The sequence below is a fragment of the Stenotrophomonas sp. YJH_SMC_4 genome, assembly GCF_059371575.1.
In genome coordinates this window covers 1-55422 of the sequence record NZ_JCAFUR010000016.1, presented here as the reverse complement: position 1 = coordinate 55422, position 55422 = coordinate 1, and the positions used below count along the sequence as shown (strand labels likewise).

Annotated in this window: 53 protein-coding genes and 4 tRNA genes (1 of these 57 only partly in view); 29 read left to right on the top strand and 28 right to left on the bottom strand. The window is 67.3% G+C overall.

All coding sequences use genetic code 11. From position 1 onward, the window contains the following. Window positions 1–693, top strand: the 3' portion of a protein-coding gene (locus AC5P9F_RS17155) for a UbiH/UbiF family hydroxylase (RefSeq protein ID WP_005412304.1). The gene continues 489 nt to the left of window position 1, outside the view; 693 of the gene's 1182 nt are visible here — the last part of the coding sequence; its start codon lies off the left edge, out of view; the stop codon is at window positions 691–693. 143 nt (window positions 694–836) lie between these two features. Here AC5P9F_RS17155 and AC5P9F_RS17150 read toward each other — a convergent pair whose 3' ends face one another. The 6 genes from AC5P9F_RS17150 to AC5P9F_RS17125 all read right to left on the bottom strand — a co-directional run bounded on the left by AC5P9F_RS17150 (window position 837) and on the right by AC5P9F_RS17125 (window position 6212). Next, a complete protein-coding gene (locus AC5P9F_RS17150) occupies window positions 837–1232 on the bottom strand; it encodes an EF-hand domain-containing protein (protein WP_495232003.1) in 396 nt (131 codons plus the stop codon). A 51-nt stretch (window positions 1233–1283) separates the two neighbouring features. After that, the gene (gene rlmM / locus AC5P9F_RS17145) at window positions 1284–2351 is read right to left on the bottom strand and encodes a 23S rRNA (cytidine(2498)-2'-O)-methyltransferase RlmM (RefSeq protein ID WP_005408149.1); all 1068 of its coding nucleotides are present in this window, start codon (window positions 2349–2351) and stop codon (window positions 1284–1286) included. Next, window positions 2335–2895 carry a nucleoside deaminase gene (locus AC5P9F_RS17140; protein ID WP_004154307.1) on the bottom strand — a complete coding sequence of 187 codons (561 nt, stop codon included), beginning with the start codon at window positions 2893–2895 and terminating at the stop codon, window positions 2335–2337. Before AC5P9F_RS17140 ends, rlmM begins: the two co-directional genes overlap by 17 nt. 97 nt (window positions 2896–2992) lie before the next feature. Then, a complete protein-coding gene (locus AC5P9F_RS17135) occupies window positions 2993–3715 on the bottom strand; it encodes a DUF6348 family protein (protein WP_043035678.1) in 723 nt (240 codons plus the stop codon). Between the two features lie 51 nt (window positions 3716–3766). Further along, window positions 3767–4420 (bottom strand): membrane protein, encoded by a 654-nt coding sequence (locus tag AC5P9F_RS17130; RefSeq protein WP_012479203.1) that lies wholly within the window; start codon window positions 4418–4420, stop codon window positions 3767–3769. Between the two features lie 43 nt (window positions 4421–4463). Further along, window positions 4464–6212, bottom strand: a complete 1749-nt coding sequence (locus tag AC5P9F_RS17125) for a glutamine--tRNA ligase/YqeY domain fusion protein (RefSeq protein ID WP_171969062.1) — start codon at window positions 6210–6212, stop codon at window positions 4464–4466. A 259-nt stretch (window positions 6213–6471) separates the two neighbouring features. Here AC5P9F_RS17125 and AC5P9F_RS17120 point away from each other — a divergent pair, with 259 nt between their 5' ends. Next, window positions 6472–6735 (top strand): putative signal transducing protein, encoded by a 264-nt coding sequence (locus tag AC5P9F_RS17120; RefSeq protein ID WP_005408153.1) that lies wholly within the window; start codon window positions 6472–6474, stop codon window positions 6733–6735. Window positions 6736–6765: 30 nt separating this feature from the next. Then, entirely contained in the window at window positions 6766–7431 is a 666-nt protein-coding gene (msrA, locus tag AC5P9F_RS17115) for a peptide-methionine (S)-S-oxide reductase MsrA (protein WP_049418682.1), read from the top strand. Window positions 7432–8108: 677 nt separating this feature from the next. Here msrA and AC5P9F_RS17110 read toward each other — a convergent pair. From AC5P9F_RS17110 to ahpC, 5 genes are all read right to left on the bottom strand, one after another. After that, window positions 8109–9065: a transaldolase gene (locus AC5P9F_RS17110; RefSeq protein ID WP_100438891.1), complete on the bottom strand. Its 957-nt coding sequence runs from the start codon at window positions 9063–9065 to the stop codon at window positions 8109–8111. Window positions 9066–9115: 50 nt separating this feature from the next. Beyond that, window positions 9116–9520: a nucleoside diphosphate kinase regulator gene (rnk, locus tag AC5P9F_RS17105; RefSeq protein ID WP_005408156.1), complete on the bottom strand. Its 405-nt coding sequence runs from the start codon at window positions 9518–9520 to the stop codon at window positions 9116–9118. Window positions 9521–9643: 123 nt separating this feature from the next. Then, window positions 9644–10606 carry a LysR substrate-binding domain-containing protein gene (locus AC5P9F_RS17100; protein WP_005412310.1) on the bottom strand — a complete coding sequence of 321 codons (963 nt, stop codon included), beginning with the start codon at window positions 10604–10606 and terminating at the stop codon, window positions 9644–9646. An 85-nt stretch (window positions 10607–10691) separates the two neighbouring features. Next, the gene (ahpF, locus tag AC5P9F_RS17095; RefSeq protein ID WP_005412311.1) at window positions 10692–12284 is read right to left on the bottom strand and encodes an alkyl hydroperoxide reductase subunit F; all 1593 of its coding nucleotides are present in this window, start codon (window positions 12282–12284) and stop codon (window positions 10692–10694) included. 223 nt (window positions 12285–12507) lie between these two features. Further along, window positions 12508–13071 (bottom strand): alkyl hydroperoxide reductase subunit C, encoded by a 564-nt coding sequence (gene ahpC / locus AC5P9F_RS17090; protein ID WP_005408159.1) that lies wholly within the window; start codon window positions 13069–13071, stop codon window positions 12508–12510. 354 nt (window positions 13072–13425) lie between these two features. On the opposite strand from ahpC, the gene prmC reads away from it, so the two are divergent. Next, window positions 13426–14283, top strand: coding sequence for a peptide chain release factor N(5)-glutamine methyltransferase (gene prmC / locus AC5P9F_RS17085; RefSeq protein ID WP_062607745.1), 858 nt, complete (start codon window positions 13426–13428; stop codon window positions 14281–14283). A gap of 48 nt (window positions 14284–14331) precedes the next feature. Next, a complete protein-coding gene (gene pip / locus AC5P9F_RS17080; RefSeq protein WP_005408161.1) occupies window positions 14332–15273 on the top strand; it encodes a prolyl aminopeptidase in 942 nt (313 codons plus the stop codon). A gap of 173 nt (window positions 15274–15446) precedes the next feature. Here pip and AC5P9F_RS17075 read toward each other — a convergent pair whose 3' ends face one another. After that, entirely contained in the window at window positions 15447–16346 is a 900-nt protein-coding gene (locus AC5P9F_RS17075; RefSeq protein ID WP_231347532.1) for a LysR family transcriptional regulator, read from the bottom strand. A gap of 90 nt (window positions 16347–16436) precedes the next feature. On the opposite strand from AC5P9F_RS17075, the gene AC5P9F_RS17070 reads away from it, so the two are divergent. After that, complete coding sequence (locus AC5P9F_RS17070) at window positions 16437–17855, top strand: MFS transporter (protein ID WP_005408163.1); 1419 nt, start codon at window positions 16437–16439, stop codon at window positions 17853–17855. A gap of 136 nt (window positions 17856–17991) precedes the next feature. Here the strand turns inward: AC5P9F_RS17070 and AC5P9F_RS17065 are convergent, their stop codons facing one another. From AC5P9F_RS17065 to AC5P9F_RS17050, 4 genes are read right to left on the bottom strand one after another with little or no spacing between them, the layout of a single operon-like run. Continuing rightward, window positions 17992–18789, bottom strand: a complete 798-nt coding sequence (locus tag AC5P9F_RS17065; protein ID WP_062607744.1) for an N-formylglutamate amidohydrolase — start codon at window positions 18787–18789, stop codon at window positions 17992–17994. Beyond that, window positions 18782–19336: an NUDIX hydrolase gene (locus tag AC5P9F_RS17060; protein ID WP_062607743.1), complete on the bottom strand. Its 555-nt coding sequence runs from the start codon at window positions 19334–19336 to the stop codon at window positions 18782–18784. Before AC5P9F_RS17060 ends, AC5P9F_RS17065 begins: the two co-directional genes overlap by 8 nt. Beyond that, window positions 19333–20268, bottom strand: coding sequence for a 5'-3' exonuclease (locus AC5P9F_RS17055; protein WP_005408166.1), 936 nt, complete (start codon window positions 20266–20268; stop codon window positions 19333–19335). Before AC5P9F_RS17055 ends, AC5P9F_RS17060 begins: the two co-directional genes overlap by 4 nt. After that, window positions 20265–20846, bottom strand: coding sequence for a nitroreductase family protein (locus tag AC5P9F_RS17050; RefSeq protein WP_043033804.1), 582 nt, complete (start codon window positions 20844–20846; stop codon window positions 20265–20267). Before AC5P9F_RS17050 ends, AC5P9F_RS17055 begins: the two co-directional genes overlap by 4 nt. Before the next feature lie 331 nt (window positions 20847–21177). Between AC5P9F_RS17050 and pacR the strand changes: the two genes are divergently transcribed. Together pacR and AC5P9F_RS17040 are read left to right on the top strand one after the other, a co-directional pair. Continuing rightward, on the top strand, window positions 21178–23499 hold the full coding sequence (gene pacR / locus AC5P9F_RS17045; RefSeq protein WP_164225638.1) for a PacR family protein: 2322 nt from the start codon (window positions 21178–21180) through the stop codon (window positions 23497–23499). A 51-nt stretch (window positions 23500–23550) separates the two neighbouring features. Next, window positions 23551–24630, top strand: coding sequence for an NAD(P) transhydrogenase subunit alpha (locus AC5P9F_RS17040; RefSeq protein WP_043033778.1), 1080 nt, complete (start codon window positions 23551–23553; stop codon window positions 24628–24630). Window positions 24631–24751: 121 nt separating this feature from the next. Here the strand turns inward: AC5P9F_RS17040 and AC5P9F_RS17035 are convergent, their stop codons facing one another. From AC5P9F_RS17035 to AC5P9F_RS17025, 3 genes are read right to left on the bottom strand one after another with little or no spacing between them, the layout of a single operon-like run. Further along, window positions 24752–25213: a DUF3106 domain-containing protein gene (locus AC5P9F_RS17035; RefSeq protein WP_012479217.1), complete on the bottom strand. Its 462-nt coding sequence runs from the start codon at window positions 25211–25213 to the stop codon at window positions 24752–24754. Window positions 25214–25216: 3 nt separating this feature from the next. Further along, window positions 25217–25543, bottom strand: a complete 327-nt coding sequence (locus AC5P9F_RS17030) for a hypothetical protein (RefSeq protein ID WP_012479218.1) — start codon at window positions 25541–25543, stop codon at window positions 25217–25219. Continuing rightward, entirely contained in the window at window positions 25540–26124 is a 585-nt protein-coding gene (locus AC5P9F_RS17025) for an RNA polymerase sigma factor (protein ID WP_099498133.1), read from the bottom strand. Before AC5P9F_RS17025 ends, AC5P9F_RS17030 begins: the two co-directional genes overlap by 4 nt. 98 nt (window positions 26125–26222) lie before the next feature. On the opposite strand from AC5P9F_RS17025, the gene AC5P9F_RS17020 reads away from it, so the two are divergent. Both AC5P9F_RS17020 and AC5P9F_RS17015 read left to right on the top strand, forming a co-directional pair. Then, entirely contained in the window at window positions 26223–26543 is a 321-nt protein-coding gene (locus AC5P9F_RS17020) for an NAD(P) transhydrogenase subunit alpha part 2 (protein WP_060380535.1), read from the top strand. Then, a complete protein-coding gene (locus AC5P9F_RS17015) occupies window positions 26540–28000 on the top strand; it encodes an NAD(P)(+) transhydrogenase (Re/Si-specific) subunit beta (protein WP_005412324.1) in 1461 nt (486 codons plus the stop codon). Before AC5P9F_RS17020 ends, AC5P9F_RS17015 begins: the two co-directional genes overlap by 4 nt. Window positions 28001–28132: 132 nt before the next feature. On the opposite strand, the gene AC5P9F_RS17010 is transcribed toward AC5P9F_RS17015, so the two are convergent. Beyond that, entirely contained in the window at window positions 28133–28552 is a 420-nt protein-coding gene (locus AC5P9F_RS17010; protein WP_024957742.1) for a hypothetical protein, read from the bottom strand. 122 nt (window positions 28553–28674) lie between these two features. On the opposite strand from AC5P9F_RS17010, the gene sufT reads away from it, so the two are divergent. The 3 genes from sufT (at window position 28675) to AC5P9F_RS16995 (ending at window position 32575) form a co-directional block, all read left to right on the top strand. Next, window positions 28675–29226: a putative Fe-S cluster assembly protein SufT gene (sufT, locus tag AC5P9F_RS17005; RefSeq protein ID WP_012479222.1), complete on the top strand. Its 552-nt coding sequence runs from the start codon at window positions 28675–28677 to the stop codon at window positions 29224–29226. A gap of 59 nt (window positions 29227–29285) precedes the next feature. After that, window positions 29286–30380, top strand: a complete 1095-nt coding sequence (locus tag AC5P9F_RS17000; protein WP_049431421.1) for a branched-chain amino acid aminotransferase — start codon at window positions 29286–29288, stop codon at window positions 30378–30380. Window positions 30381–30832: 452 nt separating this feature from the next. Then, window positions 30833–32575 carry a S8 family peptidase gene (locus AC5P9F_RS16995; protein WP_005408178.1) on the top strand — a complete coding sequence of 581 codons (1743 nt, stop codon included), beginning with the start codon at window positions 30833–30835 and terminating at the stop codon, window positions 32573–32575. Window positions 32576–32695: 120 nt separating this feature from the next. Here the strand turns inward: AC5P9F_RS16995 and AC5P9F_RS16990 are convergent, their stop codons facing one another. The 3 genes from AC5P9F_RS16990 to wrbA form a co-directional block, all read right to left on the bottom strand. After that, entirely contained in the window at window positions 32696–33181 is a 486-nt protein-coding gene (locus AC5P9F_RS16990) for an asparaginase domain-containing protein (protein WP_010481766.1), read from the bottom strand. Between the two features lie 79 nt (window positions 33182–33260). Then, window positions 33261–33596, bottom strand: coding sequence for a DUF2069 domain-containing protein (locus AC5P9F_RS16985; RefSeq protein ID WP_005408180.1), 336 nt, complete (start codon window positions 33594–33596; stop codon window positions 33261–33263). Next, window positions 33593–34186 (bottom strand): NAD(P)H:quinone oxidoreductase, encoded by a 594-nt coding sequence (wrbA, locus tag AC5P9F_RS16980; protein ID WP_005408181.1) that lies wholly within the window; start codon window positions 34184–34186, stop codon window positions 33593–33595. Before wrbA ends, AC5P9F_RS16985 begins: the two co-directional genes overlap by 4 nt. A gap of 77 nt (window positions 34187–34263) precedes the next feature. Between wrbA and AC5P9F_RS16975 the strand changes: the two genes are divergently transcribed. Both AC5P9F_RS16975 and AC5P9F_RS16970 read left to right on the top strand, forming a co-directional pair. Further along, complete coding sequence (locus AC5P9F_RS16975; protein WP_005408182.1) at window positions 34264–35538, top strand: YihY family inner membrane protein; 1275 nt, start codon at window positions 34264–34266, stop codon at window positions 35536–35538. Continuing rightward, the gene (locus AC5P9F_RS16970) at window positions 35535–36104 is read left to right on the top strand and encodes a TlpA family protein disulfide reductase (protein WP_133050788.1); all 570 of its coding nucleotides are present in this window, start codon (window positions 35535–35537) and stop codon (window positions 36102–36104) included. Before AC5P9F_RS16975 ends, AC5P9F_RS16970 begins: the two co-directional genes overlap by 4 nt. Window positions 36105–36651: 547 nt before the next feature. Here the strand turns inward: AC5P9F_RS16970 and ppk2 are convergent. The 4 genes from ppk2 to hemA form a co-directional block, all read right to left on the bottom strand. Then, complete coding sequence (gene ppk2, locus AC5P9F_RS16965; protein ID WP_005408184.1) at window positions 36652–37434, bottom strand: polyphosphate kinase 2; 783 nt, start codon at window positions 37432–37434, stop codon at window positions 36652–36654. Window positions 37435–37639: 205 nt separating this feature from the next. Beyond that, on the bottom strand, window positions 37640–39352 hold the full coding sequence (locus AC5P9F_RS16960; protein ID WP_088431884.1) for an O-linked N-acetylglucosamine transferase, SPINDLY family protein: 1713 nt from the start codon (window positions 39350–39352) through the stop codon (window positions 37640–37642). Between the two features lie 5 nt (window positions 39353–39357). Further along, entirely contained in the window at window positions 39358–40440 is a 1083-nt protein-coding gene (gene prfA / locus AC5P9F_RS16955) for a peptide chain release factor 1 (protein WP_005412330.1), read from the bottom strand. Next, window positions 40418–41701 carry a glutamyl-tRNA reductase gene (gene hemA / locus AC5P9F_RS16950; protein ID WP_005408187.1) on the bottom strand — a complete coding sequence of 428 codons (1284 nt, stop codon included), beginning with the start codon at window positions 41699–41701 and terminating at the stop codon, window positions 40418–40420. The genes prfA and hemA overlap by 23 nt, the downstream gene beginning before the upstream one ends. A 63-nt stretch (window positions 41702–41764) precedes the next feature. Here hemA and AC5P9F_RS16945 point away from each other — a divergent pair, with 63 nt between their 5' ends. From AC5P9F_RS16945 to ychF, 8 genes are all read left to right on the top strand, one after another. Then, window positions 41765–43450, top strand: a complete 1686-nt coding sequence (locus AC5P9F_RS16945) for a tetratricopeptide repeat protein (RefSeq protein WP_172961843.1) — start codon at window positions 41765–41767, stop codon at window positions 43448–43450. Beyond that, the gene (gene lolB / locus AC5P9F_RS16940; protein ID WP_005412332.1) at window positions 43447–44106 is read left to right on the top strand and encodes a lipoprotein insertase outer membrane protein LolB; all 660 of its coding nucleotides are present in this window, start codon (window positions 43447–43449) and stop codon (window positions 44104–44106) included. Before AC5P9F_RS16945 ends, lolB begins: the two co-directional genes overlap by 4 nt. Next, the gene (gene ispE, locus AC5P9F_RS16935) at window positions 44103–44972 is read left to right on the top strand and encodes a 4-(cytidine 5'-diphospho)-2-C-methyl-D-erythritol kinase (RefSeq protein ID WP_005408190.1); all 870 of its coding nucleotides are present in this window, start codon (window positions 44103–44105) and stop codon (window positions 44970–44972) included. The genes lolB and ispE overlap by 4 nt, the downstream gene beginning before the upstream one ends. A gap of 11 nt (window positions 44973–44983) precedes the next feature. Next, window positions 44984–45060, top strand: a tRNA-Gln gene (locus AC5P9F_RS16930). 140 nt (window positions 45061–45200) lie between these two features. Continuing rightward, complete coding sequence (locus tag AC5P9F_RS16925; RefSeq protein ID WP_005415400.1) at window positions 45201–46160, top strand: ribose-phosphate diphosphokinase; 960 nt, start codon at window positions 45201–45203, stop codon at window positions 46158–46160. A gap of 109 nt (window positions 46161–46269) precedes the next feature. Next, on the top strand, window positions 46270–46887 hold the full coding sequence (locus AC5P9F_RS16920; protein WP_005408191.1) for a 50S ribosomal protein L25/general stress protein Ctc: 618 nt from the start codon (window positions 46270–46272) through the stop codon (window positions 46885–46887). Window positions 46888–46935: 48 nt separating this feature from the next. Beyond that, window positions 46936–47514 carry an aminoacyl-tRNA hydrolase gene (gene pth, locus AC5P9F_RS16915; RefSeq protein ID WP_005408192.1) on the top strand — a complete coding sequence of 193 codons (579 nt, stop codon included), beginning with the start codon at window positions 46936–46938 and terminating at the stop codon, window positions 47512–47514. A 223-nt stretch (window positions 47515–47737) separates the two neighbouring features. Beyond that, window positions 47738–48829, top strand: coding sequence for a redox-regulated ATPase YchF (gene ychF / locus AC5P9F_RS16910; RefSeq protein WP_005408193.1), 1092 nt, complete (start codon window positions 47738–47740; stop codon window positions 48827–48829). 604 nt (window positions 48830–49433) lie between these two features. On the opposite strand, the gene AC5P9F_RS16905 is transcribed toward ychF, so the two are convergent. Beyond that, the gene (locus AC5P9F_RS16905) at window positions 49434–52172 is read right to left on the bottom strand and encodes a TonB-dependent receptor plug domain-containing protein (RefSeq protein ID WP_164225691.1); all 2739 of its coding nucleotides are present in this window, start codon (window positions 52170–52172) and stop codon (window positions 49434–49436) included. Window positions 52173–52342: 170 nt separating this feature from the next. Here AC5P9F_RS16905 and AC5P9F_RS16900 point away from each other — a divergent pair, with 170 nt between their 5' ends. The 6 genes from AC5P9F_RS16900 to AC5P9F_RS16875 form a co-directional block, all read left to right on the top strand. After that, the gene (locus tag AC5P9F_RS16900) at window positions 52343–53362 is read left to right on the top strand and encodes a cyanophycinase (protein ID WP_164225692.1); all 1020 of its coding nucleotides are present in this window, start codon (window positions 52343–52345) and stop codon (window positions 53360–53362) included. 105 nt (window positions 53363–53467) lie between these two features. After that, window positions 53468–54484, top strand: a complete 1017-nt coding sequence (locus tag AC5P9F_RS16895) for an isoaspartyl peptidase/L-asparaginase family protein (RefSeq protein WP_024957319.1) — start codon at window positions 53468–53470, stop codon at window positions 54482–54484. 137 nt (window positions 54485–54621) lie between these two features. Then, window positions 54622–54707: transfer RNA gene (locus tag AC5P9F_RS16890), tRNA-Tyr, on the top strand. A gap of 24 nt (window positions 54708–54731) precedes the next feature. Next, window positions 54732–54805, top strand: a tRNA-Gly gene (locus AC5P9F_RS16885). Between the two features lie 49 nt (window positions 54806–54854). After that, window positions 54855–54930, top strand: a tRNA-Thr gene (locus tag AC5P9F_RS16880). A gap of 41 nt (window positions 54931–54971) precedes the next feature. Further along, window positions 54972–55422: GTP-binding protein (locus tag AC5P9F_RS16875; RefSeq protein ID WP_143578653.1), on the top strand; the 451-nt coding region annotated here is incomplete at its 3' end.

Here is a 55422-nt window from a genome sequence, read left to right as displayed (position 1 = left end):
GCCGACGGCGCCGAATCGACCCTGCGCCAACTGGCCGGGATCGAGGTTGAAAAGCATGACTACCACCAGCGTGGCGTGGTGGCCTACGTGGACAGCGATCTTCCCAACCAGGCCACCGCCTGGCAGCGTTTCCTGCCGAGCGGGCCGCTGGCGCTGCTGCCGGTGGCCGAGCGCCGCAGCTCGATCGTCTGGACCCTGCCCGAGGACGAGGCGGCGCGCGTGCTGGCGCTGGACGAAGACAGCTTCAACCGCGAACTGACCCGCGCCTTCGCGGCGCGGTTGGGTGAGCTGCGGCTGGCATCACCGCGCGCAGCCTTCCCGCTGCGCCGCCAGCTGGCCCGTCACTACGTGGCCGGCCGCGTGCTGGCATTGGGTGATGCCGCGCACGTGGTGCATCCGCTGGCCGGGCAGGGCGTGAACCTGGGCCTGCGCGATGTGGCCGCCCTGCAGCAGTGGCTGGCGCCGTCGGCCGAGCGCCGTGGCCAGCCGCGGCTGTCGCCGCAGCGCCTGCAGCGCTGGGCACGCGAACGGCGCAGCGACAACCACATCGCCGCCTACAGCTTCGATGCGATCAACCGCCTGTTCTCCAACGACGAAATGCACCTGACCCTGGCCCGCGGCCGGGCGCTGGGCTGCGTCGGCAAATGGCCACCGCTGGTGCAGGCATTCTGGAAGCGCGCCGCCGGGGTGTAGCAGAATGCAAACCGCTCTGGTGGGTGCCCGACGTCAGTAGATCCACGCCATGCGTGGATGAAGATCGCGCTGGATCAAAAAAGGGGACGGAGGGGATTAAGTCGTTTGTGGCACAAACGACTTAATCCCCTCCGTCCCCTTTTTCAGTCGACCAGCCAGCCGGCCAGGTCGGCACGATCCAGCTTGCCGCGACGCTTCACGTCCAACGCATTGAACTCATCGGCCAGCGCCGGATTCGCCTGCGCTTCCTCGCGGCTGATGAAACCATCGCCGTTCACATCCAGCGCAGCGAAGTGGATGCGGTACTGGCCAACCACGCTGCTCGGTTCCAGCGAACGCACGGTCACCTGCGCCTCGCCGGCCGGTTGCGGAATCTCGACGCTGCCGCTGACCCGGTCCGCATCCAGCGGTTGCTGGCGGATCGCGCCGCCGGTGGGGCCCAGCGGCTGGCTTTGTGCCGGGGTGTGCGGCAATTGCTGGGCCACCGCTGGTGCGGCGGCCAGCAGGGTGATCAGCAGCGGAATCGTTCGATGTCGCATGGATGCTCCTTCCTCTGCAGCGCCGGGGTATGCCCGGCGGACGTGATGGCGTCAGCGCAGTGGCGACGCCAGTACGGTGATCTCCTCACGGTCGTGATAGAGCTGCTTGGCACGCACCACCAGCGGCTTGCCGGCCTGGTCCTGGAACAGGTCCAGGCACAGGCGGGTTTCGTCCCAGCGCTTCTTCATCGGCAGCTTCAGGTTGAAGATCGCGTGCCGGCACCAGCCTTCGCGGAACCAGGTGGCCATGCGTTCGGCCACGCGGCGCGGCTGCTCGACCATGTCACAGACCATCCAGTCCAGCGGCTGTTCCGGATGCCAGTGGAAGCCATCGGCGCGCAGGTGCTCGACCAGGCCGGTGTCCAGCACGTGCTGGCGCAGCGGGCCGTTGTCGATGCTCAACACGTGCATGTGCTGGCGGGTCAGCACCCAGGTCCAGCCGCCGGGGGCGGCGCCCAGGTCGGCCGCACGCATGCCGGGCTTGGCCAGTGCTTCGCGTTCTTCCGGCGTCAGCAGGGTCAGCAGTGCTTCGTCCAGCTTCAGCGCCGAACGCGAGGGTGCTTCGGGCAGCAGCTTCAGGCGCGGGATGCCCAGTGCCCACGGCGCGCTGTCGGCCGGGTCGGCCACGCAGACGAAGGCGTGGGTGCCGTCGACGAACACCACGTGCAGGCGCGGCAGGCGGTTGTTCGGCTTGTCAGTCAGCTTGCCGGCCTTGCGCAGCGCCGGGCGCAGTGCGTTGCCGAAGGCGCGGGCCAACCCGGACAGCGGCTTGCCGGCGTCCGAGTCCGGGTGTTCCACCCACAGGTCGCCGAAGCGCGGCGCATCGGCCAGCACGTCGAGCATCGGGGTAATACGGTCGGCCGGGTCCAGCTGCGGCAGCTCGGCCAGCACCACCAGCTTCTGCCGCGCGAAAATCAGCTCGCGCCAGCGCAGGCGCGGAGCCAGTGCCGCAGCTTCGTCGCACATGAAAAGCACATAGCCGTCATTGCGCTGGGTACGCGCATAACCGGCGAAACCGGCTTCGCCGGCACGGAACTGCAGCTCGCCGGCCAACTCGGGCTCGAAGCCCTGCCGGCACAGGCACAGCAGGCCGATGCCGGTCTCAGTAACGGGCGCCATCGCTTTCCCCATAGGCACGCAGCACGCTGCGCGCGGCGTCGCGGTTCAGGCCCTGCACCACTTCGATGCCGCGCTTGTTGAGTTCACCCACCCAGTCGGCCGGCAGCGGGCCTTCATCGAACGGGGTCAGCTCTTCGACGTCGGCCGAGTTGGCACCGATCAGCAGGCGGTCGATGCCGGCCCACACGGTAGCGCCATAGCACTGGCAGCACGGCTGCGAACTGGTGGCCAGGGTGACCGGCGACAGCACCGCGTTCAGGCGCGGGGTCTGCAGGCGCTGCTGGGCCAGCATGTAGGCCATGTTCTCGGCGTGCGCCAGCGAGGTCGCATGCGGCATCACCCGGTTCACGCCGGCGGCAATGACCTTGTCATCCGGGCCGAACACCACCGCGCCGAATGGGCCGCCACTGGCGTGCTCGACGTTCAGCCGCGACAGCTCGATCGCCAGCGCGACCTTGGCCTCATCGCCCGGATATCGACGATCCAGGTCGATCTGGTCGTGGATCCAGGCGGGAAGGGTCAGGTGGACTTGCGCGTACAGCATCGCGGGGGTGCCTCGTGTGGGATGGGAAAAAGTGCGGTTGCTTGGGGAACCGGCGCGCAGTGTAGCCGCACGGGCCTGTATCGGGTGTGGGCGTGGGTCAGCCTGGCGAGCCGGTGCGGATCACCACGTACTGCTTGCGGAACTCCAGCCCGGCCTGCGGCCAGCTGGCCGCGTAGGCGCGCAGCAGGGGCAGGGCGGCGGCGAAGTCGTGGCCGTTGACCCGGCAATCGGCCTCGCACAGGCCGTCGGCATCGCGCGAGGCGAACAGGCGGATGGCGAGGAATTGGCGGGCTTTCAGCAGCTCGTCGAAGGCCTCCATGCTGCGGGTGAACAGGCAGCAGGGGCAGGAGCCATGATCGTCTTCGCTGCAGGTGGAGGCATCCACTTCCTGTGCACGGTAGTGCGCCAACGGCCCCAGCACCACGGTGCGTTCGTGTTCCTCGCCATCGTCACCGGCCGGATAGGTCAGGCCCATCATCGGCAGGCCCTGTGCATCTTCGGCGCCGATCGCAGTCTGCAGGGTCGCCAGGTCTACCCGCACCCAGGTCTGGAAGCCGGACAACAGCGATGCCTGCTCATCGGCACCATTTGCGTGCTGGTACTCGAACAGGCCATCGGCGAATAACCGCGGATGCTGGCTTTCGATGACGGTGGAGGTCTGCCAACCACCGTTGTCGCGCGCGTGTGCGGCCATTGCATGCGGGGTCAGGCGCAGGCCGCTGTCCAGCAGCAGCGCGTTGCCGTCGACGTGGCTGGCGACGCCCGCGTCCTGAAGGACCTGCTGCAGCAGCGGGAGGAGAGCGGCGGAGGTCGTGGTCATGTCAGGCCTGTGGGGTGGATGGGGTGGAACATCCAGGCAGGGCCTGGGCATCTAGCGGTCGAGCGCGTCGAGTTCGGCGCGATATCGCTGCGCGTCGGATTGCTGCTGCGGATCGTTGCCGTGGTCGCGCAGCCAGCTTTCCAGCTCGCGGCGATAGTCCGCGCGGAAATCGGCATTGCCCGGGCTGAAATGCAGCTTGCGTGCCGCCACCTCCACCCGCTCGCGCGCGCTGGCCCGGGCCTGGGCGACGCCGTGCGGGGATTCATTGGTGAGGATGACGAAGTTGCGTGGGAAGCCCGGCGTGTACTTGACCACGAACGGCTGGTCGCGCGCCGGGATACGGATGGCGTTTTCCAGCGGCCACAGCGAAGCGGTGTTGGTGTGGAACACCACGTCCACGTCGCGGCCCTCGGCGGTACGCAGCACCCCTTCGTAGCGCCAGATGTACTGCTCGTTGAGCGTGGAGCTGGTTCGCTCGGCCTTGACGATCACCGCTTCACCACGCTCGCCCACCACGTTGAGGAAGGTGGCGTTGAGGAAGTGGCCGAGGAACATGTTGAGCATCGCCAGCGGGAACACCACGATGGCGTAGCCCGGAAAGCGCCGCCACCACGAGACCAGCCCGGCCAGCACCATCGCTGCAAAAAACGTCAGCAGCGGATGCTGCGAGATGAACCAGAACAGGACGGAGAGGGCGGTGATCATTGTCGATGGCGTGCGGGCGCCGTGCTGGCGCCCGCGCAGGTCCTCAGGCCGACCAGGTATCGCGCAGGGTCACGCTGCGGTTGAACACCGGCTTGGCTTCGGTGTGGTCGCGGCGGTCGGCGACGAAGTAGCCGGTACGTTCGAACTGGAACGACTGCTCCGGCGCGGCGCGGGCCGCGGCCGGCTCGACATAGCCGGTGACGGTGCGGCGCGATTCCGGATTGAGGTAATCGCGGTAGGTCTTGCCTTCCGATTCATCATCCGGGTTCGGCACCGAGAACAGGCGGTCGTACAGGCGGATCTCGGCCGGCACGCCATGCACGGCGCTGACCCAGTGGATGGTGCCCTTGACCTTGCGGTTGGCGCCTTCCATGCCCGGACGCGATTCCGGATCCAGCCAGCCGCGCAGCTCGGTGATGGTGCCGTCGGCATCCTTGATCACTTCATCGCAGCGGATGATGCCGGCGCCGCGCAGGCGCACTTCGCCACCCGGCACCAGGCGCTTCCAGCCCTTCGGCGGCACTTCGGCGAAGTCCTCGCGGTCAATCCACACTTCGCGTGCGAACGGCACGTCGCGGCTGCCGAAGCTCTCGTCCTTCGGGTGGTTGCTGAAGGTCAGCTGTTCTTCATGGCCTTCCGGCAGGTTGGTCAGCACCAGCTTGACCGGATCGATCACTGCCATGCGGCGCGGCGCTGCACTGTCCAGGTCTTCGCGCAACGCGCCTTCCAGCACGCTGAAGTCGATCAGCGAGTTCTGCTTGCTGATGCCCACGCGCTCGGCGAACAGGCGCATCGCGGCCGGGGTGTAGCCACGGCGACGCAGGCCCTGCAGGGTCGGCATGCGCGGGTCTTCCCAGCCGTCCACCAGCTGCTCGGTGACCAGCGCCATCAGCTTGCGCTTGCTCATCACCGTGTAGTTGATGTTCAGGCGCGAGAACTCGATCTGGCGCGGCTTGGCGGCTTCGCGCGGCAGGCCGGCATCGACCAGCGGCTGGGTCAGCGCATCGTCATGGGCGAAATCGACGTTGTCCACGCACCAGTCGTACAGCGGGCGGTGGTCTTCGAACTCCAGCGTGCACAGCGAGTGGGTGATGCCCTCGATCGAATCACCCAGCGCGTGGGCGAAGTCGTACATCGGGTAGATCGGCCACGCGTTGCCGGTGTTCTGGTGCTCGACGTGCTTGATGCGGTACAGCGCCGGATCGCGCAGGTTGATGTTGCCGCTGGCCATGTCGATCTTCGCGCGCAGGGTGCGCGCGCCATCCGGGAACTCACCGGCGCGCATGCGGCGGAACAGGTCGAGGTTTTCCTCGACGCTGCGGTCGCGCCACGGCGACGGGCGGCCCGGCTCGGTGAGGGTGCCGCGGTAGGCGCGCACTTCCTCGGCCGACAGGTCGCAGACATAGGCCTTGCCCTGCTCGATCAGCTTTTCGGCGGCCAGGTAATAGGCCTGGAAGTAGTCCGAGGCGTGGCGCAGCTCGTTCCACTCGAAGCCCAGCCAGCGCACGTCGTCCTGGATCGCAGCCACGTATTCCGGGTCTTCCTTGGCCGGGTTGGTGTCGTCGAAGCGCAGGTTGCAGACGCCGCTGAATTCGCCGGCGATGCCGAAGTTCAGGCAGATCGACTTGGCATGGCCGATGTGCAGGTAGCCGTTCGGCTCCGGCGGGAAGCGGGTCTTGATCGCCTGGTGCTTTCCGCTGGCCAGGTCCTCGCGCACGATCTGGCGGATGAAATCGCGCTTCTCGTGGCTGTCGGCGGGGGTCTCGGGGCTGGCGGGGGTGTGCTCGGACATGAGTCTGGGGCGAAAAAGGGCAGAAAGACCAACAGTCTAGCGCGTACGGGGCAGGGCTGCCCGGTGGGGTGTGGGGATGCCGGCCAGCGGCCGGCACTACCCAACTGCACGGCGGTCCACATTCCGCCGGCCCGCTGCCGGCGCTACCGGAAAGTGGATGGGTAGTGCCGGCCGCTGGCCGGCAGAACGGTCATGCGCCGTCACCACCACCATTCAGCCCCCGGGCGTATGCTGGAACCCTGTCCCACGGAGCCGCCGCATGCACATCGTGTACAAGGCCGACAACCTGTTCGACGCCCACCTGGTCAAGCACGCGCTGGAAGATGCCGGCATCCCGGCCTTCGTGTTTGGCGAGCAGCTGCTGGGCGGCATGGGCGAGCTGCCGCTGTTCGGTGTGCTGCGGGTGGGAATCCCCGATGCGGCACGCCCGCAGGCCGAGGACATCGTGGCGGCGCTGGACTTGGGCCACGCGCCGGACGCCCCCATTTCAGATGCAGACGACATAGCCGGACTTCCGGCGTAGGAGCGCATCATGTTGGGAATTGGCCAGGGCATCCTCGGCATCGGCGCCTTCAAGCAGCGCCTGCCACGCCCGGAAGAGGCGCTGCCGGGGCGTGACCAGCCGCTGCCGCTGCACAGCAACCAGCACTTCGTGAACAGCCATCCGCTGAAGGACCGTTTTGCCGGCCTGCAGCAGATCCGTTTCGCGCTGGGCTGCTTCTGGGGCGCCGAGCGCAAGTTCTGGACCGAACCGGGCGTGTACAGCACCTCGGTGGGCTATGCCGGGGGCATCACCCCGAACCCGACCTATGAAGAGGTCTGTTCGGGCCTGACCGGCCACACCGAAGTGGTGCAGGTGGTGTTCGACCCGGCGGTGGTGAGCCTGGAGCGCCTGCTGCAGCTGTTCTGGGAGAGCCACGACCCGACCCAGGGCATGCGCCAGGGCAACGACACCGGCACCCAGTACCGCTCGGCGATCCACGCCACCGACGAAGCCCAGTACAAGGCCGCGCTGGCCAGCCGCGAGGCCTACCAGGCGCAGCTGGATGCGGCTGGCTACGGCCCGATCACCACCGAGATCGTGTACCCGGCACCGGCGTACTACTACGCCGAGGACTATCACCAGCAGTACCTGGCGAAGAATCCGAACGGCTACTGCGGCATCGGCGGCACCGGCGTGAGCTGCCCGATCGGGTTGGATGTGGAGGCGCCGCGCTGACGCGCGGTGGTCCGCCTGCGGCGGGCAACGTCAACGGCTGAAAGCCAAGGCCAAGGCCAAAGCCAAAGCCAAAGCCAAAGCCAAGCGGCTCTGGTTTGCTGTGAGTTTGGCGGGACGGGTGCAGATGGCGGGACACGCCGTAAACCCGTCCTTGGGGGCTCGGCCACGGCATCCATGCCGTGGACGGTCCCGCCATCTGCACCCGTCCCACCTTCGACAGTTTTCCGGTGACGGTGGGCGAGAGCATTGGTTACTGACGAACTGAAGAAAAACAAAAAGGACGCGGCGTTCGCCGCGTCCTTTTTGTTTGGTTCTGCAGTGCTTTCTGTAGAGCTGAAGGCAGCGGCAGGAGCCGCTGCCAACGTCGCTTGCGCGACGGCCCGGAGGGTGCCGGTCAGGACGACCGGCACAGCCATGCTCGGCTGCGAGCAAGCGAAGCGCGCGACCCGCTGTTGCTCTTCTTTCTTTCTTCCTTGGCGGGCGGCCGCAGGAACTTGTCAGAGGGCGGGCGGGTTGGGTTCGCGGGGGTGTCCGCGGCATGGATGCCGCGGCCAAGCCCCCATGGACGGGTTCACGGCGTCTCCCGCGAACCCAACCCGCCCGACCCAGCACGGCTGTTGCTTCATGCCCTTCGCGACCAACCGACCCGCCACGAGGGGCTCAGCCGTTGGCCGGAATCACAGTGCCGCGCGGATCCGCTCGCGCAGCGCCTGCAGATCCTTGGCAAACGCATCGATACCGGTCGCCAGCTTCTCGGTCGCCATCGGATCGGCCGCCAGGTCCGCCGCGAACTTCGCCGCATCGATCGGGGTCACCGCCGTGCCGTCCGCTGCACCGGCCACCAGCTTGCGCGGCAGCTCGCCGTGGTCGGCGTCCAGCTTCTCCAGCAGGTCCGGCGAAATCGTCAGGCGGTCGCAGCCGGCCAGCGCTTCGATCTGCGCGGTCGAACGGAACGAGGCACCCATCACCACCGTCGGCGAACCGCGGCGCTTGAATTCGGCATACACGCCACGCACGAACTTCACGCCCGGGTCTTCGTCGATGGTGGCCGGGGTCTGGCCGTTGGCCACGTACCAATCGAGGATACGACCGACGAACGGCGAGATCAGGAACGCGCCGGCTTCGCTGCAGGCCAGCGCCTGGGTCGGGTTGAAGATCAGGGTCAGGTTGCAGTCGATGCCCTCGGCCTGCAGGATGCGCGCGGCTTCCACGCCTTCCCAGGTCGCGGCGATCTTGATCAGGATCTTCTCGCGCGGCACGCCGGCATCGGCGTACATCTGGATGAACTGGCGGGCCTTGGCCACGGTGGCGGCGGTGTCGTGGGCCTGGTCGGCGTCCACTTCGGTGGACACGCGGCCCGGCACCAGCGTGCTCAGCAGCGCGCCGACGCCGATGGTCAGGCGGTCGGCCACGGCGTGCACCACGGCTTCGCGGTCGCCACTCTGCTGGCGGCCCCAGGCCAGTTCGCGTTCGATCAGCTCGGCGTAGACCGGCAGGTCCAGCGCCTTCTTCACCAGGGTCGGATTGGTGGTGCAGTCCACCGGCTGCAGGCGCTTGATCGCCTCGTAGTCACCGGTATCGGCAACGACCACGGACAGTTCGCGCAGCTGGGACAGTTTGGACGGGGTACTCATTACGGCTCCTGGTGCAGGGGGATCGAATCGCGCGCGGTGCGCAGCGGTAATCAGGGGCGGTCGTTGTGGACCGCGGTCACGCGCAGGCGCAGCTTGCGGCCGCCGGGCGCGTTCCAGTCGATGCTCTGGCCGATCGAAAGGCCGAGCAGGGCACTGCCGACCGGGGCCAGCACGGAAACCTTGCCTTCATCGACGTTGGCTTCGCGGGGGAAGACCAGGGTCAGGACGTGCTTCTCGCCCGACACTTCATCTTCGCACTCCACGCGCGAATGCATCATGACGATGCCTTCGGGAATCTGGTCCGGTGCCAGCACGGTGGCCCGGTTGAGTTCTTCAGCAAGCGCGAGCGCGGCAGGCGTCTGGCTCAGCGCAGGGGATTCGAGCATGGCGTCCAGGCGGTCCATGTCGAAGGTGGAAACGGTGATCGACGGCGGCAGGCCGCTGGCGGTACTCATGGTGAAGCTCCTTGGTTGAAAGCCATGCAAAAGGCGGCACCTGCTGGCGCCGCCTGTCTGTATTGTGGGGACAAATGCGGCCGGAATCGACTCCTGCCGATTCCAGGCCGGTGCTGCGGGGGTTCAGCCGTTCAGGGCGGGGCCGGGCAGGGCGGTCGCTTCGCCGGTGGCATTCACCGCATCAAGGGTGAACAGCGCCTGCGGCAGGCGCTTGAACTGGTCGGCCAGTTCCATCAGGAAGTCGTTCATGGCCGAGCTGCGGCGCCAGATCATGGCGATGCGACGGCTGGGACGGCCCTCGCCGGTGAAGTCGAGCAGGCGGATGTTGTTCGATCGCGGCACCGGCGGCTGCACCGACAGGCTGGGCAGCAGGGTGATGCCGACGTCGGCGGCAACCATCTGCCGCAGCGTCTCCAGGCTGGTGGCGCGGAACTCGGACTTCTCGTTGGCGCCGAACAGGCGGCACACTTCCAGTGCCTGGTCGCGCAGGCAGTGGCCATCTTCCAGCAGCAGCAGCTTCTGCGTGGCCAGTTCCTGCACATCCAGGTGTTCGCGGCGGGCCAGCGGGTGGCGCCCGGACACCGCCAGCAGGAACGGTTCCTCGAACAGGAACTCGGCGTGCAGCTGGTCGTCGATTACCGGCAGCGCCAGCAGCGCGGCGTCCAGCTTGCCTTCGCGCAGGCGGTCCAGCAGCACATCGCTCTTTTCCTCGACCAGCAGCAGTTCCAGCTCCGGGAAGCGCTCGCGGATGCGTGGGATCACATGCGGCAGCAGGTACGGACCGAGGGTCGGGAAGATCCCCAGGCGCACCGTCCCGGCTTCCGGGTCGCGGCTGCGTCGCGCCGCTTCCTTCAGCTGCTCCACTTCGGACACGATCACCCGTGCCCGTGCCGCCGCTTCCTGGCCGGCCGGGGTCAGCATCACCTTGCGCGGTGCGCGTTCCACCAGCGGCAGGCCCAGTTCTTCTTCCAGCTTGCGGATCTGCGTGGACAGCGTGGGCTGGCTGACAAAGCAGGAGGCGGCAGCCCGGCCGAAATGCTTGTGGTCGGCCAGGGCTACCAGGTACTTCAGATCACGTAGGTTCATCCTTACACCCCAGGGGTAACGGACCGGCTGACGGCATGGTTACCCGACAGGCAGACAATGTTCCCGGTGATCTGGGAACGGTGGATCAGGCCGCTTCAGCAACGGCACCGCTGCTGTTGCTCACCGACGAGCGGATCAGGTGGTCGAACGCGCTCAGTGCGGCGGTCGAACCGGCGCCCATGGCGATGATGATCTGCTTGTAGGGTACCGTCGTGCAATCGCCAGCAGCGAACACACCCGGCAGGTTGGTCTGGCCGCGGTCGTCGATGACGACCTCGCCACGCGGCGACAGCGCCACCACATCCTTCAGCCACTCGGTGTTGGGCAGCAGGCCGATCTGTACGAAGATGCCTTCCAGCTCGACGCGGTGGGCGTCGCCGCCGATGCGGTCCTTGTAGACCAGGCCGGTGACACGGCTGCCGTCGCCCAGCACTTCGGTCGTCTGGGCGCTGGTCAACACAGTGACGTTGGCCAGGCTGCGCAGCTTCTTCTGCAGCACTTCATCGGCGCGCAGGCTGGAATCGAACTCCAGCAGGGTTACATGCGACACGATGCCGGCCAGGTCGATGGCCGCTTCCACGCCGGAGTTGCCGCCGCCGATCACCGCCACGCGCTTGCCCTTGAACAGCGGGCCGTCGCAGTGCGGGCAGTAGGCCACGCCCTTGTTGCGGTACTGGTCTTCGCCCGGCACGTTCATCTGCCGCCAGCGCGCGCCGGTGGACAGGATCACCGAACGCGACTTCAGCACCGCGCCGTTCTCCAGCTGCACCTGCACCAGGCCGTCTTCGCCGGCCGGCACCAGCGCGCTGGCGCGCTGCAGGTTCATGATGTCCACCTCGTACTCGCGCACGTGCTGTTCCAGTGCCGTGGCCAGCTTCGGGCCTTCGGTCTCCTTCACCGAAATGAAGTTCTCGATCGCCATGGTGTCCAGCACCTGGCCACCGAAACGCTCGGCGGCGATGCCGGTGCGGATGCCCTTGCGTGCGGCGTAGATCGCCGCTGCAGCACCGGCCGGGCCACCGCCCACCACCAGCACGTCGAAGGCGTCCTTGGCGGCGATCTTCTCGGCATCGCGCTTGCTGGCATTGGTGTCCAGCTTGGCCACGATCTGCTCGAGGGTCATGCGGCCCTGGTCGAACACTTCGCCGTTGAGGTACACGGTCGGCACCGACATGATCTCGCGCTTCTCGACTTCGTCCTGGAACAGGGCACCGTCGATGGCCACGTGCTGGATGCGGGGGTTGAGCACCGCCGCCAGGTTCAGCGCCTGCACCACGTCCGGGCAGTTCTGGCAGGACAGCGAGAAGTAGGTTTCGAACCTGTACTCGCCTTCCAGGTTCTGCACCTGCTCGATCAGCTCGGCGGTGGCCTTGGACGGATGACCGCCCACCTGCAGCAGCGCCAGCACCAGCGAGGTGAACTCATGGCCCATCGGCAGGCCGGCGAAGGTCAGGTGGATGTCCTGGCCCGGGGTGCCCAGGTCGAAGGACGGCACGCGGCCCTGGCCATCGCGCAGCACTTGCAGCGAGATCTTGTCCGACAGGCTTTCCAGGGTCTGCAGCAGTTCCAGCATCTCCTGCGACTTGGCGCCGTCGTCGGCGTGCGCGGTGATCTGGATCGGGCGGGTCACGCGCTCCAGATAGGTCTTCAGCTGCGACTGCAGGTTGGCGTCCAACATCGGTCTTCTCCTGGCTTCAGGCAAACAGGGGGCGTGGCACCGCTGTACAAGGTAGCGGACCAGCTGGGGGTAGGGGTGAACCCAAGACAGCGACCGTGGAAGGGGCTGGCTGGCCAAGGCGGGCCAGCGTTGGCTGTCTTGGGTTCACCCCCACGCCGGTAGGGCACCGGCATGGGGACGAAGGGCGCGCCGTGGCGTGGGGCCACGGCAGGCCGGTACTGCGTTAGATCTTGCCGACCAGGTCCAGCGACGGGGTCAGGGTCTTCTCGCCTTCCTTCCACTTGGCCGGGCAGACCTGGTTCGGGTTGGCGGCGGTGAACTGGGCAGCCTTCAGCTTGCGCAGGGTCTCGGAAACGTCACGGGCGATCTCGTTGGAGTGGATCTCCAGGGTCTTGATCACGCCTTCCGGGTTGATGATGAAGGTGCCGCGCAGCGCCAGGCCTTCTTCCGGAATGTGCACGCCGAAGGCGTTGGTCAGCTGGTGGGTCGGGTCGCCGACCAGCGGGAACTGGGCCTTGCCGACGGCCGGCGAGGTTTCGTGCCACACCTTGTGCGAGAAGTGGGTATCGGTGGTGACGATGTAGACCTCGGCGCCAGCCTTCTTGAACTCGGCGTAATGGTCAGCCGCGTCTTCGATCTCGGTCGGGCAGTTGAAGGTGAAGGCGGCCGGCATGAAGATCAGGACGGACCACTGGCCCTTCAGGCTGGCGTCGGAAACCTTGATGAACTCGCCATTGTGGTAAGCGTTGGCTTCGAACGGCTGGATCTGGGTGTTGATCAGGGACATCGTTTTTCCTCTGGTGAAGGGGAGTGGGTGAATCGACAGGAGCTAGGTTACCGACTCGCTGGCGATAAGAACAATCCATTGATTGCATCTATTTGATAGATGGAGTCTATCATTCGGTCATGAGCAGGCACTGAACCTTTCCGCTCCCATCCTGCAACTGGCTGTGTGACAAGGGAAATCTCCCGGAGGCGCGGAAAGGGGCCGATAGCCCCTCCTTATTCCCTCCGGCAGAACCTGAACGGATTGCAGCTTTTTGTAGTGTCGAGCCACGCTCGACTGCGGATCTCTGGAACCGAGCCCATGTTCCGCTGTTCCAGAAGCAGCCAAGCATGGGCACGGCTCTACAATTGCGGAATGTCCTTCCAAACCGAACCCTCCCTGCGCCAGATCGTGGCCGAGGCCAGTGCCCGTCTCGGCGGCATCGAAGCCCGCCACGAGGCTGAACTGCTGCTGCTGCATGTACTGGACCGCCCGCGCAGTTGGTTGTTCGCGCACGCCACCGATCCGTTGGCCGCCAATGACCAGGCCGCCTTCGAGGCGTTGCTGGCCCGCCGCGTGGCCGGTGAGCCGGTGGCCTACCTGACCGGCCGTCGCGGATTCTGGACGCTGGACCTGGAGGTCGACCCGGCCACGCTGATCCCGCGTCCGGAAACCGAGCTGCTGGTCGAGCTGGCACTGGAGCGCCTGTCGCCAGACCAGTCGCTGCAGCTGGCCGACCTGGGCACCGGCAGTGGTGCGATTGCACTGGCACTGGCCAGCGAACGGCCGCAGGCGCAGGTGCTGGCCACCGACGCCAGCCCGGGCGCGCTGGCCGTGGCCGCGCGCAATGCCGCCCGCCATGATCTGCGCAACGTCCGCTTCGCTGAAGGCGGGCACGACTGGTATGCACCGCTGCAGGGCGCGCGTTTTGATCTGATTGCCAGCAACCCGCCGTACATCGCCAGCGACGATCCGCATCTGGAGCGGGGTGACCTGCGCTTCGAGCCGGCCACCGCACTGGCCTCGGGTCCGGATGGCCTGGACGACATCCGCCGCATCGTCGACGGTGGCCAGGCCCACCTGCTGCCCGGCGGCTGGCTGCTGATCGAGCACGGTTGGGACCAGGGCGAGGCGATCCGCGCGCTGTTCGACGCGGCGGGGTTTGCCGAGGTGCAGACCGTGCAGGATCTGGAGCAGCGCGACCGCATCACCCTGGGCCGACGTCCGGCCTAGAATGGAGGTTCTCCTGCCCCGGCAGGGCATCACCCTGGAGCTGCAAGCATGCGAACGCTGTACCCCGCCATCACACCCTACGACGTCGGCACCCTGAAGGTCGACGACCGCCACACGCTGTACTTCGAACAGTGCGGCAACCCGGACGGCAAGCCGGTGGTGATGCTGCACGGTGGCCCGGGCGGTGGCTGCAGCGACAAGATGCGCCAGTTCCACGACCCGTCCAAGTACCGCATCATCCTGTTCGACCAGCGCGGTGCCGGCCGTTCCACCCCGCACGCCGACCTGGTGGACAACACCACCTGGGACCTTGTTGCCGATATCGAGAAGCTGCGCGAACACCTCAAGGTCGATCGCTGGCAGGTGTTCGGTGGCAGCTGGGGTTCGACCCTGGCGCTGGCCTATGCCGAAACCCATCCGCAGCGCGTGACCGAACTGGTCCTGCGCGGCATCTTCATGCTGCGCCGCTGGGAACTGGAGTGGTTCTACCAGGAAGGCGCCAACCGCCTGTTCCCGGATGCGTGGGAGCACTACCTCAAGCCGATCCCGTCGGTGGAGCGCCATGACCTGATCTCGGCCTTCCACCGCCGCCTGACCAGCGACGACGAAGCCACCCGCCTGGAAGCGGCCAAGGCGTGGGCGGTGTGGGAAGGCGCGACCAGCTTCCTGCATGTCGATGATGACTTCATCAACAGCCACGAAGACCCGCACTTCGCGCTGGCGTTTGCCCGCATCGAGAACCACTACTTCGTCAACGGCGGCTTCTTCGAGGTGGAAGACCAACTGCTGCGCGACGCGCACCGCATCGCCGATATTCCCGGCGTGATCGTGCACGGCCGCTACGACGTGGTCTGCCCGCTGGCCAATGCCTGGGACCTGACCAAGGTCTGGCCGAAGGCGAAGCTGGAAATCACGCCGGCCTCGGGCCATTCGGCGTTCGAGGCCGAGAACGTGGACGCGCTGGTGCGCGCCACCGACAGCTTCGCCTGATCGGTAGTGCCGGCCGCTGGCCGGCAACGCCGCACCGGTAGCGCCGGGCCATGCGCGGCGCTATCAACCCTCATCCACGCATGGCGTGGATCGACCACAGCCTGGTAGTGTCGGCCGCTGGCCGGCAAACCTGAAACGGGTGGATTCCTGCAGGCGCCGGCCAGCGGCCGGCGCTACCAATCCCCGGCCAGCAACGCGTCGGCCAGCACCTGCAGCTTCGGCGAATGCTGGCGCGACGGTGGGTAGATCAGCGACAGCGCACGGCTGCGACCTTCAAACGGCTGCAGCACACGTTGCAGGCGGCCGTCAGCCAGCGCGTCGGCCACCGCGAAATCCATCACCTGCACGATGCCGATGCCGGCGATGGCCGCTTCCACCAGCGGATCGCCGCTGTCGAACACCATCCGCGTCGGCGGCGTGAACTCGCGCAGTTGCCCGTCCTGCAGGAACTGCCAGTCCACCAGCCGGCCACTGCGCAGGTTGCGCACCGCCAGGCAGGCGTGATCCTGCAGCGCGGCCACATCGTCGGGCGCGCCACAGCGGTCGAGGTAGTCCGGGCTGGCCACCGTCACCCATCGCAGCGGACGCAGCGGGCGCGCGACTATGCGCTGGTCGGCGATGACGCCGGTGCGCAGCGCGGCGTCGAAACCTTCCTCGACCAGATCGACCAGGCGGTCGCTGAGCACCGCCTCCACCTGCAGTTGTGGATGCCGTTGCAGCAACGGCCCCAGCAGCGGCACCAGCACCTTGCGCCCGAACATCGACGGCGCACTGATCTTCAACGTACCCGAGGGCGTGCACGGGCGGTCGGCCAGTTGCCGCTCGGCATCGTCCAGGCCGGCCAGCAGCGGTGCCACCTGTTCCACGAACTGGCGGCCATCCGGGGTCAACGCCACGTTGCGGGTGTTCCGCTGCAGCAGCTTTACCCCCAGCGTGGCTTCCAGCCGCCCGATCGCGCGCGACAGGCCGGACTGGCTCAGGCCCAGCTGCCCGGCAGCGACGGTGAAGCTGCGTGCCTCGGCCACCTGCACCAGCATGCGCACGGCATTGAGGTCCAACGAGGATCCATTCATGCCGAAAATCATGACAGATATGGTCGGGCAGGGGTTTATTGATTGGCCCGCATCAATGAGACTGCGCTCCCCCATCGATCCAGACCGCCGATGCCTCCCCTCAAATACCCGCGCTGGGCGTTGACCCTGCTGGCCACCGCGCAGCTGATCATCGCCCTGGACGCCACCATCATCTTCGTCGCCCTCCATGACATGGGCCGCGCGCTGCAGATCAACGCGCAGCAGCTGCAGTGGGTGGTCAGTGCCTACACCGTGGCGTTCGGTGGCAGCCTGCTGCTGGGTGGCCGCGCCGCCGACCTGATTGGCCGTCGCCGTTTCTACCGGCTGGGCATGCTGCTGTTCGCACTGGCGTCGCTGCTCGGTGCGTTGGCGCCGAATGCCACCTTGTTGATCATCGCGCGCGCCGCGCAGGGCGTCGGTGCGGCCCTGCTGTTCCCCGCCACGCTGGCACTGATCAACACGCTGTACGCCGAAGGCCCGGTGCGCAACCGCGCGCTGGCGATCTGGAGCATGGCCAGTGCGGTCGGCCTGGCGCTGGGCACGCTGCTCGGTGGAGTGCTGACCCAGGCGTTCGGCTGGCCGGCGGTGCTGGCGGTGATCGTGCCGCTGGCCACGGCGTGCGCGGTCGCAGCCGGTGCGTGGTTGCCGTCCGATGGTCCAAGGGTGCGCGGCCGCTCCTTCGATCTGGCCGGTTGCCTGACCGTCACCGCCGGCGGCAGCCTGCTGGTCACTACCCTGGTTCAAGGGCCGGAGTGGGGCTGGACGGCACCGGCCACGCTGATCTGCCTGCTGCTTTCAGCCGTGCTGTTGACGGTGTTCGTACAGATCGAAAAACGCAGCCGTGACCCGCTGATGCAGTTTTCGCTGTTGCGCCTGTCGGGCCTGCGCGCGGCACTCGGCCTGACCTTCGCCTTCATGAGCAGCTATGGCGTGCAGTACTACTTCCTGGCGCTCTACTTCCAGGATGGCTATGGCTGGAGCCCGCTGCAGGCCGGCATGGCCTTCCTGCTGCCGACGTTGGTGTGCACCTTCGGCATCCGTATTGCCGAACGCATGCTGCGGCGCCGTTCGCCAAGGCAGGTACTGGCCTGGGGCTTCGCCGCCGGTGCCATCGGCATTGCCGCGGTGGCACTGGCGATGCCGCACGGTGCCAGCTACTGGCCGCTGCTGCCGGGCATCGTGGTGCTCAGCATCGGCCAGGGCATGAGCTGGACAGCGATGTGGATCGTGGCCGGGCAGGGCGTGCCGGGTCCGCAGCAAGGCGTCGCGTCCGGCATGGCGGCCACCGCCCAGCAGATCGGCGGCGCGTTGGGACTGGCGGTGCTGGTGATGGTGGCCAACGCCGCGCGCGGCACGCAGGCCGCAACCAGTGCCGACGCCCTGCAAGGCATGGTCAATGCACAGTACGGCGCCGCGTTGTTCGCCGCGCTCGGCGTGGTGATCGCGCTGGGCCTACGCCCGGCGCCGGTCGAATCGGCCGCCACCGTCTGCCCGGTCAGCGATGCATGATTGAAGGCGCTGCCGTGGGTGGATGTGCCACGCCTGCGGTGGTGCCGGCCGCTGGCCGGCAACCTCGGGGTGGTTGGATCATTGAGGTTGCCGGCCAGCGGCCGGCACTACCGATCCGGAATGGATCCACGCGCGTTCAACCGAACGCCAGCAACTGCGGCTGCAATGCGCTGAAGATCCGCGCCAGCCGCTCCGCCCACGCCTGCTGCCCAGCCACATCGGCAATCAGGTCCTGGCGGATTTCCAGTTCCACGTGCACCAGCCCGCGGCCTTCGCCATGCACCGGCACTGCGTAGTCGCTGGTGCTGCTCACCGAATACGGTTCATTGTCACCAACCACCAGGTCGCCTTCCTCGCGCAGTGCCTGCAGCAAGGCATGGGCGAAGCGCGTGTCCTGGTGGTACAGCACGCCGGCATGCCACGGTCGCTGCGCGCCGTTCATCGCCGGAGTGAAGCTGTGCATCATCACCAGCAGGGTGGGGCGGCCGGCATCTCGGCGCGCATCCAGTTCCGCGTCGATGCGCGCGTGGTAGGGCGCGTGGATCGCATCGATACGCTGCTGCCGCTGTGCCGCCGACAGCCCGGCATTGCCCGGCACCACGGTGTGGTCGCTCACCTCCGGAATCAGCGTCGGCGAGGCCAGCGGGCGGTTGCAGTCGATCAGCAGCCGCGAATAGGTCTGTTCGATGGCCCAGGCATCCAGCCGTTCGGCCAGTGCGCGGGTGGTGCCGGCAATGCCGATGTCCCAGCCGATATGGCGGTCCAGTTCGGCCTGCGGCAAGCCCAGGCCTGCGAGGGCACGCGGCACCTGCTGGCCGGCATGATCGGCCAGCATCAGGTACGGCGAGGCACCCTGAGGCCGGTGGATCGTATGGATCGCCGGGTCGTCGGCGCCGAGCAGCGCCGGCAGCGCGTGCAGGTCGGCGTCAGCCACGCGGGCGTCCGTCCAGGTGATGCTCGATCATCCACAGCCCGGCCCAGAGCTTGGCGTCCAGCTCGTAGCCTTCGCCCATCTTCTGCACCAGCCAGGCCGCTGCCTCACTGCGCGGAATCTCGTGCACGATGATGTCTTCGCTGTCGTCACCACCGCCCTCGCCAACGCGGCGCAGGCCGGTAGCGCGCACGAAAGCGATCTTCTCGCTGCTGGCGCCGGAAGAGGTCGGGCCGATCAGCAGCACTTCGGCGTGATCGGCGGTCCAGCCGGTTTCTTCTTCCAGTTCGCGCACGGCCGAGACTTCGATCGATTCGCCGGCGTGGATGTCGCCGACCAGGCCGGCCGGCATCTCGATGGTGGGTGCCTGCAGCGGCACGCGGAACTGCTCTACGAACAGCACGTTGTCCTCGGGGGTGACGGCGATGATGATCGCGGCCAGGCCACCGGCGTGGGTACGTTCGCTGTATTCCCAGGTGCCGCGCACCAGCATGCGCTGGTACTTGCCTTCATAGACGACACGCGGGGCTTCGGTGTTGCGCTGGCTCATGCGGGCTCGCTGTGGGTGGGAAGAATATCGGGCACGCCGGCGGCATCGAACAGCCGGCGGCGGGTCATCGGGCCGAAGCGCAGGGTCTGGCACAGGCCGCCGAGCAGCTCGGGATCGGCCGCCTGGCGCAACAGGCCGGGCTGGCTGCCTTCCAGCGGCGCGTCCAGCGCGATGGTGGTCAGCTGGCGCCAGAGCTGGGCGTGCTCGCGCTGCTCGCGCAGGCGCACCGCCATCTGGGCGGCGCCGCGCAGGCGCAGGAACGGCACTTCGTCGAGGCGTTCGTACAGTGCATCCATGCTGCCGAAATGGGCCAGCAGCACGGCGGCGGACTTGCTGCCGACGCCACTGATGCCGGGAATGTTGTCCACCGCATCGCCGCACAGCGCCAGGTAGTCGGCGATCTGGTGCGCGTGCACGCCGTGCCGCGCCTTCACTCCGGCCACGTTCCAGCGCTGGTTGCGTGCGTAGTCCCACTGCTCGTCGTGATCCAGCAGCAGCTGCGACAGGTCCTTGTCGGCGGAGATGATCACGCCGCGGTGGCTGCCACGATGCACATGCAGGGCGCTTCCGATCAGGTCGTCAGCCTCGTATTCATGGTGGGCCAGAACGGCGAGGCCCAACGCTGCGCACAGCGCCTTGCAGTGCACGAACTGGCGCTTGAGCGCCTCCGGCGCCGGGTCGCGGTTGGCCTTGTAGGCGGGGTACAGGCGGTGGCGGAAGCCACTGTCCAGCGCTTCGTCGAAGGCGATGGCGATGTGACGCGGGCGTTCGCGCTCGAGCAGGTCCAGCAGGAAGCGGGCGAAGCCGTGCACGGCATTGGTCGGCCAGCCCTGCGCGTCCTGGAACTGGTCGGGCAGGGAGTGCCACGCGCGGAACACATAGATGCTGGCGTCGACCAGGTACAGCGACGGCGGTGGTACCGGCAGGGTCATGCCGGAGGCGTCCAGTCGCGCAGCAGGATGGCAGGGTCCGGACGCTCGCGCTCGGGCACGGCGGCCTTCGGCGTGCCGATATGGATGAAACCGGCGATGCCTTCGCCCTCGGCCAGGCCCAGGTAGGCGTGCACGGCGGGGTCGAAGGCCATCCAGGCGGTCAGCCACTGCGCGCCGAAGCCCAGCGCCTGTGCGGCCTGCAGCAGGGCGAAGCAGACGCAGCCGGCGGTCATCAGCTGCTCCTGCTCGGGGACCTTCGGGTCCGGGCGCGGGCTGGCCACCACCACGATCACCAGCGGCGCATGGCTGAAACGCTGGCGATCCTTCTCGAACACGGCCTCGCCCGCATGCGGGTCGCGTTGGCGGCTGCGCTCGGCCAGGAAGTCGCCCAGAGTGTGACGTGCATCGCCGGCGATCTTCAGGAAGCGGAACGGTACGCGCTTGCCGTGATCGGGCACGCGCACTGCCGAAGCCAGCATCCGCTGCAGGGTGGCCGGGTCCGGGCCGGGCTCGGCCAGTTGCCGCGAAGGCACAGAGCGGCGGGCATCCAGGGCGAGCAGGGCGGCGGGGTCGGGCATGGAGTCTGAACCGGTCATCACGGAGGTTTGATTATAGTCGGGGTGGTCAAAGACACCGTCTGTGTCGCGTCTGGCCTTTGAATACCAAACTGTGATGAACGTCATGCCACTGGCGGGAAACGGACGGCCGCTTCCCCTCGCCTCGCAGGCCTTGCACGGCTTACGATATCTACCTTGCCGGGCCGCCGGTCATGAGGTTTGAAGTGAGGACTGTTTCACTGTCCGTGACGGGCTGGCCGGCCTACCATCGACGTACCGGTACATGGGGTGTGCCGGTTGTCGCGATGTCCACGTTGTCTGTCGTACCAGAGAAGGTGGGGAGCCTTCCCGAATGATGAGCGCGCCCACACCGATGGGATCGCCGGGCCGTGACCCGGCCCAGCTCCAGCGTGCCCGGGACATGGTCCTGCCCGCGCTGTGCCAGGCCTTTGGCGCGGCACTGGCGCGCTTCGACGATGCCCTGTTCGACCGGGCCGGCAATGCCGGTTCGTCGCAGCTGCTGTTCCTGGATGCGATGCGCGAACTGCGCCGCCGCCGCGAGGACATTGCCGGTGCCTTCTCTGGCCACCTGCAGCGGGCCTGGGATGCGCTGGCCAGTGGTGAGCCCATGTCGGCCGAATCGACGCTGTCCGGCCCAGCCGAGGATGGCCTGAGCCTGCTGGCCGAGCACGTGCTGGAGTCGCGGCTGGCGGTGCGCAATTTCGCCACGGTGCTGCTGCGTGACTTCAAGCCGGTGCTGGCGCGGCTCGACCGTCGCCTGGGCCGTCTGGTCGGCGGCGCCGAACTGGATGCCGACCATAATCCCATCAGCCCCGAACACCTGGGCGTGGCCGTCCACGAAGCCTTTGCCGGCTGTGAACTGGCCCCGGAAGTACACCTGGTGCTGATCAAGCTGTGCGAGCGCGACCTGCGCGCGCCGGTGGGTCGCATCTACGAGAAGCTGGACGAGCAACTGGCCGCGGCCGGGGTGATGTCGCAGATGGGGGCGCCGCGGCGTCCGCCGTCGGCCGCGCCCGACCCGCGCATGGCCTCGGGCCTGGATGACCTGGTGGAGCAGCGCCCGGGCTCGGGCCTGGACGGCGAATTCGGTGATGACGAGCAGGCCGCGCCGGCCTGGGCGCAGCGCTTTGCCGCACGCTGGTCCGAGCGGCGTGGCCACATGCAGCAGCACCTGGGCGCCGAAGGCAGCGGCACCGGCGAGGCCCATGCGGGCCAGCAGGGCATGCTGCTGGAGGCGCTGCACGAACTGCTGCAGCAGACCCGCCACGTGCGCGAGGACGCGACGTCGGCCGCACAGGTGGCGATCGGCCAGCAGCGTCCGCTCAGCCAGCGCGAGATGATGTCGGTGCTGTCGCTGCTGCAGGCCACGCCCAGCGCGACCCTGCGCGCAGCGATCGGCGAGGACGGCGAATCGTTGGCGCAGCGGTTGAAGAGCGAAGTGCTGTCCAGCGCCACCCGTCTCGGTGTCGACCCGGGCCAGACCCGGCTGGACCCGCAGGACGAGGATGCAATCGACCTGGTGGGCATGCTGTTCGACGTGATGCTGGACGAGCGCGAACTGGAAGGCCGCTCGCGCGAGTTGATCGGCCGCCTGGTGGTGCCGTTCGTCAAGGTCGCCATGCTCGACCGTCGCATGTTCGTGCAGAAGACCCATCCGGCGCGCAAGCTGCTCAACTCGCTGGCCGAGGCCTGCGAAGGCAACACCGGCGAAAGCCAGGCCGAGCGCATGCTGATGGCCAAGGTCGAGGAGATCATCGAGCGCCTGGTCGCCGAGTTCAACGAGAACCTGGCGATCTTCCTGACCCTGGAAGAAGAATTCCGCGAGTTCCTCGTGCAGCATCGTCGCCGCGTGGAAATCGCCGAGCGTCGCGCCGCCGAAACGCAGCGTGGCCAGGAAAAGCTGGAAATGGCCCGTACCCGTGCCGGCGCCGAGCTGGACCGCCGCATTGGTGATGCCACCCTGCCGCCGGCCATCGCTGAATTCCTGCGCCAGCCATGGCAGCACCACCTGACCCTGGCGCTGCTGCGCGAAGGCGAGGAGGGCGCATCGGTGGCCGAAGCGCTGAGCCTGGGCGACGGGCTGCTGGAGGAAGTGGCCGAGGCCCGCCGCCAGATCGTCGGCAAGCCGTGGCTGCAGACCTGGCAGCCGGCGCTGGCCAAGGTGTTCGCCAGCGTGGGCGTGCATGGCGACGCCGCCACCGGCGCCATCGATGCCCTGCATGACACCCTGCAGGGCATTGCCGAATCGCGGCCGGAACTGCAACGCGCGCTGCCGGAACTGCCGCAGGTGGCACTACCGACCCCGCCGGTGGCCGAATCGCCGGCGGTCGAACTGGGCGGGCAGATCGATGCCGATGATTTCGACAATGCCGACGCCGATCGCTTCCGTCGCATGGAGATCGGCAACTGGCTGGACTTCGTCGACAAGGACGGCAAGGTGCAGGCCGGCAAGCTGTCCTGGGTCAGCCCGATTTCCTCGCGCCTGCTGTTCGTCAACCGTCGCGGCGTGCGCTTCTGCGTGGCCTCGCCGGAGGAACTGGCGGTGATGGTGCGGCTGGGACGCCTGCGCGCCCATGTGGATGACGGTGCGTTCGACAGCGCGATGCAGGGTGTGATCGATCGGCTGGACCCGGGCAGCGCCACGCTGCACTGAGTGGAGCCGCCTGCTAGGATCGGGAAAACTCACCGATCAGCGGGGACCTGCATGGCCGTGGCGTTGCTGGGGATCAAGGAGACCGCGCCGGGCGAACGGCGCGTGGCGCTGACGCCGGAAACCGCGCGCAAGCTCGGCGCCCTCGGCATTACCGTCTGGTACGAGGCCGGTGCCGGTCTGGCCGCAGGTTTCACCGATGCAGCCTATGACGATGCCGGTGCCCGCGCATTCGACGCCGGGCGCTGGACCGAAATCGACATCCTGTTGTGCGTGCAGGCGCCGCCGGCGGCGGTGCTTGAACAGCTCAAGCCGGGTGCCACCGTGGTTGGCCTGTTGACCCCGGCCAGTGATCCGGGCCTGGCGGCACTGGCTGCCGATGACCGCCTGCACCTGTTCCCGCTGCAGCAGCTGCCGCGTACCACCCGTGCGCAGGCGATGGACGTGCTCAGTTCGCAGGCCGGCATGGCCGGTTACAAGGCCGCGCTGATCGCCGCCGAACGCGCACCACGTTTCTTCCCGATGCTGACCACCGCTGCCGGCACCGTGCGTCCGGCCAAGGTGCTGGTGATCGGTGCCGGCGTGGCGGGGCTGCAGGCCATTGCCACTGCCCGGCGTCTCGGTGCACAGGTGGAAGGTTTCGACGTGCGTCCGGAAACCCGCGAGCAGATCCAGTCGCTGGGCGCGCGCTTCCTCGATCTTGGCGTGAGCGCGGCCGGTGAAGGCGGCTATGCGCGTGCGTTGACCGAAGAGGAACGTGCCGAGCAGCAGCGCCGGCTGGCCGACCACCTGCGCAGCGTGGATGTGGTGATCTGTACTGCAGCGGTGCCGGGGCGACCGGCGCCGACGATCGTGACTGCCGCGATGGTGGAGGGCATGGCCACCGGCAGCGTCATGGTCGATCTGGCGGCCGAGAGCGGTGGCAACTGCGCACTGACCCAGCCGGGGCAGTGCATCGAGCATCAGGGCGTGACCATCGACGGCCCGCTGGGCCTGGCCAGCCGCGGCGCCACCCAGGCCAGCGAGATGTATGCGCGCAACCTGCTCAACTTCGTCGCGCTGTTCGTGCGCGAAGGGCAGCTTGGTTTCGACTGGGAAGACGAGCTGCTGGCGAAGACACGCTGGCAGGCGTGAACGACATGGGGTCAGATCCCTTTGCCTCTGGCAAAGGGATCTGACCCTGGTTCCCGGAATCTGCCAAGGGGCGGATTCCTTTGCCTCAGCAAAGGGCTCTGACCCCGTTCCCCGCGGCGTTTCAGCGCGGCTTCGCCGGCGGTGGGTTGTCGCGCACCCAGTCCTTGCGTTGTTCCGGCGTCATCTGCGACCAGCGCTCGCGCAGTGCGTCGCGCTGCGCGGGCGGCAGTTCCCGCATCTGGCCGAACAGGGCCCGGGCCTGTTCACGCTGTTCCGGGCTCATGTGCTCGAAGCGGCGCAGGCCACGGCGGGCCTTGTCGCGCTCCTCCGGGCTCATCGTCTGCCAGCGCTGGCCATGCGAGAGCATGCGCTGGCGCTGGCCGGCATCGGCGCTGTTCCAGCGGTCGCGCAGTGGCGCCAGCAGCGATTCCCGCTGCGCTTCGCTCAACTGTTCCCAGGCCGGCAGCGGCGTGGCCGGCGCAGGGCGTGCCGCAGGGGCGGGCGCGGCGCTCTGCGCCAGCGCCGGGAGGGCCGGCAGCAGCAACAGGGTCATCAGCAGGGGCAGGGTGTGCAGTCGGGACATGATTCACTCCATCGCCAGGTCGGTATCGCCCAGCCACAGGTACAGATCGGGATTTTCGTCGTAGAGCGCGCTGTTGTCTTCCACCGAGGCCAGCACAGGTGCCGGCGCGGGGCCCGTCAGCGTGCCATGGCCGGTGAACTGCAGGCCGATACCCAGCGCCACCACCAGTGAACAGGCGCTGGCCAGCCACCAGCGCAGGCGCCCGTGCCGGGTCGCGCTGGCGCCGTGTCGGGCCTGGCGCAGGCGTGCCAGCGTAGCCGGCGACAGCGCGTGCAGCGACTGCGCGTGCAGGCTGCGCAGGGTGTCATCGGAAGGCAGGGAGCGGTTCACGGGTGGATCTCCAGGTAGTCCTGCAGCGCCTGCCGGGCGCGTGCCAGATGGGTTTTTACCGCGCCTTCGCTGCAGCCCATGGCGCGGGCGGTGGTGGCCCCGTCCAGGTCCTGCAGCACGCGCAGGGTGAAGGCCTCGCGCTGGCGGGCGGGCAGGCGGCGCAACGCGTCCACCAGCTGCTGGTACTGCTGGCGCTGTTCATGCGCCTGTGCCGGGTCCGGGCCGGGATCGGCCCAGTCGATCTCGCCGCCTTGCGCGTCCTGGTTGTCGCGCCAGAACGGCAGGCGGAAGCGGCGCCGGCGCTGCACGTCGATCACGCGCCGGCGCAGGATGCTCCAGAACAGCGGCGCCCATTCGGCTGCCGGCTTGTCGGCGTAGTCCAGCATGCGCAGCAGCGCGTCCTGCACCGCGTCCATGGCGTCTTCGCGCTGGCGCAGGCCGGCCTCGGCGAAGCGGAACGCGCGCGGGCCGACGGTGGCCAGGAACGCTTCCAGCGATGCCGGCAGGGCATCGGTCTCGGCGCTCGGGGGGACGGGGCTGCTCACCAGCACAGGGTACGGTTCCTCGCTCGGGGTCACCATCGACAACGCGTGAGCGCCGCTTCGGTTGACGCCGGGTGCACGCCGGGTTCAGCCCATGGTTATGATGGGCCGACGAAGACAGAGCGGGAGCGTTGCCAGTGAGTGACGGGTTCGTAGCGCTGTACATCTTCATGCTGGCCGCCATCGCCGGCCACGTGATCATTTCGCGGGTGCCGGTGATCCTGCATACCCCGCTGATGTCGGGCTCCAATTTCATCCACGGCATCGTGCTGATCGGCGCGATGGTGGTGCTGGGGCACGCACAGACACCGTTGGAGAAGGTCCTGGGCTTCCTCGCCGTGGTGCTGGGTGCCGGCAATGCCGCCGGTGGCTACGTGGTCACCGCGCGCATGCTGGAAATGTTCAAGCCGAGCGCGCCCAAGGGCGGCAAGGACGAGCCGAAGGAGCCGCAGGCTTGAACATCAGCACCGTCGAACTGCTCGACTGGCTGGTCAAGGCCAGCTACCTCGTCGCCGCCACGCTGTTCCTGCTGGGCCTGCAGCGCATGGCCTCGCCACTGACCGCGCGCAGCGGCATCCGCTGGGCCGGGCTGGGCATGCTGCTGGCCACGGCGGCCACTTTCTTCCTTCCCGAACTGCACAACGTGCCGCTGATCCTGGTGGCGCTGCTGCTGGGCGCGGGCCTGGCCTGGTGGTCGGCCGGCAAGGTTGCCATCACCGACATGCCGCAGATGGTGGCGCTGTACAACGGCATGGGCGGTGGCTCGGCGGCGGCGATCGGCGCGGTGGAGCTGCTGCGCTACGCCTTCCTTGCCAACCGCGATACCAGCCACTGGAGCGCGCAGGCGCTGGCCGATCTGGCCGCGCGCCAGCCGTCGGGCACGGTGCTGCTGCTGGCGGTGGTCGGCGCAGCGATCGGCGCGGTGTCGCTGTCCGGCTCGGTGATCGCCTGGGCCAAGCTGGATGGACGCCTGGACAAGCGCGTGACCTGGCCGGGCCAGCAGGTGATGAACCTGCTGGTGGCGCTGGCGGTGGTGGTACTGGCGATCATCGCCGCCAGCACGCTCAGCACCTGGGCGATCGTCGCCTTCTTCGTACTTGCGCTGGCGCTGGGCGTGCTGATGACGCTGCCGATCGGTGGCGCCGACATGCCGGTGGTGATCTCGCTGTACAACGCGTTCACCGGCCTGGCGGTGTCGTTCGAAGGTTACGTGCTGGGCAACGAAGCATTGATCATCGCCGGCATGATGGTCGGCGCGGCGGGCATCCTGCTGACCCGGCTGATGGCCAAGGCGATGAACCGGCCGATCCGCAACGTGCTGTTCTCCAACTTCGGCGGTGGTGCTGGTGGCGAAGCGCAGGCGATCAGCGGCTCGCAGAAGCCGATCGAAGCGGCTGACGTCGCCGCGATGATGGCCTTCGCCGAGCGCGTGGTGATCGTGCCTGGCTACGGCATGGCCGTGGCGCAGGCGCAGCACAAGATCTGGGAGCTGGCGCAGCGGCTGGGCCAGCGCGGGGTGAAGGTGAAGTTCGCGATCCACCCGGTAGCGGGGCGCATGCCGGGGCACATGAACGTGCTGCTGGCCGAGGCGGGTGTGCCCTACGACCTGATCGCGGACATGGACGACATCAACCCGGAGTTCGCCAACACCGACGTGGTGCTGGTGATCGGCGCCAACGACGTGGTCAATCCGGTCGCACGAACCGATCCGGCCAGCCCGATCTACGGCATGCCTGTGCTGGACGTGGTCAATGCGCGCAACGTGGTGGTGATCAAGCGCGGCAAGGGCACGGGCTTCGCGGGCATCGAGAATGCGCTGTTCTACGCCGACAACACCCGCATGCTGTATGGCGACGGTGCCGAAGCGGCAGCCTCGCTGGTCAGCGAGTTGAAGGCGCTCGACGGCGGGCATTGAGGACCGGGGGCGGATCCCTTTCCGCAGGAATGGGCTTTGACCCCTTTGCCGGCCAGCGGCCGGCACTACCATCCCATCCACGCATGCGTGGATCTACCTGCATGTCCCCGGCGGGCGTGGCAACCGGCGCGCTCAGCGCGCCAGCCAGGCGCCCACGGCCAGGCCCAGCGCCAGCCACAGCCACTCCACCGCGCCATTGGCCAGGGTGATCAGGGTCCAGGCCAGGTGCGGGCCCATCCGCATCGTGGCGTCCCACAGGTCCAGCCCGATCGAGCCGCCCATCCAGGCGCTGGCGATGGTCCAGTTGGCCACGGCGGCCACCAGCAGGGTGCCCACCACGACCAGCACGATGCGCAGCCGGCCCGGGCCGAGCGTACCCATGCGCAGCATGAACACCAGTTCCAGGGCGGTCAGTACCGCCATCCAGCCGACCTGCCGGCCGGTCATCAGCGCCAGCACCATCCAGGCAAGGGGAGCAACAACCAGGCCCAGCAACAGCATGATGGGCCAGAGCCAGGTCACGGTCCTGGCACGCGCGGCATTGGAGGACATCGAAGCTCCCTGAAGATCACCCACAGGATACTGTGGTTTGCGGCGGTGCACCGGCGGTGCCGGAGCGGCTGGGCTAGAATGCCGTCTTGCGTGGCCCCGGCCACGGCCCCATATCGGTCCCCATGTATTCCCGTAGCAGCGAACCTGTCCACTTCGAGCGCGATTGCGAGGCCGTGATGGTCCCGCAGGGCGATACCGTAACCCTGCCCGCCGGCAGCTATGGGTACATCACCCAGGCGCTGGGCGGCAGCTATTCGGTGTTCGTCGAGGGCAACCTGTTCCGCATCGCCGGCAAGGACGGCGACGCCATCGGCAAGGAGGCACCGGCACCGCTGGAACTGCCGGCCGACGCCACTGATGAACAGGTGGAACAGCTGGTGTGGCAGCAGCTGCGCACCTGCTTCGACCCGGAAATTCCGGTGAACATCGTCGAACTGGGCCTGGTCTACGAGGTCGAGATCAAGCACCTGGACGAAGGCCAGCGCGAGATCGACGTGAAGATGACCCTGACCGCACCGGGTTGTGGGATGGGCGACATCCTGGTCGACGACGTGCGCAGCAAGCTTGAAATGATCCCGACGGTGGCCGAGGCCGACGTCGACCTGGTGTTCGACCCGCCGTGGAACCAGCACATGATGTCCGAGGCGGCCCGGCTCGAGACCGGCATGCTTTGACCCAGGGCCCGCAGTGACGCGGGCCCGGCACTACCCGCAACCAGAACAGGAATCCTCCGGTGTCCCAGTCCATCCCCAGCTTCGCCGTTACCCGTTCGGACCACCCGCGCAGCGCTGAAGAGCGCGCCAAGATCCTGGAGAAGCCGGGCTTCGGCCTGCACTTCACCGATCACATGGTGGAAGTGCGCTGGGACAAGGATGCCGGCTGGCACAACGCCAACGTGCGTGCCTACGGCCCGTTGCAGCTGGATCCGGCTGCGGCCGTGCTGCACTACGGCCAGGAAATCTTCGAAGGCATCAAGGCCTACCGCCATGCCGATGGCTCGATCTGGACTTTCCGTCCGGATGCCAACGGCCGTCGCCTGCAGCGTTCGGCGCAGCGCCTGGCGCTGCCGGAACTGCCGGTGGAGATCTTCGTCGAATCGCTGAAGCAGCTGATCGCGGTCGACAGTGACTGGGTGCCGTCGGCCGATGAGTCCAGCCTGTACTTCCGTCCGTTCATGATCGGCGACGAAGCCTTCCTCGGCGTGCGTGGCGCGCACAAGGCCGGCTACTACGTCATCGCCAGCCCGGCCGGCCCGTACTTCGCCAAGGGCGTTGCCCCGGTGTCGATCTGGCTGTCCACCGAATACGCGCGTGCGGCCAAGGGCGGCACCGGTGCCGCCAAGTGCGGTGGCAACTATGCTGCCTCGCTGCTGCCGCAGCAGAAGGCGCAGGCACAGGGCTGCTCGCAGGTGCTGTTCCTCGACCCGGTCGAAGGCAAGTACCTGGAAGAACTGGGTGGCATGAACGTGTTCCTGGTCTACAAGGACGGCACTCTGGTGACCCCGGAACTGTCGGGCAGCATCCTCGAGGGCATCACCCGCGAGAGCATCCTGCAGCTGGCCCGCGACCGTGGCATGAAGGTCGAAGAGCGCAAGGTCAGCATCGACGAGTGGAAGCAGGGCGTGGCCTCCGGCGAGATCGCCGAAGTGTTCGCCTGCGGCACCGCCGCGGTGGTCACCCCGATCGGCCAGCTGAAGGGCGAGGGCTTCTCGGTGGGCGACATCAACGCGCCGGCCGGCGAAGTGACCATGTCGTTGCGCAAGGAACTGACCGACATCCAGTACGGCCGCTTGCCGGACCGCCACAACTGGCTGGTCAAGCTGGGCTGATCGCCCACGCTGAAACTGTAGCGTCGAGCCACGCTCGACTGCGCTTCCGGAAAGCCCGTCCCCCGTGACGGGCTTTCTGCGTTGTGGGCCTGCGGTCAGATCCTTTTCCATGGGAAAAGGGATCTGACCCCCGAATCAGCGAACGCCGATGTCGGCATAGTCATTCCAGGACACGTGACGGCCCAGTCAGGTCTGTGCAGGACACGAGAAGGTTCCTTCACCTTCACAAACCCTCGACCCGAAAAGTCTCAGAACGAACATTTCATCTTGCTGAAAAGACGCTGAAAATCTTGTGGTGTCCGGTTTCGGCCATTAGCGTCATGTGCACGGCGGATCGTTAGGGGGATCCGCTGACTCACCGGACTTCGAACCTCGCCAATGCAAGCCAGCCCCGGGTTCGGGCCGGTGCTTCTGCCGATTCCGGCATTCACACCACAAGAAAGGGAAATACGATGTCCCAGGTAACGCAACCGCGTGTGCGTCGAGTGTGGGTGGTCCTTGGTGCGTCCGTTCTGTCATCGCTGCTGCTGGCCACGCCTGCGCTGGCCGGTGATGTCCAGCTCAGCGGCCTGCAGTCCGCGCCGACGCACCAGCGCTTCATCGTCAAGTACCGCGACGGCAGCGCCGCCGTGGCCAACACTACTGCGCTGGCTTCGTCGCTGAAGACGGCCGCCGCCGGCCTGGCCAGCAGCCAGGGCCGCGCGCTGGGCCTGCAGCAGGTCCGCAAGCTGGCCGTCGGCCCGACCCTGGTCAAGACCGACCGTCCGCTCGACCAGGCCGAATCCGAACTGCTGATGCGCAAGCTGGCCGCCGACCCGAACGTGGAATACGTCGAAGTCGACCAGATCATGCGCGCGACGCTGACCCCGAACGACACCCGCTTCAGCGAGCAATGGGGCTTCGGCACCTCCAATGCCGGCATCAACATCCGGCCGGCCTGGGACAAGGCCACCGGCACCGGCGTGGTGGTGGCCGTGATCGATACCGGCATCACCAACCATGCCGATCTGAACGCCAACATCCTGCCGGGCTATGACTTCATCAGCGACGCCGCGATGGCGCGTGATGGCGGCGGCCGCGACAACAATCCGAACGACGAAGGCGACTGGTACGGCGCCAACGAGTGTGGCTCGGGCATCCCGGCCTCCAACTCCAGCTGGCACGGCACCCACGTTGCCGGCACCGTCGCGGCGGTGACCAACAACAGTACCGGCGTGGCAGGTACCGCGTTCAATGCCAAGGTCGTGCCGGTGCGCGTGCTCGGCAAGTGCGGCGGCTACACCTCCGACATCGCCGATGCGATCGTGTGGGCGTCCGGTGGCACCGTCAGCGGCGTACCGGCCAACGCCAATCCGGCCGAAGTCATCAACCTCTCGCTGGGCGGCGGTGGCAGCTGCTCGACCACCTACCAGAACGCGATCAACGGCGCGGTCGGCCGTGGCACCACCGTGGTGGTCGCCGCCGGCAACAGCAACACCAACGTGTCCTCGTCGGTGCCGGCCAACTGCCCGAACGTGATCGCGGTGGCGGCGACCACCTCGGCCGGTGCACGTGCCAGCTTCTCCAACTACGGTACCGGCATCGACATCTCGGCACCGGGCCAGAGCATCCTGTCCACCCTCAACACCGGCACCACCACGCCGGGCAGCGCGACCTACGCGTCGTACAACGGCACCTCGATGGCGGCGCCGCACGTGGCCGGCGTGGTCGCGCTGATGCAGTCGGTCGCTCCGAGCCCGCTGAGCCCGGCGCAGGTCGAGAGCATCATCAAGAGCACGGCACGTCCGCTGCCGGGCGCCTGCTCGGGTGGTTGCGGCGCCGGCATCATCGACGCCAATGCCGCCGTGGCCGCAGCGATCAATGGTGGCGGCAACCCGAACCCGGGTGGCAACGTGCTGCAGAACAACGTGCCGGTGACCGGCCTGGGCGCTGCGACCGGTGCCGAGCTGAACTACACCGTCGCGGTTCCGGCCGGCAGCACCCAGCTGCGCGTCGCGATCAGTGGCGGCAGCGGTGATGCCGACCTGTATGTGCGCCAAGGCAGTGCCCCGACCGATACCACCTACACCTGCCGTCCGTACCTGAGCGGCAACAGCGAGACCTGCACCATCAACAGTCCTGCCGCCGGCACCTGGTATGTGCGGGTGAAGGCCTACAGCACCTTCTCGGGCCTGACCCTCAACGCCCAGTACTGAGCCCAAGCCCCTCTCCATGGGCACGCCCCGGCTCAGGCCGGGGCGTTCTTCTTTGGGTAGGTACCGGCCTTGCAAGGGCAGCGCTTTGGTGCGTGCCGACCTTGGTCGGCACGCTGTTCCTCAGACCGACTCGAAGCGGTTGGCGGCCACGTTCTTGCGCACGTGCTGCGGATCGAAGATACGACCGTTCATGGCGATGTATACGCCGCTCGGCAGCGACTGCACCGCACCGATCGCGCAGCCGATGTTGAACTCCGCATCCGACCCACGGAACCGCGCCGGGCTGAGCGCGCCGGTCATCACGATGGTCTTGTCCGGGATCGTCGCCAGCACCTTGCCGGTCTGCACCATCGAGTCGGTGCCGTGGGTCACCAGCACGTGGCGGGTCGGCTGCGCGGCGATGGTGGCGCGGATCAGTTCGCGGTCTTCGTCGTTGATGTGCAGCGAATCCTTGCGCAGGATCGGAATCACGTTGAAGCGGAACGTCACGCCCAGCTCGCGCAGGATCATGCCGATCTGGGGGTCGCCGATCTGGTAGTCCGACTTGTCGTCGAAGTAGATCTTGTCGATCGTGCCACCGGTGGTGACGACCAGGAGCTCTTCCATCATGTGCATGCGCGAAACCAGGACAGGTACAGCGGCGCGGGGCCAGGAACACAGATGATACGGCCCGGCGGGCGCAGCGTCAGCGTCGCTTGCCGAAGCGGGCGCGCAGCCCCGGCAGGCTGGCGCTGAAGATCACCAGCAGGGCCAGGGCGATTTCGATCAGCGCCAGCCAGCGTGTTTCCGGGTGGCTCCAGGCGCTCATCACGCCGTGGCTGAACCAGCCCAGCGCCAGCACCGAGGCCCAGAACCCGGCCTTGCGCCAGCCCAGCCGCAGCGCAAAGGCCAGCGCCAGCGGCGGCGCGGTGAACACCAGCTGGGTGGCCAGCCAGTGCTTGTCATTGATGAACCAGCCTGCGAACAGCGCGGCCAGCCCCATCAGGGCCAGCAGCAGGACCGTGCGCGGCGGGCGGCTCATCGGGCCAACCGCTGCGCGATGTCGGCCACCCGGCGGCCCAGCGCGCGGGCCAGCACGGCCTCGTCGTCGGTCGGCTGCGGATCGTCGGCGGCACCGGCCACGTGGCTGGCGCCATAGGGCGTGCCGCCGCTGGTGGTGTGGCTCAACGCCGGTTCGGTGAACGGGATGCCGACGATCACGCAGCCGTGGTGCAGCAGCGGCACCTGCATCGACAGCAGGGTCGATTCCTGGCCGCCGTGCATCGAGGCGGTGGAGGTGAACACGCCGGCCGGCTTGCCGGACAGGGTGCCATTGACCCATTCGGCGCCCAGTCCATCCAGGAAGTGCTTGACCGGCGCGGCCATGTTGCCGAAGCGGGTGGGGCTGCCGAGCAGCAGGCCCTGGCATTCCACCAGGTCCTGCACGCTCACGTAGGGGGCGCCGTCGTCGGGTACCGGCGGCTGCGCGGTCTGGGTCACGGCGGCCACTGGCGGCACCGTGCGCAGGCGCGCGCTCATGCCCGGCACTTCGCCGATGCCCCGCGCGATCTGGCGCGCCAGCCGTGCCACCGAACCGCCCCGGCTGTAGTACAGCACCAGAATCTCGCCCATCGTGCCCGCTTCTCCTCGTCGTGTGGTCGCCAGTATGGCTATCCTGCCAGCATTCCGCATCGGGTACCCTTCCACCGATGGAACCTTTGGATACGCTCAACCTGTGGATGGAGCGCGCGCGGGATCGTGCACGGGCCATCAGTTTCGGCCGCTTCCTGTGGCATCGCTTCCTCGACGACCGCCTGTTCCAGGCAGCGGCGGCGCTGGCCTACACCACGGTGTTCGCGTTGGTACCGCTGGCGATCGTGGTGTTCGGCGTGCTCTCGGCCTTCCCCGTCTTCGACCGCTGGAGCGACCAGCTCAGCGATTACGTCTTCTCCAACTTCGTGCCCAATGCCGCGCGCGCGGCCGAGGGCTACCTGCGGCAGTTCTCGGCCAGTGCCGGCCAGCTCACCGCCGCCGGCTTCATCGCGCTGGTGGTGTCGCTGCTGATCACGCTCAACAGTGTTGAAGAAACCTTCAACCAGATCTGGCGGGTCGGCTCGACCCGGCCCAAGCTGACCCGCTTCCTGGTCTACTGGACTGTACTGACGCTGGGCGCGATGCTCGCGGCGGCTTCGCTGGCGGTGTCGGCGCGGGTGTTCGCGATGCCGCTGTTCGGCACCCAGGAGGGCCGCTGGCTGGCCGAACTGGCACTGCGGCTGGCGCCGATCCTGATCGAGTTCGTCTGCATCACGCTGATGTTCCGGGTGGTGCCGCACCACACGGTGAAGTGGCGGCATGCAGTGCCTGGCGCCATTCTGGCCGCGGTGATCCTGGAGCTGGTGAAGTGGGGTATCGGCGCCTACCTGGGCAGCTTCCAGTCCTACCAGAAGCTGTATGGCACGGTGGCCTTCGTGCCGATCCTGCTGCTGTGGATCTACCTGTGCTGGGTGGCGGTGCTGCTGGGCGCGTCGTTGTCTTCGTCGATGGCGGCCTTCCGCTACCAGCCGGTGGAACTGCGCCTGCCGCAGGGCTACGAGTTCTATGGCCTGCTGCGCCTGCTCGGCCGCTTCCACCACGCCCGTGCCAAGGGCAAGGGCCTGGCCGACGATGAAATCCTGCGGCTGGAGCCGATGCTGACCGATTCGCTGCTGCAGGACCTGGCCTGCAACCTGCAGGAGATCGGCCTGCTGCGCCGCGATGAACGTGGCGAATGGCTGCTCTCGCGCGACCTGGACCAGGTCAGCCTTGCCGATCTTTACGAATGTACCCAGTTGCGCATTCCGGTAGCCGAGCAGCATCTGCCGTATCGCGACGACAGCCTGGGCCGTGCCGCATTGGCGGCGCTGGATGATCTGCGACTGCCCCTGCGTGAACGCCTGAAGCGCAAGGTCAGCGATATCTATACCGACTCTGGAGACATGCCATGACCCGCAAGACCCCGTCGCTGCTCCCGCTGGCCCTGCTGCTGGCACTGTCGGCCTGCAAGCCGGCCCAGGAGCCGACGCCGGCCAGCAGCCAACCGCCGGCGCAGGCACCGACGCCGACCGCACCGGCGCCGGTCGAGGAAACCCCGGCCGAGCGCACCACCGCCGAGTTCCCGACGCTGAAGATGAAGGCGGTGGATGGCAGCGACTACGACCTGGCCGCGCACCGCGGCAAGTGGGTGGTGGTGAACTTCTGGGCGACCTGGTGTGCCCCGTGCCGCAAGGAGATGCCCGAGCTGTCGGCGCTGCATGCGATGCGCAGCAACATCGAAGTGGTCGGCCTGGCCTACGAGGACATCGAAGTGCCGGAAATGCAGTCGTTCCTGACCAAGCATCCGGTGACCTATCCGATCGTGATCGTGGACCCGTTCGATCCGCCGGCCGATTTCGCCACTCCGCGCGGCCTGCCGCTGACGCACCTGCTGGATCCACAGGGCAAGCTGGCGCACACCTTCCTCGGCCCGGTGACGGCCGCCGACATCGAAAAGCAGATCGCTGCTGCCAAGTAATGGGGGTGGGCGGCAGGGCCTGCGGCCCTGCACCCGCGGTAGTGCCGGCCGCTGGCCGGCAACCCCAGCAACAGCAAAAGCAACAGCAACAGCAACAGCAACAGCGGGCTATCCGTGGGATGGCGGGGCGGTGTCGGAGTGCGGGGACGCTGCAAGTACGTCCCTGTAAGCTTGGCAGCCGCATCCATGCGACTGACACCCCGCACTCCGACACCGCCCCACCTCTGACAGATTCCTCATGTCTGGTAGATCCACGCCATGCGTGGATGATTCTCCAGACAAATCGAATATTTCGAATTGAATTCGAAGAGCATCCACACATGGTGTGGATCAACGACAGATCGCGGAAATCTGTCGAAGGCGGGGTGGGTCCGGGTGCGGGGGCGTGAGCCGCATGGATGCGGCGACCGAGCTTACATGGACGTACTTGCAGCGCCCCCCGCACCCGGACTCGCCCCGCCATCCCTCAGGAAGCCCGCCGTTGCTGTTGCTGTTGCCGTTGCTCTGGCTTCGGCAGGTGCAGGGCCGCAGGCCCTGCCGACCCACCCTAATCCTCGACCGGGAAGTCCTCGATCGGCTTCAGCACATCGTAGTGCTCGCGATGCAGCTTGCCCTTCAGCTTCGGCAGCTCCGGCAACGGCGCATCCACGCGCGTGTCCGGCAACCGGTCCAGCAGGTTGCGCACCAGCGTCAGCCGGCCCAGCCGCTGGTCGTTGAAATCCACCAACGTCCACGGTGCCGCCTCGCGATGGGTCGCGCGCAGCATCGCCTCGCGCGCCTCGGTGTAGGCGCTGTACTTGCTGCGGGATTTCAGGTCCACCGGAGAGAGCTTCCAGCCCTTCAGCGGATCGAGATGGCGCTCGGCGAAGCGCTTCTCCTGCTGCTCCTGGTCCACGCACAGCCAGTACTTGAACAGCAGGATGCCGTCGTCCACCAGCAGCTGTTCGAACACCGGCGCCTGGCGCAGGAACTGCTGGTACTCGGTCTCGCTGCAGTAGCCCATCACCCGTTCGACGCCTGCGCGGTTGTACCAGCTGCGGTCCATCAGCACGATCTCGCCGGCGGCGGGCAAGTGCGAGGCGTAGCGCTGGAAGTACCACTGCGTGGCTTCGCGGTCGGTGGGCTTGGGCAGCGCCACCACCCGGCACTGGCGCGGGTTGAGGTGCTGGCTGATGGCCTGGATCGCGCCGCCTTTACCTGCGGTATCACGGCCTTCGAACAGCACCAGCAGGCGCTGTCCGCTGTGCTGCACCCAGCGCGCCATGGCGGTCAGTTCCAGCTGCAGCGGCAGCAGCAGTTCGTCGTAGTCCTTGCGCTTGAGCTTGGCCATCGTCACACCACGCGGGGAGGAAGCCCGAGCGTAGCGCAGGGGCTGCCCAGGCGATGTCGACGCCGGGTAGAGTCGACGGTCAGTCGACTATCGCGCGCAGCGCGGGGGTTTTCGGCTTCCTGCCGAGGGCAGTCGACCAGCAGTCGACTCTACCCAGTCGACGTCATCCAATCGACGTTGCCCAGTCGACATTACCCAGCCGGCATTACCCCGTCGGTTCGGTTGTTCCCAGCCAGCCGTGTTCGCGCGCCAGCTGCTGCACCAACGCCGACAGATCGCGGGCAAACCCGCCCATGTCGAACAGCCCGCTGCGCTCGCGCGCCTGTGCCAGTTCAGCGCGCAACGCCGCCAGTGCTGCAGGGTCGTTGCCCAGCGCGCTGGCGGTGGTGATGAACGCCGCATCGTCGGCGACATTCATCCGTGCCATTCCCAGATGGTGGTTGAGGCTGCCGGCCACGCGCGCGGCGAAGGTGTCGCCGGGGCAGGTCAGCACCGGGCAGCCGGCCCATAGTGCGTCGGACGCGGTGGTGTGCGCGTTGTACGGATGCGTGTCGAGGAACAGGTCGGCCAGCTGATAGCGCGCCAGGTACTGCGGATGCGGCAGCTTGGCCATGAACACCAGGCGTGCCGGGTCCAGGCCGGCCGCCTGCGCGGCAGTGCGCAGGCGGGCGTCGGCCTGGCCCGGTCCGGACAACAGCCACAGTACGCTGCCGGGCACTGCCTGCAGCACTGCGAAGGCACGGCCCATGCTGCGCGGGTTGAGCTTGTAGCTGTTGTTGAAACAGCAGAACACCACGCCCTGCGCGGGCAGTCCGCAGTCCGCACGGGTCGGCGCAGGCTCCAGCACGCGCGTATTGTCTGACGGCTGGAAGGCTCGTGGCAGGCGCAGCACGCGTTCGCTGTAGCACGGCTCCAGTGTCGGCGGCAGGGCGAAGGCATCGCCGACCACCGCGTCCATCCACGGCGCCCCCGACGTGCCCGGATAGGCCAGCCAGTTCAATTGCAGCGGGGCAGGGCGCATCGCCAACACTTCCGGCGTGCCGCCACCGCCCCAGCCGCGCAGGTCGAACAGCAGGTCGATGCCCTGTGCGCGGATGCGTGCGGCGGTATCGGTGTGTCGCAGGCCAGTCACATCATGCAGCTGCGCCGCTGCCTGCAGGCGCTGGCGAATGCGGCTGCCGTCGTCGCGGTTCAGCGCGAACAGATGCAGTTGCAGTGCGGGGTCGCGACGCAGCTGCTCGAACAGCGCCACGGTCAGCAATCCGGTCGGATGTGCGCCGAACCCATTGGAGAGGAAGCCGACGCGCAGCGGGCCGTGCGGGCGCACCGTTGCCGGAGGCAATGGCCGCACCGAGGCAGCCACGGCCAGCGCACGAGTGTGCGCGCAGGCCAACTGTTCGGCAGCGCTGGCGTCCTCGCTGAGGAAGGCGAACGGCTCGACCACGCCCTGGCCGCTGGCAACGGCGGCGCGCACCTGTGCCGCCAGCGTGTCCAGGTCCTGCCAATCGCACAGGCGACGCTGCCAGGCCAGGCGCTGTGCGGCGATGTACGGCTCGGCCGGCATCAGCCCATGCGCGCGTCGATAGGCCGCCGACGCGCCTTCGGCATCATCGGCATCTTCCAGTGCATGGCCCAGCCACAGCGCAATGCCGGGATGCTGCGGTGCCAATGCCGAGGCCTGGCCGAGCAGCTTGGCCGCATCGCCATGTGCACCGGCCATCCACGCCACGCGGCCCAGCCGTGCCAGCGCTTCGGGGTGATTCGGGCGCAGCTGCAGCGCACGTCGTGCGGCCTGTTCGCCGGCAGCGATGTCGCCGGCTTCCAGTTCCACGTCGGCCAGCATCACCCAGGCGACGAAGTCGTCGGGCTGGCGGGCGATCGCTTGCTGCAGTTGCTGTCGCTGCTGCCAGGCCGACATCGTGCTCAGCCCGCCGACAGCTGGGCCAGGGCGTCGACCTGGTGTTCGTGGCTGAGCCGCTGCAGCAGCGGATCGAGGTCACCGGCCAGGATGTTGGGCAGGTCGTACAGGGTCAGGCCCTCCACGCGGTGGTCGGTGATGCGCCCCTGCGGGAAGTTGTAGGTGCGGATGCGCTGGCTGCGATCACCACTGCCGACCTGCAGGCGCCTCGACTCGGCCTGCGCCGCGTCCTGGCGTTGGCGCTCGGCGTCGAGCAGCTGCGCTTTCAGGCGCTTCATCGCCTTGTCGCGGTTGGCGTGCTGGCTGCGTTCGGTCTGGCATTCCACCACCACGCCGGTCGGTACGTGGGTGATGCGGATCGCCGACTCGGTCTTGTTGACGTGCTGGCCACCGGCGCCGGAGGAGCGGAACGTATCCACCTTCAGGTCGGCCGGGTTGATGACGATGTCATCGACTTCGTCGGCCTCCGGGATGATCGCCACGGTGGCCGCCGAGGTATGGATGCGGCCCTGCGATTCGGTGGCCGGCACGCGCTGCACACGGTGCGTGCCCGATTCGAACTTCAGGCGCGAGAACGCACCACGGCCGACCACCCGTGCCACCACTTCCTTGTAGCCACCGTGCTCGCCGGGATTGTCCGATTCGATCTCGACCTTCCAGCCCTGGCGCTCGGCATAGCGGGCGTACATGCGGAACAGGTCGCCGGCAAAGATCGCCGCTTCATCGCCGCCGGTACCCGCGCGCACTTCCAGGAACAGGTTGCCTTCGTCGCGCGGGTCGCGCGGTACCAGCAGCAGCGCCAGCTCCTGCTCCAGTTCCAGCAGGCGCGCCTGCGCGGCGGCGATTTCCTCGTCGGCCAGCTCGCGCAGGTCGGGGTCGGCGCGCATGCCTTCCGCGGCGGCCAGATCAGCCTTGGCACGGGATTCATCGGCCAGGGCGATGGCGATCGGTTCAAGTTGGGCGAATTCGCGCGAAAGGTCGCGGAAACGGGTGTTGTCGGCGACCACGTCGGGTTCGGCGAGCAGGCGTTCCAGTTCTTCGCGGCGCTCGGCCAGCGCTTCCAGCTTACGGCGCAGGGTCGGCGTCATCGGGTCTCACGGGTGGGTGGCGGTAACCCGGCGTTGCCGGGAACAGGCGCTCGGCGGCGCGGGTCAGGTCGGCATCGCCGCTCAGTGCGGCAGCGCGCAGGGCAGCGGTAGGAGGATGCAGCAATCGATTGGTCAGGCCGTGGGCCAGCAGTTCCAGCACTTCGTCGGCCGGCTTGCCGTTGGCCAGCTGCTGGCGCGCGCGTTCCAGCAGTTCAGTGCGGGTGGCCTCGCCGAACGCACGCAGCTGTCGTAGCGGCGCCTGGTGGGCGCTGGCCTGCTGGGTCTCGATAAAACGCGATACCTGAAGGTCGATGATCGCCTCGGCCTCGGCGGCCGCCTCGCGGCGTCCGCGGCGGTTGTCTTCCACCGCGCGCTCCAGGTCGTCGACGGTGTAGAGGAAGGCGTCGTTGAGCGTGCCGACCTCCGCCTCGATGTCACGCGGCACGGCCAGGTCGAACAGCAGCATCGGCTTGTGCCGGCGCGCGCGCAGGGCCTTGGCCACCATCTCGCGGTGGATCACCGGTTCGCGCGCAGCGGTGGCCGAGAACACCACGTCGGCCTCGCCCAGGTGGCGGTCCAGTTCGGTCAGCGGCAGGGCTACGCCACCATGGCGGCTGGCAAGTTCCTGCGCGTGGGCGAGGGTGCGGTTGGCGATCAGCAGCCGGCGTACCTTGCCTTCGCTCAGGTGCCGTGCAGCCAGTTCGATGGTCTCGCCGGCACCGACCAGCAGCACGGTGGAATCGTCCAGCCGCGCGAACGCGTTCTGCGCCAGGCGCACCGCCGCCGACGCCACCGATACCGGGTTGGCGCCGACCTGGGTATCGGTGCGCGCACGCTTGGCCACCGAGAAGGTCTGCTGGAACAGGCGGTCCAGGCGCTGGCCGAGCAGGCCGTGGTCACGCGCGGTCGACCATGCGTCCTTCACCTGGCCGAGGATCTGCGGTTCGCCCAGCACCATCGAGTCCAGGCCGGTGGCGACCCGGAACAGGTGGCGTACGGCTTCTGCATCGGCATGCTGGTACAGGTAGCCCTGCAGGTCGCCGGCCTGGGCCTGCAGCCACTGGTCCAGTGCCTGTGCCGAGTCGGCCACGGCATACAGCTCGGTGCGGTTGCAGGTGGACAGCAGCACCGCCTCGGCGATCTGCGGAGTGTCGCGCAGCGAACCGAGCGCGCGCGGCAACGCCTCACCGGCGAAGGCCGCGCGCTCGCGCAGCTCCACCGGTGCGGTCTGGTGATTCAGTCCGAGCACCCACAGGGTCATTGTTCAGTTGCTTGCGATAAGCTGCTGGCCATTGGACGACATTTTAAGGCCCCGATGCCGACGATGCCCGCATTGATTCGCATCCCCAGTGTTCTGCTGCTGTCCCTGGCCTGCAGCCAGGCCCTGGCGGCGGTGCCGGCCAAGGCCCCCGTACGGGCCCCGGCCACTGAGGAACTGGCGCTGGAACCGGTGATGGCCGGTGAGTTCGCGCTGCAGGCTGGCAAGCTGGCCGAGGCGGCCCGCTGGTACCTGCAGGCCGCCCAGCAGACCGACGGCGACGCCGGCCTGGCCGAGCGCGCGACCCGCATTTCCATGCTCGCCAACGATGACGCCAGCGCCGCCAAGGGCCTGGCCCTTTGGCAGCAGCGCGCGCCCAGCTCGTTGACCATGCGCAGTGCTGCTGCCGCGCTGGCCATGCGCCAGGGTGATGTGAAGGCAGCGCGTGGCGATCTGCAGGCCTTGCTGGCCGACCCGGATGAACGTGGCTGGAAGTTCGCCCTGGCCGCCCTGATCGGCGGCGGCCGCGACCCGGCAGTACCGGCGCAGGTGCTGGGCGAGCTGGTCGACGCCAACGCCATTCCGCCGAAGATCGAGGCGTGGCAGGAGTTCGGACGCCTTGCCCTGCGCATGGACAAGCCCGAGCTGGCGCGGCGCATGATCGATGAAGTGGTCAAGCGCTTCCCCGAAGAACCGCGTGTGGCGCTGCTGCGCGCCAGCCAGCTGCAGCAGGCCGGGGAGACCGGCAAGGCGCTGTCGCTGCTGCACGATGTGGAGCCGAAGACCCGACAGGACCCGGAACTGCGCAATGCAGTGGCCATCGCCTACGACAGCCTCGGCCAGCCGTCCGCCGCCGAGCGCGTGCTGGCGTTCGGCCCGCAGGACGTGCAGACCTGGGGCATGCGCGCCTCGCTGCTGGCCAAGCAGGGCGACAAGGCGGCGCTGTCCAACCTCTACAACGAACTGTCGCGGCAGGCGGCCAAGCCGGACCCGGCGCAGCGCCTGCTGCTGGGCAAGATCGCCGAATACCTGAAGCGTTATCCCGAGGCGGTGCAGTGGTACCACAGCGTGCCCGGTGGCGATGAACTGAGCGAGGCGCGCCTGCGCGCGGCCAACGCCCAGGCTCTGGCCGGGCGCCTGCCGCAGGCATTGGATGAAGTGCACGCGATCCAGTCCGATGCGGTGGTCGACGACGATGTGCGCCGCGATGCCTACCTGCTGGAAGCCGAACTGCGCCAGCGCGCTGACGACAGTGCCGGGGAGCTGGATGCGCTGGCCCGCGGCCTGGCCGCCTACCCGGATGACAACGGCCTGCTGTACGCCCGTGCGCTCACCTGGGAACGCCGCGACGACATCCCGCGCGCCGAGGCCGACCTGCGCAAGATCCTGGTGACCGACCCGGAGAACGTGCCGGCATTGAACGCGCTGGGTTACACCCTGGCCGATCGCACCGGTCGCCTGCAGGAAGCGCTGGAGCTGATCGACCGCGCCCGCGTGGCCGAACCGGACAACGCTGCCATCGTCGACAGCTATGGCTGGGTGCTGTACCGCCTGGGCCGCAAGGAAGAAGCACTGGTGCAGCTGCGCCGTGCCTGGACCCTGGCCAAGGACCCTGAGATCGCCGCCCATGTCGGCGAAGTGTTGTGGGTGCTGGGCAAGCATGACGAGGCCCGCCATTTCTTCGACGAAGCGGCCAAGCTCGACCCTGAAAACCGCGCGCTGCTGCGCGCCCGCGAGAAATTCAATCCATGAGTGTTTCCCTGATCCGGCCGCTGCTGTTGGCAACTGCGGCCCTGGCGCTGACCGCCTGTACCAGCGTGGGCACGCAGAAGACCCCGGCGCCGGCGGTGGTCGAGGTTGTTTCGGCCGAGGCGGCGCAGGCCGAGGCGGCGCGCGTGGCCGCGCTGCAGGCACAGCCAGACTGGGCTTTCCAGGGCCGGGTCGCAGTCAGCAAGGGCAAGGATGGCGGCAGCGGACGCATCGACTGGAAGCAGGAAGGACGCCGCTATGTGGTCGAGCTGAGCGCGCCGGTGACCCGGCAGAGCTGGAAGCTGACCGGCGATACCCATTCCGAAGCAGGTCGGCTGGAAGGATTGGCCGGCGGGCCGCGCGACGGCGAAGACGCCCAGCAACTGCTGCTGGAGGCGACCGGCTGGGACATCCCGGTCAACCAGCTGCCGGCGTGGATCCGTGGCCTGGTGGCCGGTGATGCTGCCGGTCCGGAGAAGGTCGAGCGTGATGGTGAAGGCCGGCCGCGTCGCATGCAGCAGATGGGCTGGCAGGTGCAGTACCTGGACTGGTACCCGGCCGAGGCCGGGCGCCCGGCGCTGCCGCGCCGGATCGAGGCCAGCAATGGCGACGCCAAGGTGCGCCTGCTGGTCGACCAATGGGGGCAGGGCACCCCATGAGTGCCGGGCGCGATGACACGGGCTGGTCCTGGTGGCCGGCCCCGGCCAAGCTGAACCTGTTCCTGCACATCACCGGCCGCCGTGCCGATGGTTACCACGAGCTGCAGACCGTGTTCCGCCTGCTGGACTGGGGCGACCGCATCGGTCTGCGCCTGCGCGAAGACGGCCAGGTGCGCCGGCAGGGCGAGGGGCTGGCTGGCGTGGCCGAGGCGGATGACCTGGCGGTCCGCGCCGCGCGGCTTCTGAAAGATGCGGCCAATATCGTGCAAGGCGCGGACATCATCGTCGAAAAACACGTTCCTGCAGGTGGTGGCTTTGGCGGCGGTTCGTCCGACGCGGCCACCGTACTGGTGGTGCTGAACCGGCTCTGGCGTGCCGGTCTGGACGAGGACGCGCTTGCTGCGCTGGGCCTGCGCCTGGGCGCTGACGTGCCGGTGTTCGTGCGCGGGCGCAATGCCTGGGCCGAAGGGGTGGGTGAGCGCCTACAGCCGATCGTGCTGGAGCCGGCCTGGTATGTGGTGGTTGAACCGGGTGTTCATGTTCCCACCCCGGCTCTGTTCGCAGACCCGGATTTGACGCGCGGCAGCCCAGTGGCGAAAATAGAGGACTTCGCTTCCGGGACCCTGGTCGGGAACGCGTTCGAACCGGTGCTGCGCCGCCGTGAGCCTGCCGTCGAGGCAGCGTTCGCCGCGTTGAGCGACATCGGCACGGCGCGGCTGACCGGTTCGGGAAGTGGTTGTTTCGTCGAGTTCGCATCGCAGTCTGCCGCAGAGCAGGGACGGTCGAAGTTGCCGAAGGAGTTGCGGGCAAGGGTGGCAGCGGGCGTTGCGCGTTCGCCACTGCTGGATGCACTCGAGCAACACTGATTTATCAATGCAGGGGCGTCGCCAAGAGGCCCAAGGCACCAGGTTTTGATCCTGGCATTCGTAGGTTCGAATCCTACCGCCCCTGCCAATAGCGGCTGTGTCCGCGCCTTCCAGCGCATCGCCCGCGCGGGACGTGGAAACAACCGCGGTGTTGTCAGCAGCAAGGGTCCATCGGGGTCCTTGCCGACTCCGGATCCCCGCCACTCGTCCCCGCCCGAGACAATCATGATGCAAGAGTCCCCGAACCTGCTGGTCTTTTCCGGCAACGCCAACAAACGTCTGGCGCAGAACATCTGCAAGGAACTGGGGGTTCGCCCGGGCAAGGCGCTGGTCTCGCACTTCTCCGATGGTGAAGTGCAGGTGGAGATCGAAGAGAACGTCCGCAAGCAGGACGTGTTCGTGATCCAGCCGACCTGCGCGCCGAGCGCGGAAAACCTGATGGAACTGCTGGTGCTGATCGACGCGCTCAAGCGCGCATCGGTGGCCAGCGTGACCGCCGTGGTGCCGTACTTCGGCTACTCGCGCCAGGATCGCCGCATGCGTTCCTCGCGCGTGCCGATCACCGCCAAGCTGGCGGCGAAGATGTTCAGCACCGCTGGCGCTGATCGCGTGCTGACCGTTGACCTGCACGCCGACCAGATCCAGGGCTTCTTCGATATTCCGGTGGACAACGTGTACGCGTCCCCGCTGCTGCTGGCCGACATCTGGCGCGCCTACGGCACCGAGAACCTGATTGTTGTCTCGCCGGACGTGGGCGGCGTGGTCCGCGCCCGTGCGGTGGCCAAGCGCCTGGATGATGCCGACCTGGCGATCATCGACAAGCGCCGCCCGCGCGCCAACGTCTCCACCGTGATGAACATCATCGGTGACGTCGAAGGCAAGACCTGCGTGATGGTCGATGACATCGTCGATACCGCCGGCACCCTGTGCGCCGCTGCCGCTGCCCTGAAGGCGCGCGGTGCGCTCAAGGTTGCCGCCTACTGCACCCACGCGGTGCTGTCGGGCCCGGCGGTGGACAACATCACCAATTCCCAGCTCGACGAGCTGGTGGTGACCGACACCATCCCGCTGAAGGACGCGGCGCGGGTGTGCAGCAAGATCCGCCAGCTGAGCGTGGCGGAAATGCTGGCCGAAACGATGCGCCGCATCGCCTTCGGCGAGTCGGTCAGCTCGCTGTACGTCGACTGAGTTTTTCGCCCCTGCCGGCAACGGCGGGGGCATACCCGGATGCTTCTGGTCGCGGAAGCATCTTCAACCGCCACGCCGCAGGGCGCGGCAACAACCTGAGTAGTCGAAAATGTCGAAGACCCATGAAATCAAGGTCACCAAGCGTGAACTGCAGCGTAAGGGTGCGAGCCGCCGCCTGCGTCACGCCGGTGTGATCCCGGCCATCGTGTACGGCGGCAACGCCGAGCCGGTCGCCATCAGCCTGGACCACAACGAAATCTGGCTGGCCCAGCAGAACGAGTGGTTCTATGCCTCGATCCTGGACCTGAACCTGGATGGCCAGGTGCAGAAGGTCCTGCTGCGTGACATGCAGCGCCACCCGTACAAGCAGCTGATCATGCACCTGGACTTCCAGCGCGTGAACGAGAACGAAGCCCTGACCGCTTCGGTCCCGCTGCACTTCGTCAACGAAGACACCTCGCCGGCCGGCAAGGCTGCCGACGTCGTGGTCACCCACGAACTGAAGGAAGTGACCATCACCTGCCTGCCGAAGGACCTGCCGGAGTCGATCGAAGTCGACCTGGGCGAGCTGAAGGCCGGTGACGTGGTGTACCTGTCCGACATCAAGCTGCCGAAGGGCGTGGAAATCCCGGCTCTGGCGCTGGGCAAGGACCACGACGACGCCATCGTCACCGCCAAGGCCGGCAAGGCCGACGAGGCTGACGAAGAAGCGGCTGCCGCCGAGTAATACCGTTACGGTGCCTGCCTCCGGGCAGGCACCGTACTGGAAGGAACCATGGCAGGACTGCGACTGATCGTCGGTCTGGGCAATCCCGGATCGGAACACGCCCGGACCCGGCACAATGCCGGGTTTCATTTCGTTGAGGCCCTGGCGGAGAAAGCCGGTGCGCGATGGAATGTGGACAGCAAGCTGTTCGGTGAGACCGCCAAGGTCGAGATCGCCGGGCAGACGGTGTGGCTGCTCAAGCCCGCCACCTTCATGAACCTCAGCGGCAAGTCGGTCACCGCCGCACAGCGGTTCTGGAAGATCGAACCGGAAGAGACCCTGCTGGCCCATGACGAACTGGACCTGGCGCCCGGCGTGGCGCGGCTGAAGTTCGACGGTGGCCACGGCGGCCAGAACGGCCTGCGCGACACCATCCGCCTGCTCGGCCACGGCAAGTTCCATCGCCTGCGCGTGGGCATCGGCCATCCCGGCCACAAGGACCGCGTAGTGGGTTGGGTGCTGGGGCGCCCGTCCAAGGAGGACGACGTGCTGATCGCACGCGCCATCGACGATGCGATCGACGTGATGCCGCTGGCGGTACAGGGCGATTTCAGCGAAGCGATGAAGCGGCTGCACACCCCGAAATAAGCTGTAGGTACCGACCGTTGGTCGGTGTGGAACCATCCAATCCGCTAGGTACCGGCCGTTGGTCGGTACGGAACCAACCAATCCGGTAGGTACCGACCGTTGGTCGGTACGGAACCAACCAATCCGGTAGGTACCGACCGTTGGTCGGTACGGAGAATGATTGGAAAAGCAGCGCCCAGGCCGCTGTTTCCCCAATCACTTTCACCCCAGAGAGCTGTCACCCATGGGTATCAAATGCGGCATCGTCGGCCTGCCCAACGTCGGCAAGTCGACCCTGTTCAATGCGCTGACCAAGGCGGGTATCGCCGCGGCGAACTTCCCGTTCTGCACCATCGAGCCGAACGTCGGCATCGTGCCGGTGCCGGACCCGCGCCTGAACGAGCTGGCGGGCATCATCAACCCGCAGAAGGTCATCCCGACCGCGGTTGAGTTCGTCGACATCGCCGGCCTGGTGGCCGGTGCCGCCAGCGGTGAAGGCTTGGGCAACAAGTTCCTGGCGCACATCCGCGAAGTCGACGCGATCACCCACGTGGTGCGCTGCTTCGAGCACGGCGACATCGTGCACGTGGCCGGCAAGGTCGATCCGATCTCTGACATCGAAACCATCGACACCGAGCTGGCGCTGGCCGACCTGGACAGTGTCGAGAAGGCGCTGAACCGTGCCGAGCGTGCGGCCAAGGGCGGCGACAAGGACGCAGCGGCGCGCAAGCCGGTGCTGGCCAAGCTGCAGGCTGCGCTGTCGGACGGCAAGGCCGGTCGTTCGGTGGGCCTGGACGAGGAAGAGAAGGCGCTGGTGCGCGACCTGTTCCTGCTGACCCTGAAGCCGGTGATGTACATCGCCAACGTGCTGGAAGACGGCTTCGAGAACAACCCGCACCTGGAAGCCGTGCGTGCGCATGCTGCCGCCGAAGGCGCGCAGGTGGTGCCGGTGTCGGCCGCGATCGAAGAAGAGCTGTCCCAGCTCGACGATGAAGACCGCGATACCTTCCTGGCCGACCTGGGCCTGAGCGAGCCGGGCCTGAACCGCGTGATCAACGCGGCCTACAGCCTGCTTGGCCTGCAGACCTACTTCACCGCTGGCGTGAAGGAAGTCCGCGCGTGGACCGTACGCAAGGGCGCCACCGCCCCGCAGGCTGCCGCCGTCATCCACACCGACTTCGAGAAGGGCTTCATCCGCGCAGAAACCATCGCGTATGACGACTTCATCAAGTACAAGGGCGAAGCCGGCGCCAAGGAAGCCGGTCGCCTGCGCCTGGAAGGCAAGGAATACCGCGTGCAGGAAGGCGACATCCTGCACTTCCGCTTCAACGTCTGATCCAGCGGCATCGGATCGACCCCGGACGCCCCGCCCTGTGCGGGGCGTTCGCGTTTCCGGCATCGGTTGCACGCGTGGACAAAAATTGATCATGCCCTGAAGCGCCTGCGGCACACGGCTCGCAAGCACTTGTCCACACCAAACCCCCACCACTTTCCACGCGCGGTGTGGAAAACCCTGCGTATCGCTGCAGAGCCGAGCTCATGCTCGGCTGATGCCAGCAGGAGCCGAGCGTGGGCTCGGCTCTGCAGGGATTGCCCGCGCAGTGTGGATAAATTTTCGCCATGCTTCGAAACGCTTGCGTGGCAACACTCCCACCTACTTGTCCACACCTAGTTCCCATCGCTTTCCACGGCGCATGTGGAAAACCCGGATTCTGTCTGGACAAAAAATTGCCACCCTTCGAAACCATTGCAATGCGTGGCTCGCAGGGACTTGTCCACACCAAACCCCCATCGCTTTCCACGTGCGGTGTGGAAAACCCAAGGCGGGTGCGCGGCAACGAATGCCCACCAAGGTGGGCATCTACCGGGTGCAGTGTGCATGAACAACAAGGCCCGCCAGTGGCGGGCCTTGTTGTCCACGATCTGCAATACGGTGTGCCTTACAGCGCGCTGCCACCGAACTTGTGGGTGTACTGCAGGTTGATGGTGCGGCCGACGCTGTCGAACCAGGACACGTCGTAGTACGGATACGCGGTGTAGGTGGCATCCTTCGGCGGCATCTTGTTGAACACGTTGACCACCGACAGCGACAGGCGCGAATGGTCGTCGAAGCGATACTGCACCGAGGCGTTGTAGCGGTAGGTCGCCTTCACGTAGGGGCTGTCACCGCTTTCCCAGTCGAACGACTGGTCGTAGTTGTCCGAGGTCGGCAGCTTGCCCAGGCGCGAACCGTAGACCGTGGCCGACCACGCGTCCTTCTCCCAGGTCACGCTCAGGCTGGTCTTGGTGCGCGGGATGTCGAATCCGCTGTTGACCGCGAACTGGTCCAGGGTCGGATCGCCGGGGTAGCGCTGGAAATCGTGCTTCTTCACCCAGGTGTGGGTGCCATTGAGGATGAAGTCGCCGATACCGGTCTGCAGGCGGTAGCGCAGGCCGACGTCGATGCCGGAGGTCGACTCGCGGGCGACGTTGATCGGCGCCACGCGCACGCCGTACAGGCGGCCGTCGCTGGTACGGGTGATGCGGTCGAGCGCGTCCACGCAGGTCGGCGAACTGATGTCGGCACTGCCGAGCCGGCAGTTGGCTTCGTTGGCCAGGAGGGTGCGCACATCCATGTCCTGCACCTGCTTGCGAATGTCGATGTCGAACCAGTCCACCGACAGGTCCAGGCCGATCGCCGGCGACCAGACGAAGCCTGCGCTCCACGAGGTGCTGGTTTCCGGGTCGAGCTGGCGGTTGCCGGTGCGGCTGCGGATCAGGTTGCGCTCGTAGTCGGAACAGTCGCTGGCGCCATCGGCGCGGCAGCTGTACAGGTCTTCGGCGGTGGTCTCGTCGTTGCCCGGTCCGGCGAACACGTAGTGCAGGTCCGGCGCGCGGAACGCGGTGCCATACGAACCGCGTACCAGCAGCGTGTCGATCGGGCGCCATTCCAGACCGCCGCTCCAGGTCGCCTTGCCGATGGTGTGGCCGGAATAGCGGTACTGGTCGTAGCGGCCGGCCACGCTCAGGTTGACCGTCTCGTGCAGCGGCATGCGCAGCTCGGCGGCGGTCGCCCAGCGGTTGCGCGAGCCCTGGCCGTCCGAATCCTTCCAGCTGTAGTAGTAGTACTGGGTGGCCAGCGGATCGGGATTCAGTGCATAGGCCTGCTGGCCCACTTCCACGGTCGCGGCGAACCCGGCATCACCGCCCGGCAGGCCGAACAGCGCGGAATTGGTCAGCGTGAATGCAGCCGTCTCGGTGCGCGACTTCGGCGAATAGGTAGTGCGTGCGGCAATCGAATCGTACTCGGCGCGGGTCAGCGGCCGGTACAGCCGCGACGGGTCCGCGTTGTAGATCGGGAAACCGTCGTCGTCCACGCCCAGCTGCGGGCCCAGGAACAGGTCATTCGCCTTGGAGGCGATGATCTGCGCCCAGCTGATCCGCGACTGGTACTGCGAATGGCTCAGCGCCGCTTCGTAGTCCCAGTTGCCGGCCAGATTGCCCTTGAAGCCGGTGGTCACGCTGAAGGTCTTCTGCGTGCTGCGTACCGTCGCATTGCGCAGGCCCCCCATTTCCTCGGGTGAGAACTGGCGCTGCCAGAACTCGATCTCGCCGGTGGCCTGGTTGTTGAAGTAGCCCGACTCATCGCCATTGGCGTCCATGCGGCCCCACTTGGTGACGTCGCGCATCAGCGACATCGTGTGGTAGCCCAGCTGCACATCGGCGAACCATTGCTGGCCGTTGTCGAAGTCGTAGCTCAGCGAGGCGTAGCCATTGGCGCCGCGGCGCTTGCTGAGGATGGTGCCGTAGCCGATCGAGCTGTCGCTGCCGCAGTAGTAACCGTAGCGCGGGCGGTAGGCGCGGTAGGTGCTGCCCTGGTTCTGCCCGGCCAGCGCTTCGCAGGTGGCCGCGCCCGGATCCAGGTAGTCGTCGTTGTAGTCCGTACGCAGGTAAGCGCGGCGGGCGATGCGCGAGCCCTCGCTGGGGCCGTCCTGGGTCGAATCCTGGATGTCGCGCTCATAGGCCCACAGCGGGGTCTGCGACTGCAGCTCGACGCTGTACACGGCGTTGAAGTTGCCGCGGCTGAAGCCGCTGGCCAGGCTCATGTCGAACGACTCGCCACCGCCTTCGCTGGTGGTGCCCATGCGCATGTCGATCGTGGTGCCGTCGGCCTTCTTCTTCAGGATGAAGTTGACCACGCCGGCGATCGCGTCCGAGCCGTAGATGGCCGAGGCGCTGCCGGTCAGCACTTCGATGCGCTCGATCATCCCCAGCGGGATGTTGGAGACATCGGTGAAGTTGCTGCGGCCCTTGAACGGCATCGGGAAGTCGGCGATGCGGCGGCCATTGACCAGCACCAGCGTGTGGTTCGGGCCCAGGCCGCGCAGGTCCACCTGCTGGGCGCCCGGCGAGAAGTCGGCGCCGCTGGAAGACTGCTGGCTCTGGGTCTCACCGCCGTTCTGGGTCATTGCACGCAGCACGTCCGGCACGCTGGTGAAGCCGCTGGAGCGGATCTGTTCGGCGTTGATCACCGTGATCGGGGCGGGGCCTTCCACCTGGGCGCGCGGAATGCGCGAACCGGTGACCTGCACCGCATCCAGTTGTTGAACCGAGGAGGAAGTCGGTGCCTGGGCCGCCGCGGAAGCAGCCACGCCCATCAACGCCAGCTGGATCGACCATGCCATCGCCTTTCTACGCATGAGGAATTCTCGGAAATGAAGCCGGCCCGCAGAGGAGGGGCCCTGTCCCCCATTCAGATTTCCGGAACGGGCGCGCGCATTTAACGCCTTTTTCATGTCCTTGACTACTGGGTCCCTATCTGGCAAAGAGTGGAAACGCTTGCAAGTCGATTTTGTTCAGGGAGATCAAGATGCGACGCCTCCATCGGACCCTGCATGCCCCCTTCGCCTGGCTGGCGCTGCTGGTCTTGGCCGTGCCGTTGGTCGCCCTTGCGCAGGACCTGCAGGGCCCGGGCTTCGCCTACTACGAAGCCGGCGATCTCGACGCGCCCCGGCCCGGTCCGCGCGCACCGGCCATGATGCTGATGGGCGGTGGCGAATGGGTGCCGGAGGCCTTCCACTGGTGGCTGAAGCAGGCTGGCAATGGCCGTGTGCTGATCCTGCGCGCTTCTGGCAGTGATGAGCTGCAGGACCGCCTGTACCGCGAGATCGGCGGTACCACCGCAGTGCAGACGCTGGTGTTCGACAGCCGCCGCGGCGCCGACGATCCGGCCGTGCTGCGCGTGGTTGCCGCAGCTGATGCCATCTTCATTGCCGGTGGTGACCAGTCGCGCTACATCCGCTTCTGGAAGGGCACTGCGCTCAACCGCGCGCTGAACGCCCACGTGCGCGCTGGCAAGCCGATTGCCGGTACCAGTGCGGGGCTCGCCATCCTCGGTGGCTATGCCTACGGCGCGATGGACGGCGGCAGCATCACCTCTGCCGGCGCCCTGGCGGACCCGATGGGCAGCGCGGTGACCATGGACAGCGGCTTCCTGCAGATGCCCTACCTGCAGCGCGTGGTCACCGACACCCACTTCGACAAGCGCGACCGGCTCGGTCGCCTGATCGTGTTCGTGGCGCGTGCCGCACAGGACAGTGGCGACCCCGACATCGTCGGCATCGGCGTCGACGAGGACACCGCCCTGTGCGTGGAGCCTGATGGCCAGGCGCAGGTCTACAGTGCTGACGGCGAGGGCAAGGTCTGGGTGGTCAACCCTGGCCGCGATGCCGACCGCCTGGTCGAGGGCGAGCCGCTGCGCTTCCGCGCGGTGCCGGTAACGGTGGTCGCCAGCGGCAGCCGCATGCGCCTGGATGACGTCCAGGCCGAGGCCGACTATCAGGCCGTGGCCGACGTCAGCGACGGTGAGCTTGAGTTCACGCTTCGGTAGTGCCGGCCGCTCGCCGGCAACCCACCTTCCCTGATACGCCCCCCGCCGGCCAGCGGCCGGCACTACCCTGCAATCCATTCCCCGCTACTGCTGGAGACGTATCCGATGAAACTGCGCCTGGCGCTGTCTGCGCTGCTGTCCCTGCCCATGCTTGCCCAGGCCGCACCGGCCGCTTCACCGCTGCTGGTCATCCACGGCGGCGCCGGCGTCGAGCGCAAGGACCTGTCGCCGGCCGAGGAAAAGGCCGCACGTGACGCGCTGCGGGCGGCACTGCTGAAGGGCCATGCGGAACTGGCGGCGGGGCGCCCCGCGCTGGCCGCAGTCACCGCCGCGATCACCGTGCTGGAGGACGATCCCACCTTCAACGCCGGCAAGGGCGCGGTGTTCACCCACGACGGCCACAACGAGCTGGATGCGGCGGTCATGGATGGCGCGAACCAGGCGGCGGGCGCGGTGGCGGGCGTGCAGCGGGTGCGCAACCCGATCCTGCTGGCGCAGACCGTGATGCAGAAATCCCGCCACGTGATGATGGTCGGGCAGGGCGCCGAAGCCTTCGCGGCCGAGCAGGGCATTCCTCTGGTCGATCCCTCCTACTTCCGTACAGAGAAGCGCTGGCAGCAGCTGCAGCGCGCGCTGAAGGAAGAGGCCAGCGGCCAGGCGCATGCTGACCTGGAGACTGCAAAGCACTTCGGTACCGTTGGTGCGGTCGCATTGGACGCGCAGGGGCATCTGGCCGCCGGCACCTCCACCGGGGGCATGACCAACAAGCGTTACGGCCGGGTCGGTGACTCGCCGATCATCGGTGCCGGCACCTGGGCCGACGCACGCTGCGCGGTGTCCGGCACCGGGTGGGGCGAGTACTACATCCGCACTGCGGCCGCGCACGAGATCTGCGCGCGCATGCGCTACCAGGGGCAGAGCCCGGAGCAGGCCGGCAAGGGCGTGATCAACGAGACGATTCCGCAGATGGGCGGCGACGGCGGTGCGATCGTGCTCGGCGCAGACGGAAAAATGGCCACGCCGTTCAACACCCAGGGCATGTATCGGGGCTGGATCGGCGGCGACGGCGTCCCTCATGTCGCAATTTTCGCCAACGAGACCCTGCCGGTCCCAGGGCAATAACCTTGCGTATCAATGGGTTTGCGACAGCGTGTGAAAAAAATGGAAAAAAGCGTTGACAGCCCCCCGTCCCATCAGCAGAATAAGCGGCTCACCACCACACACCGCAACGCTTCGGCGGCAACGGAATGGGGTGGTAAGGAGGGATACCCAAGCGGCCAACGGGGGCAGACTGTAAATCTGCTGGCTTACGCCTTCGGTGGTTCGAATCCACCTCCCTCCACCAGTTTCACGTTGTGACATTCCCGGCGCGGGAGTAGTTCAATGGTAGAACCTCAGCCTTCCAAGCTGATGGTGCGGGTTCGATTCCCGTCTCCCGCTCCATTGAATGAACTTTGAATATTATCGAGTTCATGTCATAATGCAAAACTCGGCTCACGTAGCTCAGTCGGTAGAGCACTTCCTTGGTAAGGAAGAGGTCGAAGGTTCGATTCCTTTCGTGAGCACCATCTTAAGCATCACCTCTCAGACGAATTCGAGATAAGCAGCCATGGCCAAGGGTAAGTTCGAGCGCACCAAGCCGCACGTCAACGTCGGCACCATCGGTCACGTCGACCACGGCAAGACCACGCTGACCGCCGCACTGACCAAGATCGGTGCCGAGCGCTTCGGTGGCGAGTTCAAGGACTACTCCTCGATCGACGCCGCTCCGGAAGAAAAGGCGCGTGGTATCACGATCTCGACCGCGCACGTCGAATACGAATCCCCGGTCCGTCACTACGCCCACGTCGATTGCCCGGGCCATGCTGACTACGTCAAGAACATGATCACCGGTGCCGCCCAGATGGATGGCGCGATCTTGGTGTGCTCGGCCGCTGACGGCCCGATGCCGCAGACCCGCGAGCACATCCTGCTGTCGCGTCAGGTCGGCGTGCCGTACATCGTCGTGTTCCTGAACAAGGCCGACATGGTGGACGACGCCGAGCTGCTCGAGCTGGTCG

Excerpts from the sequence above, each read along its gene's own strand:
- AC5P9F_RS17150 (WP_495232003.1), bottom strand. The coding sequence starts at position 1,232 with ATGCGACATCGAACGATTCCGCTGCTGATCACCCTGCTGGCCGCCGCA.
- rlmM (WP_005408149.1), bottom strand. The coding sequence starts at position 2,351 with ATGGCGCCCGTTACTGAGACCGGCATCGGCCTGCTGTGCCTGTGCCGG.
- AC5P9F_RS17140 (WP_004154307.1), bottom strand. The coding sequence starts at position 2,895 with ATGCTGTACGCGCAAGTCCACCTGACCCTTCCCGCCTGGATCCACGAC.
- AC5P9F_RS17135 (WP_043035678.1), bottom strand. The coding sequence starts at position 3,715 with ATGACCACGACCTCCGCCGCTCTCCTCCCGCTGCTGCAGCAGGTCCTT.
- AC5P9F_RS17130 (WP_012479203.1), bottom strand. The coding sequence starts at position 4,420 with ATGATCACCGCCCTCTCCGTCCTGTTCTGGTTCATCTCGCAGCATCCG.
- AC5P9F_RS17125 (WP_171969062.1), bottom strand. The coding sequence starts at position 6,212 with ATGTCCGAGCACACCCCCGCCAGCCCCGAGACCCCCGCCGACAGCCAC.
- AC5P9F_RS17120 (WP_005408153.1), top strand. The coding sequence starts at position 6,472 with ATGCACATCGTGTACAAGGCCGACAACCTGTTCGACGCCCACCTGGTC.
- AC5P9F_RS17110 (WP_100438891.1), bottom strand. The coding sequence starts at position 9,065 with ATGAGTACCCCGTCCAAACTGTCCCAGCTGCGCGAACTGTCCGTGGTC.
- rnk (WP_005408156.1), bottom strand. The coding sequence starts at position 9,520 with ATGAGTACCGCCAGCGGCCTGCCGCCGTCGATCACCGTTTCCACCTTC.
- AC5P9F_RS17100 (WP_005412310.1), bottom strand. The coding sequence starts at position 10,606 with ATGAACCTACGTGATCTGAAGTACCTGGTAGCCCTGGCCGACCACAAG.
- ahpF (WP_005412311.1), bottom strand. The coding sequence starts at position 12,284 with ATGTTGGACGCCAACCTGCAGTCGCAGCTGAAGACCTATCTGGAGCGC.
- ahpC (WP_005408159.1), bottom strand. The coding sequence starts at position 13,071 with ATGTCCCTGATCAACACCCAGATCCAGCCGTTCGAAGCCAACGCTTAC.
- prmC (WP_062607745.1), top strand. The coding sequence starts at position 13,426 with ATGTCCTTCCAAACCGAACCCTCCCTGCGCCAGATCGTGGCCGAGGCC.
- pip (WP_005408161.1), top strand. The coding sequence starts at position 14,332 with ATGCGAACGCTGTACCCCGCCATCACACCCTACGACGTCGGCACCCTG.
- AC5P9F_RS17075 (WP_231347532.1), bottom strand. The coding sequence starts at position 16,346 with ATGAATGGATCCTCGTTGGACCTCAATGCCGTGCGCATGCTGGTGCAG.
- AC5P9F_RS17070 (WP_005408163.1), top strand. The coding sequence starts at position 16,437 with ATGCCTCCCCTCAAATACCCGCGCTGGGCGTTGACCCTGCTGGCCACC.
- AC5P9F_RS17060 (WP_062607743.1), bottom strand. The coding sequence starts at position 19,336 with ATGAGCCAGCGCAACACCGAAGCCCCGCGTGTCGTCTATGAAGGCAAG.
- AC5P9F_RS17055 (WP_005408166.1), bottom strand. The coding sequence starts at position 20,268 with ATGACCCTGCCGGTACCACCGCCGTCGCTGTACCTGGTCGACGCCAGC.
- AC5P9F_RS17050 (WP_043033804.1), bottom strand. The coding sequence starts at position 20,846 with ATGCCCGACCCCGCCGCCCTGCTCGCCCTGGATGCCCGCCGCTCTGTG.
- pacR (WP_164225638.1), top strand. The coding sequence starts at position 21,178 with ATGATGAGCGCGCCCACACCGATGGGATCGCCGGGCCGTGACCCGGCC.
- AC5P9F_RS17040 (WP_043033778.1), top strand. The coding sequence starts at position 23,551 with ATGGCCGTGGCGTTGCTGGGGATCAAGGAGACCGCGCCGGGCGAACGG.
- AC5P9F_RS17035 (WP_012479217.1), bottom strand. The coding sequence starts at position 25,213 with ATGTCCCGACTGCACACCCTGCCCCTGCTGATGACCCTGTTGCTGCTG.
- AC5P9F_RS17025 (WP_099498133.1), bottom strand. The coding sequence starts at position 26,124 with ATGGTGACCCCGAGCGAGGAACCGTACCCTGTGCTGGTGAGCAGCCCC.
- AC5P9F_RS17010 (WP_024957742.1), bottom strand. The coding sequence starts at position 28,552 with ATGTCCTCCAATGCCGCGCGTGCCAGGACCGTGACCTGGCTCTGGCCC.
- sufT (WP_012479222.1), top strand. The coding sequence starts at position 28,675 with ATGTATTCCCGTAGCAGCGAACCTGTCCACTTCGAGCGCGATTGCGAG.
- AC5P9F_RS16995 (WP_005408178.1), top strand. The coding sequence starts at position 30,833 with ATGTCCCAGGTAACGCAACCGCGTGTGCGTCGAGTGTGGGTGGTCCTT.
- AC5P9F_RS16990 (WP_010481766.1), bottom strand. The coding sequence starts at position 33,181 with ATGGAAGAGCTCCTGGTCGTCACCACCGGTGGCACGATCGACAAGATC.
- AC5P9F_RS16985 (WP_005408180.1), bottom strand. The coding sequence starts at position 33,596 with ATGAGCCGCCCGCCGCGCACGGTCCTGCTGCTGGCCCTGATGGGGCTG.
- wrbA (WP_005408181.1), bottom strand. The coding sequence starts at position 34,186 with ATGGGCGAGATTCTGGTGCTGTACTACAGCCGGGGCGGTTCGGTGGCA.
- AC5P9F_RS16975 (WP_005408182.1), top strand. The coding sequence starts at position 34,264 with ATGGAACCTTTGGATACGCTCAACCTGTGGATGGAGCGCGCGCGGGAT.
- AC5P9F_RS16970 (WP_133050788.1), top strand. The coding sequence starts at position 35,535 with ATGACCCGCAAGACCCCGTCGCTGCTCCCGCTGGCCCTGCTGCTGGCA.
- ppk2 (WP_005408184.1), bottom strand. The coding sequence starts at position 37,434 with ATGGCCAAGCTCAAGCGCAAGGACTACGACGAACTGCTGCTGCCGCTG.
- AC5P9F_RS16960 (WP_088431884.1), bottom strand. The coding sequence starts at position 39,352 with ATGTCGGCCTGGCAGCAGCGACAGCAACTGCAGCAAGCGATCGCCCGC.
- prfA (WP_005412330.1), bottom strand. The coding sequence starts at position 40,440 with ATGACGCCGACCCTGCGCCGTAAGCTGGAAGCGCTGGCCGAGCGCCGC.
- hemA (WP_005408187.1), bottom strand. The coding sequence starts at position 41,701 with ATGACCCTGTGGGTGCTCGGACTGAATCACCAGACCGCACCGGTGGAG.
- AC5P9F_RS16945 (WP_172961843.1), top strand. The coding sequence starts at position 41,765 with ATGCCCGCATTGATTCGCATCCCCAGTGTTCTGCTGCTGTCCCTGGCC.
- lolB (WP_005412332.1), top strand. The coding sequence starts at position 43,447 with ATGAGTGTTTCCCTGATCCGGCCGCTGCTGTTGGCAACTGCGGCCCTG.
- ispE (WP_005408190.1), top strand. The coding sequence starts at position 44,103 with ATGAGTGCCGGGCGCGATGACACGGGCTGGTCCTGGTGGCCGGCCCCG.
- AC5P9F_RS16925 (WP_005415400.1), top strand. The coding sequence starts at position 45,201 with ATGCAAGAGTCCCCGAACCTGCTGGTCTTTTCCGGCAACGCCAACAAA.
- AC5P9F_RS16920 (WP_005408191.1), top strand. The coding sequence starts at position 46,270 with ATGTCGAAGACCCATGAAATCAAGGTCACCAAGCGTGAACTGCAGCGT.
- pth (WP_005408192.1), top strand. The coding sequence starts at position 46,936 with ATGGCAGGACTGCGACTGATCGTCGGTCTGGGCAATCCCGGATCGGAA.
- ychF (WP_005408193.1), top strand. The coding sequence starts at position 47,738 with ATGGGTATCAAATGCGGCATCGTCGGCCTGCCCAACGTCGGCAAGTCG.
- AC5P9F_RS16905 (WP_164225691.1), bottom strand. The coding sequence starts at position 52,172 with ATGCGTAGAAAGGCGATGGCATGGTCGATCCAGCTGGCGTTGATGGGC.
- AC5P9F_RS16900 (WP_164225692.1), top strand. The coding sequence starts at position 52,343 with ATGCGACGCCTCCATCGGACCCTGCATGCCCCCTTCGCCTGGCTGGCG.
- AC5P9F_RS16895 (WP_024957319.1), top strand. The coding sequence starts at position 53,468 with ATGAAACTGCGCCTGGCGCTGTCTGCGCTGCTGTCCCTGCCCATGCTT.